Genomic DNA, 57,671 nt, shown 5'->3' on the forward strand with positions numbered 1-57,671 from the left:
TCCTCCTTCAGTGCGGTACCTACATTGTACCATGATTTTTCTTATAAGGAATTCTCATTTTGACTTGTACTATTTATATTCTAACACCAGTATGTCCCTCAAGCGAGATGGAGTGAAACGAAATCGAGTTTGAACAGTATTGCGTAAACGGAATAATCTTCAAAGAAAAGGTATTATTGTTTGTGTCATTTTTGTGGTGAATGGTGTAAATAATTATGAAGTATGATATTATGAGGAAGTAAAGAAAGGTGAATTTGGAGGTAGTTGATATGGAATTGGTATTTAAACCATTAACGCAAATTCATGCACTGGAAATCGCAATGAGTGGAAATATAATGATATTTATTCTTTTTATGATATGACTGCTGATATAGAAGACTACGAAGAATTTATTGATGAAGATTTGAGAAATCAAAATGACTATTATGAAGCATTGGAAAACAATGAATTAGTTGGATTTTTTTGCATTATCCAACAAAACTCATTAATCGAAATTGGTCTTGGGATGAAACCGGATCTTTGTGGTAAAGGTAAGGGAAAACAATTTGTAAAGCAAATTATAAATTTTTTGGAGTATAATTACAAATTTGATAAACTCATTATGAATGTAGCGTTATTTAATCAAAGGGCCATTAAAGTATATCATTCATGCGGATTCAAGGATTTTGAAATTACAAGTCGCAATTCTAATGGTGGAATATATGAATTTTTAACATTGGTTAAAAGGTATAAGTTAGAATTTGAGGAGGAAAATATGAAAGAATATACCTATGTTACTTTAAGACAAAAACCAGAATTAAAAGAAGAAGCTGCCGCATGGTTTCATGACAAATGGGGAGTGCCACAAGAGGCTTATCTAGAATGTATAGAAGCCTACCTTAATAATGAAACAGAATATGGTTGGTATTTTTGCTTAGACAGCGGACGCATTGTAGGCGGTCTTGGAGTAATCGAAAATGATTTTCATGACAGGAAAGACCTTACGCCAAATGTATGTGCGGTATATACTGAAAAGGATTATCGTTGTCAAGGAATTGTGGGAAAATTACTTGATATAGTCGTGAAGGATATGAAGTCCAAGGGAATAACTCCAATCTATTTAATTACAGACCATACAAGTTTTTATGAAAGATATGGTTGGGAATTTTTGTGTATGGTTCAAGGGGACGATGAACTTGATATGACAAGAATGTATATTCATAGATAAATTTAATGTTGTGGAGGTATATTATGTTTGGGTTTAAGAAAAAAGAAAAGAAACCACTTTTGATTAAAGTGAAAGATGTGTTTTCGATCATCAAATCGGATTACGATGAAGGAATTGCTTTTTGTTTAATTGATTTTAATTTGGAAGGAAATCTCTATACAATGGGGGCGGTGCTTATTCCGAACAGCGAAGAAAAAAAGGAAAACATATATTTTGTTTTTGAAGAAAATCGTTATAATACTTATGAAGAGTTTACAGAAAACGTTAAGATTGACGGAAGGAAACTTTTCGATGCAGATACGATTATAGAAGTTGTGTGTGCGGGAATTATTGACGGAGAACCAATGATAAGAAGTCCTTGGGGAGATACCCGACTAGCGAAAATGGCAATTGCAGACTGATTTTAAAATTATAAATGATATGAAGAATTGGAAAATATGATATTCTATTATGTAAGGAAATGAAAAGAGGAGATAGGGTATGAAAAAGGGTACGATTTTTACAATACTTTTCCGATTATTAGGAATAATAGCGTTAATTTCAGGTATCCGCCTGATTGGTGGAGGCATTTATAATTATGTAGATGAACATAACCGGAAAGATTGGGTTCCAACAATAGCATATGTTACGGATGTATCCGGTGAATATTCAAGTTACGGAGGAGTGAAAGGTGCTTGACGAAGCCGTGTTGACTATGAAATTACTTATCAGTATGAGGTTGACGGAAAAGAATATTCCGACAAACTTTATAACAGAAGTGAGATAATGGAAATTGGCGATGAAGTAGAGATAAAGTATGATCCTGATGCACCGCAGGACTCTACCGACATATTAAAGCCTAGCGTTAAAAATTTGATTGTGTTTTTAATAGCCGGAGTAATGTTTACAACAGCAGGATTTTTCCTTTCGGGTGTTTGGGCATTATTGCAAAAAATACGGCATAGAGGAGAACCGGAAGAGGAAGAAATTCTTCCGCCGGAAGAATATGTATCGCCTGAGGAGAGAAAAAATATGGCTTCAAAACCTTCGGCATCTATTGGTAGCAGAATTGTAGTCGGTATGATTGTTTTCGTATGTATATTTTTAGGAATAAAATGCTTTTCGGGAGTTCGCTCTATAGATGCAGAAGAGTTTTCAGAACTTGTTCAGGAGGCAGGGTATATTACTACAGATACAACAGAAACGTTAAGTCAGGAATGGAAAGTCGGTTCGATGCTTAAAGAGGCGGTTTCAATTAATGAAGATAATATACGAATGGATTTTGTTGTTATGGATACGAATGCCAGTGCAGATGCGTTATTTAACGGTATGACGCTTCCGCTGTCAAACGGAGATGTGGAAGAACGTAAAGGAAGAGTTCATGAATTATATTCTATAGAAAATAAAGAATTATATATTGCCAAAATCCGTATTAGTGATACGGTAATATACACTTCCGTTCGTGCAGAATATAAAAATGAAATTGTGAAATTGTTGGACAAACTGGGGGATTGGAAAGAATAAATAAAAATATTTTGGAGGAGATAAAAGATGAATAAAAAGAAAAGAAACGAGATTATTTCAATTATTGTAGTGCTGTTAGTTTGTGTTGTATTATATGTTTTTTTTATGAATAAAAACATCTACACATTAAATATTCCGAAAGTGGACGATTTAAGTAGTATATCATTAAAAAGCGGAAGTGTGACGAAGGAAATTACAGATGCAAAGACTATGAAAGATATGGTTTCGCTACTAAATGGAAATGGAAGAATGACTAAAGAAGAAAGTGTAAATGATGCCCCTGTCGATGTAGAACAACCGATAAAAGTGGAATTAATTTTCAAGGAGAAAGATTCTTCTATTATTTATGTGTATGAAAAGAAAGATTGCTATTATTTGGAGCAGGCATACAATGGTGTTTATGAAATCAGCGAGGACGAGTACAATAGTTTAGAGAAATATCTACAATAAATTGTGACTAAACAAATTAATATTGATTCAGGTGAAAATTCAAAGTTGAAGATGTAGTCAACATGGGGGATAATTAAAAATAAACATCTTGACATTACGTTTTTGTGTGATAGAATAATGAATGGATTTATATAATAAAAAGGTAATGAATGTGTTAGTAGAGAACCGTTTTCTAGCAGAGAGGGGAAATCATTGGCTGAAAGTTTCCTTAAGTTCAGACGGCAATTGAATTTCCCACAGGAACCGCAGTTTTGAAGAAAGCATTTGTGTAGAAACTGACGTATTTGCACGTTACGCAAACCGAGAGCCTGTCTGCGACAGGAATTAGGGTGGTACCGCGATTAACCTCGTCCCTTTTGGGACGGGGATTTTTTTATGATATAGGAAAAATACATTCTATGAAATCAAAGTGTTTTATGAAAGGAGATAAAATAATGAAAGAAAAGTTACAGAGCATTCAGGAAGAAGCCGTTCAGCAGATTCAGGCCTCTGAAGTGCCGGAAAAATTAAATGAGGTAAGGGTAAAATTTTTAGGGAAAAAAGGTGAACTGACAGCCATTTTAAAAGGAATGAAAGATGTTGCACCGGAAGATAGAGCAAAAGTAGGGCAGTTAGTAAATGAAACAAGAGCAACAATCGAATCTCTTTTAGAAGAAAGAAAAACAAAAATGGAAAAAGAGATTTTGGAAAGAAAGTTAAAGGAAGAAGTTATTGATGTTACACTTCCTGCAAAGAAAAATACAGTTGGACACCGTCACCCGAATACGATTGCATTAGAAGAAGTGGAAAGAATTTTCGTTGGTATGGGATACGAAGTTGTGGAAGGACCGGAAGTAGAATATGATGAATATAACTTTGAAAAATTAAACATTCCGGCTGATCATCCTGCAAAAGACGAACAGGATACTTTCTATATTAATAAGGATATTGTACTTCGTACACAGACTTCTCCGGTACAGGCTCGTGTTATGGAACAGGGAAAATTGCCAATCCGTATGATTGCACCGGGAAGAGTTTTCCGTTCAGATGAAGTTGATGCGACACATTCACCTTCATTCCACCAGATTGAAGGACTTGTAATTGACAAAAATATTTCTTTCGCTGACTTAAAAGGAACTTTAGAAGTATTTGCAAAAGAATTATTCGGACCGGAAACAAAAACAAAATTCAGACCTCATCACTTCCCTTTTACAGAGCCAAGTGCGGAAGTAGATGTTACTTGTTTTAAATGTGGCGGAAAAGGCTGCCGTTTCTGTAAAGGTTCAGGCTGGATTGAAATTTTAGGATGTGGTATGGTACATCCGCATGTTTTGGAAATGTGTGGAATTGATCCGGAAGAATACAACGGATTTGCGTTCGGTGTAGGATTAGAGCGTATTGCTTTACTGAAATATGAAATAGATGATATGAGATTATTATATGAAAATGATATTCGCTTTTTGAAACAATTCTAATGGCGAAAGTTGTAATTCTAAAAAAAGTATAAAAAGGGACAGGGCAAAACTCAATTAGGGACGTAGTAAAACTTAAAAAGGGTACGTCCCAAATTAAAGAAAGGAAGAAAAAGAAGATGAATACATCATTATCATGGATTAAAGCATATGTGCCGGAACTTGATGTGACAGCACAGGAATATACAGATGCGATGACACTTTCAGGAACAAAAGTAGAAGGGTATGAAGTGTTAGACGCTGATTTAGAAAAGATTGTAATCGGGCAGATTGAAAAAATTGAAAAACACCCTGACGCAGATAAGTTAGTTGTTTGTCGGGTAAATGTCGGAGAGGAAACAGTTCAGATTGTAACAGGAGCAAAAAATGTCTTTGAGGGAGCAAAAATTCCGGTTGTTTTGGACGGTGGACGCGTTGCCGGCGGACATGATGGAAAGAAAACTCCGGGAGGAATTAAAATTAAGAAAGGGAAACTTCGTGGTGTGGAAAGTTTCGGTATGATGTGTTCTATCGAAGAACTTGGTTCTACAACAGAGATGTATCCGGAAGCGGCAGAGGACGGAATTTACATTTTTGAAGATGACGCTGTTGTAGGAAGCAGCGCAATTGAGGCGCTTGGAAGAAATGACGTTGTATTTGAATACGAAGTGACTTCAAACCGTGTAGACTGTTTCAGCGTAATCGGAATTGCAAGAGAAGTAGCGGCAACATTTAGAAAAGAATTCTGTCCTCCGGTCGTAAAAGAAACAGGGAATGATGAAGACGTAAATGATTATGTGAAAGTGTTAGTGGAAAATACAGACTTATGTCCTCGTTACTGTGCAAGAATGGTGAAAAATGTAAAAATCGAACCGTCACCAAAATGGTTACAGAGAAGACTTGCGTCAGTTGGTATTCGTCCAATCAATAACCTTGTTGATATTACAAACTATGTTATGGAAGAATTTGGACAGCCTATGCACGCATATGATATGTCAACAATCGCTGGAAATGAAATTGTAGTAAAAACAGCGCAGAGCGGAGAAAAATTCGTTACTCTGGATGGGCAGGAAAGAGAAATGGACGAGTCTGTATTAATGATTTGTGACAGAGAGAAGGCAATCGGTATCGCCGGAATTATGGGTGGAGAAAATTCTATGATTACAGAAAATGCAGATACTGTTTTACTTGAAGCAGCTTGCTTTGACGGAACAAATATCCGTAAATCAAGTAAAAAAGTCGGACTTCGTACAGATGCTTCAGGAAAATTTGAAAAAGGACTTGATCCGAATAATGCAAAAGCAGCAATTGATAGAGCGTGTCAGTTGATTGAAGAATTGGGAGCGGGCGAAGTTGTAGGAGGAACGGTTGACGTTTATGGTAAGGTGAAAGAACCTGTTCGTGTACCATTTGATGCCGAGAAGATTAATGTAATGTTGGGAACTGATATTTCAGAAGAAGAAATGCTAGGTTATTTTGAAAAAATCGGCTTGGAATATGATGAGGAAGCAAGAGAGGTGATTGCACCGACATTTAGACACGATTTATTCAGACTTGCAGACCTTGCGGAAGAAGTGGCTAGATTTTACGGATACGATAACATTCCTACAACACTTCCAAGAGGGGAAGCGACAACAGGAAAATTATCATTTAAACTTCGCATTGAAGAAGTGGCAAGAAATATCGCAGAATTTTGTGGTTTCAGTCAGGGAATGACATATTCATTTGAAAGCCCAAAAGTATTTGATAAATTATTAATTCCTGCTGAGTCGAAATTAAGAGAAGCAGTGGAAATTATGAACCCATTGGGAGAAGATTACAGCATTATGCGAACAACTTCTTTAAATGGAATGCTTACATCATTGGCAACGAATTATAATAGAAGAAACAAAGATGTGCGTCTATATGAATTAGGAAATATCTATCTTCCAAAACAACTTCCGGTAACAGAATTGCCTGAAGAACGTATGCAGTTCACACTCGGTATGTACGGAGATGGTGATTTCTTTACAATGAAAGGTGTTGTAGAAGAATTTTTTGACAAAATCGGTTTACATGAGAGAGAAACATATGATCCGAATGCAGAGAAAACATTCTTACATCCGGGACGTCAGGCAAATATTATTTATGGTGGAAAAGTAGTCGGATATCTTGGAGAAGTTCATCCGCAGGTTGCAGATACTTACGGCATCGGAACAAGAGCGTATATTGCAGTGTTAGATATGCCTGAAATTGTGGATTTGGCTACATTTGACAGAAAATATGAAGGCATTGCAAAATATCCGGCTGTAACTCGTGACATTAGCATGGTTGTACCTAAAGAAATTTTGGTAGGACAGATAGAAGAAGTGATTGAAAAGAAAGGCGGAGAATATTTAGAAAGTTATCAACTTTTTGACATCTATGAAGGCTCACAGATTAAGGCGGGATTTAAGTCGGTTGCCTACTCTATTGTATTCCGTGCGAAAGATAAAACATTGGAAGAAACGGACGTTACAACAGCAATGACAAGAATTTTAAAAGCCTTAGAGGAAATGGGAATAGAATTAAGACAGTAGACTTAGAACGCTTGCACAAAAAAAGTGCAAGCGTTTTGTGCATTATATCTAAAGTGTAAAGATGTTATTGAAAGGAAATGGAAAATATAGTATAATTTAAACAAAATCATATGGATTGTAACTATTGAATTAGGCAAGACCAAGAACAGTATATTTGACTCACTTTTTCAGATTGGACAAGATGTTTCAAAATGTTTTTGGTCTTTTTTTTGAAGAAAAGAATTTACCGAAAAGATAGTCGATTCAGGAAAGGAAAATTTATGAAAAAGATTTTAAAACGTATCTTAACAGGCGTGCTTGCTGTTGCTATGGTACTCACTATGATGCCGATTTCAACACCGACAGTACAGGCAGCGGAAGATAAGACAACTTATGAAATTTATCCAAATCCACATGAGATGTCTTATCAGGACGGCGAATTTGTTATTCGTCAAGAGGTAAATGTCGTTTTTGAAGAAACGATTGATTCTGTTACACAGAAAAGAATGAATGAAGTTTTGGCTTCAAAAAACAAGAAAGTAACTACTTCACAGAAAAAAGTGGAGGGAAAAACAAACATTTTAGTAGGTACATATAATTCAAAAGGATATGTAGATACTTATGTAAAAGAGCACTACAATGTTGCTGCAAGTTTGTTTGAAAAATTTGGAGCAAACTTTGTTGCTTCTAACAATGGAGAAATCGTTGTATTAGGACGTGATACAGATGCAGCGTTCTATGGTATCACATCTTTAAAACATATCTTTAATCAGATGAACGGTTCAACAATCCGCAACTTTACGATTAAAGATTATGCAGACACCAATATCCGTGGATTTATCGAAGGATACTACGGAATTCCATGGTCTAATGAAGACAGAATGTCTTTGATGAAATTCGGTGGAGATTTTAAGATGACTTCTTATATCTTTGCTCCAAAGGATGACCCATATCATAAAGAAAAATGGCGTGAAGAATATCCTGCTAAAGAACTTGCAGAAATTACAGAAATGGTAAAAGTGGGAAATGAAGCTAAATGCCGTTTTGTGTGGACAGCACATCCGTTTATGGGTGGATTCAATGCCAATAATGCAGATGCTGAAATTCAGGCATTGTTAAAGAAATTTGAACAGTTATACAAAGCAGGAGTGCGTCAGTTCGGTGTACTTGGCGATGACGTAGGACAGTTAAATAAAGACATTGTTGTTAAAATGATGAAAGAAGTATCTAAATGGGCAAAAGAAAAAGGTGACGTATATGACACTGTATTCTGTCCGGCAGGTTACAACCATTCATGGCAAGGAGATTACTCTGAGTTAAATAAATATGATAAAGAATTTCCTGAGGATATTAAAATCTTCTGGACAGGTGAAGCGGTATGTCAGCCGGTTGAACAGAAAACATTAAACCATTTTAGAACACACAACCTTAACGGACAAGCAAAAAGAAGAAGTCCTTTATTCTGGTTAAACTGGCCGGTAAATGACATTAATGGTCAACGTTTGATGATGGGAAAAGGTAGTCTTTTGCATACAGATATTACACTGGAAGACTTGGCGGGTGTTGTAACAAACCCTATGCAAGAGGCGGAAGCATCTAAAGTTGCTATTTTTGCAGTGGCAGATTATGCTTGGAATGTAAAAGCGTTTGATGATGATAAGAGTTGGGAAGATTCTTTCAAATATGTAGATGCACAGGCTTCAGAAGCATTACATACATTATCAAAACATATGTCTAATCCACAACCGAATGGTCACGGACTTGTATTAGCTGAATCAGAAGAATTACAGCCATTGATTAATAAAATCAATACGCAGTTAACAGCAGGAAAATTAGTTGACGCAGATGCAAAACAGATGATTGCAGAAATGCAGACAATCATCGATGCTTGCAAAGAATTCCATGCGCAGAGTAAAAACGCAAACTTAAAGAAAGAATTGAAACCGTTTACAGGTTCTTTGGCAGATTTGGCAAAAGCTATTCAGGAATATGTCAAAGCAGAGATGGCAGTAGAAGCAAAAGATATGTTCACTGCATTTAACCACTATAATACAGGTTACAGTGCATTATTAAGCAGTAAGAAACATGAGAGAAAAATGCTTAATGGTTCTGCTATGGTTAGCCCTGGATCAACACACTTAATTCCATTGGCTGATAAATTACAGAAAAAATTATCAGGTCCTGTGAATGACTATGCAACAGGTGGAGTAGGTTCACAGCAAGTGGAAATGACAGCTACATCTAATATTAGTGGTTGGCATCAAGGACCAATTGGAAATATTATCGATGGTAATGACAAAACACATGCATGGGCAAATACAGAAGAAAAAGTTGGACAATATTTCCAAGTAGCATTTAACAAACCAGTAACTGTATATGGTATTCATATCATCAATGGTGCAAACCAAGATAATAAGCATCAGGATACATTCGGTACAGCACAGTTGAAATACAAAGTTCAAGGATCTGAAGAATGGAAATTGGTAAGCCAGGATACTTATAGAGATTATGCAGAATTTGTTGATGTAAGCCAGATTGAATTGGAAAATGTTGTTGCAGTTCGCTATGAATGTACAGAAAAAGGCAGTGGAAACAAATGGCCTGCAATGCGTGAATTCAAAGTATCTACAATACCTGAAAATGCAGAAAACTTTACAAAAACAGTTATTCGTACAAGTAATGCAGAAGGCTGGTCAGTTTCTTCAGGAAAAGAAACAAATGTAGTAGACGGCGATTTAAACACAAATGTACACTATAATGTAAGACAGCAAGGAGATCCAGTAAATACAACTATTGTCGGTGATTATGTTGGGGTAGAATTATCTAAACCAATTGTATTAGGAAAAATCAATATTACACAAGGCAGAGATGATAATGATGGAGATTATTTTACAGATGCAGATTTAGAGTATTCAATGGATAAAAATAAATGGACAACAATTAAAAACTTTAAAAATGCAAGAAAGATTTCTGTAGACGTTTCAGATCAGAATATTACTGCAAAATATGTACGTTTAGTGAACAAAAAACAACAACCGACATGGATTGCAATGCGTGAATTTGATGTAGATGCAAAAATCTTCCATAACGGAAAAGTATTTACAAACGTGGATAAATACAAAAAACATACAGCAGATTATCTTGCTGATACAGCAGAGGTAACACCGATTGATAATGTGACATTAGCAAAAAATGAATACATTGGATTGAAATTGGATAGAATTCATGAATTGGCAGAGATTACAAGTAAATTATCAGATGAAAATTTAACTGTTCAACTATCTAAAAACAATGTAGAATGGAAAGATATTAACGTAAAAGAAAGCAAAGCAACAAAAGTGACTGATGATGCACGTTATGTTCGTATTATTAATAAAACAGAAAATGCTATTACATTTAATGTGGAAAAATTCGCTGTAAAAACAGTAGAAATTTATCCGAAATCAGTAAAAGAAACAAACTACAGCGAAATTGAAAATCCATTAAATGTATTTGACGGAGATATTACAACAGCAACACATTATAAGAATAGTCAGACGCAAGGAAAATTCTTTACTTATGATTTAGGACAGGAAATCGACTTAAAAACATTTAAAGTTGTATGTCGTGACAGTGAACATGACTTCCCACGTCATGCAAAATTCTCTGTATCTACAGATGGAAAAACATGGGAAGAAATCATGACTTTAGGAAATCAGGATAAGGACAACGAAGGAGAATCAGCAGGTTCAGACCATATCAATACTGTTTTACCTACACATGAAATTTCTTACAATGTGAAGAAAGAAACAAACATCAATAAAAAAGCAAGATACTTGAAATTTGAAATTACAAGAAATAAATCTGGTAGTGATAAATGGGTGCGTTTCAATGAGCTTGAAATCAATGACGGCGAATTTATGCCATCAGAAAACAACCCAACATACAAATCAGATGCTGAAGAAACAAGAGATGGTTTATTCAGAAATATGTCAGACGGTGACATTGCAACAATGTTCGTGCCAAGCAAAGACAACGGATATGTACAGTACTCACTTTCTGATAACACAGATGTAAATACAATTAAAGTTTTACAGAATGCATCGGCAATTTCTAATGCGACTGTAAAAGCACGTGTATGGGAAAATGGAAAAGACAAATGGGTAACAGTTGGTAAGTTAAGCCAGTCTTATAATGAATTTGTTCTTCCAAATAATACTGTTTTACTTGATGTAAAAGTAGAGTGGAATAAAACAACACCAAACATTACTGAATTATTAACTTATAAGTCAGAATATAAAGCAGCAGATAAGAATGCATTAAAAGTATTAATTGACAGCAAACAGGATACGACAAGATGGACAACATCTACTGCAAAAGTATATGCTGATGCTTATAAAGCGGGACAGGAAGTAATGACTAGCGAAAATGCTTCACAGGATTCTGTAAATAATGCAGTAACAGCAATCAACAAAGCGATTGAAGGAAAACAGTTAAAAGGTGATATTTCTGTACTGGAAACAATCGTTAAAGATGCTTATAAAGATGCCGATACATACACAGCAAAAACATGGGCTGTATATGAAAAAGCAATCAATGCTTGTAAAGTAGCAATCGAAAACAAAGATGATACATCTGAAAAAGATGTAGAAACATTGAAAAAAGCAGTGGAAGATGCAAAAGCAGGATTAGTATACAATCCAACAAATCAAGAAATGGCTTCGATCGCAGTTGAAGAAGCAAATGCCTTTATCGCATCTATCACAAATCCGGAAAAGGTATATACACAGAACTCATGGAAAGCATATGTTGATGCTAAAAAAGAGGTAGAAAGTTTATTAGAAGAAAACAAAACAACACCACAGCATCCGGATAAATTTGAAGCAGCATTAAATAAATTAACTGCAGCAAAAGAAAACTTAGTTGCTTTAGGTGAATTACCTGCATTAATTGCAGAATTTGATGCAATTAAAGATTCGTCTATTTATACAGAAGAATCATTTGGTGCGTATAGAACAGCAGTAGACAATGCACGTCAGTTGCTTCTGAACGGAACAAAAGAAACTATCGCGGAAGCAATCAAAAATATTGAAACTGCGAAAGCAAACTTAAAATTAAATGGAAATGTAAACGCATCAAAAGTGGAGGCGTTATTAAAAGAATTGAAAGATTTAACAGCAGGAGATTACACAGAAAAATCATTTAACGAGTTACAGAAAGTAGTAACTGAAATTGGAAACAAAGATTTATCTGCTTTAAGTCAGGAAGAATTACAGAATTGCTTCAATCAGTTAAACGATGCAAAACAGAACTTAGTATCTGTAAAAGCATTAAAAGAAGCAATCGCTTCAGCAACAACATATCCGGCAGATAAATATACTGCAAATAGTTATAAAGTATTAACAGATGCAGTCGCAAGTGGAAAAGCATTATTTGCAACTGGTACAAAAGAAGAAGTAAGTAAAGCAACAGATGCTATCTACAAAGCAATGAAAGGTTTGGTTGTAAGAGCAAATGCTGATGAAGTGAAAGAGTATGTTGAGTCTATCGTAGAAAAAGACTTAAGCAAATACACAGAAGAAAGTGCCAAAGTATACAAAGACGCTTTAGCAGTATTAAAAGATATGTTAAATGATTTAGACAATGTTTCGGCAAAAGCATTCGCACAGGCGAAAGCAAACTTTGAAAAGGCAGAAGCAGGTCTTGTAGTAAAAACTACAACAAAACCAAACAATAAACCAAGTCAGAACAACAAACCGGTAAAAACAGGTGATACAGCAAACAGCGTATTCCCAATGTTAGTTATGATTGCAAGTTTAGCAGTTGTAGGCGGCGTTCTCGTATTTAGAAGAAAAAGAACTAAATAATACAAAGTAAATGTAGAGAAAAGAGGTTTCTAAATAGAAATCTCTTTTCTTTTGATGAAATTTCTCGGAGAAAATGTTATAATTACACCATATTGTGAAAAGGGAGAGAGTTTCGTTGAGCAGAAATACGATGAGAAAGTTATTGGAGCAGCCGGCAATGTACAAATATATGCCTGATGTGTTTGGAAAACGAATACTTGAGATTGGATGCGGTTACGGAAGAAATTGCAGATATTTTGCTGAAAATGGTGCAGTTAAAGTGCTGGGAACAGATATTTCCGGAAAAATGCTTCAGACTGCGAAAAGAAAATCTTTAGGGCAGCCTATAGAATATCGCTTGTTAGAGCCGGAAAATACAGTAGAAACGGAAGAGAAATTTGATATGATATACAGTTCTTTTGTTTTTCATTCTGTAAAGCATTTTGATAAATTCATTGCAGAATTAAAGGATTTGTTACATAAAGGCGGCATTTTGCTTTTTTCTCAGAAGCACCCGATTACAACGGCAACTATAGACAGAAAGTCCGGCTGGAATTATAATGAATGGGGAAAAGAAATTTCTTATACATTTTCAAATTATCATCAATCGGGAAGACGAGGGTCCGGTTGGTTTATTGATGATGAGATTATTTATCACAGAACAATGGGGGAAATCATAACGACACTTGGACAGAACGGTTTTTGTATAGAAATTGCAGACGAAACAAAGCCAAGTCCTTTTTTATTAAAACAATATCCGAAGTTGGAGAGAGAGATGTTAAAACCGGCCTTTTTGATTATACGGGCGAGAAAGATATAGAGGAAGGATACGAAGAATGAAACGAGAAGATTTTTATTTTGAATTACCGGAAGAACTGATTGCACAGGATCCGCTTGAAGACCGTTCCGGTTCAAGACTTTTAGTTTTGGATAAAGAAACAGGGAAGACAGAACACCATATTTTTAAGGAAATTATCAATTATTTGGAAGAAGGAGATTGTCTTGTTATCAATGACACAAAAGTACTTCCGGCAAGATTAATTGGTTCTAAAGTAGGAACTGATGCGAAAATAGAAGTTCTTTTGTTGAAGAGAAGAGAAAATGATATTTGGGAAACTTTAGTAAAACCGGGGAAGAAAGCAAAAATAGGAACAAAAATTCGTTTTGGAGAAGGGCTATTGGAAGGAGAAGTTGTTGATATTGTTGATGAGGGAAACCGATTAATTCAATTTCGCTATGAAGGAATTTTTGAGGAAGTTTTGGATCAGTTGGGACAGATGCCTCTTCCACCATATATTACACATCAGTTAGAGGATAAGAATCGCTATCAGACTGTGTATGCAAGACATACCGGTTCGGCGGCAGCGCCAACGGCAGGACTTCATTTTACGGAAGAATTATTAGAAGAAATTGCAAAGAAAAATGTAAAAATTGCCAGAGTAACGCTTCATGTAGGACTTGGAACTTTTCGCCCTGTAAAAGTAGATAATATTTTGGAACATCATATGCATTCGGAATTTTATCAGATTGACGAGGAAGCGGCACAGAAAATTAATGAAACAAAGGAGCAGGGTCACCGTGTAATCTGTGTTGGAACGACAAGTTGCAGAACGGTTGAGTCGGCGGCGGATGAAAATGGAAGATTGCAGGCGACAAGCGGTTGGACGGATATTTTTATTTATCCGGGATATAAATTTAAAATTTTAGATTGTCTTATTACGAATTTTCATTTGCCGGAATCTACGTTGATTATGCTTGTGTCGGCTTTGGCAGGAAGAGAAAATGTGTTGGCAGCATATGAAGAGGCTGTAAAAGAGAGATACCGTTTCTTTAGTTTTGGAGATGCAATGTTTATTAAATAGAGTGGTGTGTACCACTCTATTTTTGTATCTGATAAAAAACTTGCTAAAATCTTTTGTTTGTGTAAAAATGAGTTTGTGAAGGAGTTAGTTGTGACAAACATCTGACGGATTTCAGTGAAAGGAAGTAAAATGACAAATCAGTTTGAAGAATATGAAATAGAAAAAAAGAATGATGCGGTGACAATATGCAGATGTTATGTCTGTGGTGGAGTGATTGAAATTCCTGAGAAAATTGACGGTTGTTTTGTGACGGAAATAGGTGATTATGCTTTTTCTGCTCATGGTCCGTCAGGGAAAGGCGATATTTCGGTCTGTGGGGCAAAGTTAAAAGAAATTATTTTGCCAAAAACAATCAGGAGAATTGGTAAATATGCTTTTTACGGCTGCAGTGAATTAGAAAAAATAAGTTTTTACAGCAATATTTCCGATATAGGTGCGGGAGCGTTTACCGGATGTCATCGGGTAAACAGGTTGGATGTTACTCTGGTGAAAGGCGAAAAATCCTGTCTTCGTGAGTTACTTTTGGAACTTAGGGAAAAACAGTCGGTTACGCTTAAAAGTGAACAGGGTAAGGCAAAACTTGTCTTTCCTGAATTTTTCGAGGAGGCGGTGGAAAATACGCCTGCAAGAATTTTGGAAACTCATACGCATGGGAGTGGGATGTGGTATCGGAATTGTTTTATCCAGACAGAAATACAGTTTGACTTATACGACAAACGCTTTCCGTGGGCGAGAGAGGATGAAGAATTAAATGTTGTATTGGAAATGACATTTGGCAGGTTGTTATATCCGATGGAGTTAAGTCGAGAGGCGGAAATAAAATATAAAGCATTTTTGACGGAATATTTTGAGGAAGCGTGCAGGTGGGCATTTTCAAGAGAAGATTTTGGTGAGATGAAATATCTGGTGAAAGAGATTGCTGTTGAAAAAGAAATGTTGCAGCAGATGATTCGTATTGCGGGGGAACAGAAAAAAGAAGAGATTTTCAGTTATTTGATGAATGAAGAACACAAACGGTATCCGAAAAAGAAAGAAAAAGAGGATAAATTTGTATTATAAAGGCAGGTGAGGACAATGGCGAGAGAGTGGAACGTGTTGCAGAAAGAACAACAAAAAGATTTGGAAAAAATAGAAATCTGTATGGAGATATGGGAACAGGCAAAACAGGAACTATATGTTTCCATGCGTTTTTTTCATGTTGCCCTCAGCAGATTGGAGTTTGAACCACAGTATTCTTCGGGCGAGATTGGGACAAACGGTGAAACGGTATATTTTTTGCCGGACACTCTTATCAGTCTGTTTCGGGAAAATCGCATAAAAATAAATCGAATGTATCTGCATATGATCTTGCATTGTTTGTTTTTACACTTCGCATTGCCTGCGACTGTGGATGGGCGTTATTGGAATCTTGCTTGCGATATTGTCGTGGAGAAAATGATAGATTTTCTTGATGCGAGAAGTGTGAAACGCTATGTTTCTCCGTATAGAAAAAATCTTTATCAGACAATCGAGTCAGAAAAAGGAGTTTTGACACCGAAAAATGTATATGAATTTTTGCGAAAGACAAATGTTTCGGAAGAAGATTTAAGGAGAATGGAAAATGAATTTTATATGGATAACCATTCTATGTGGTCTGAACATTTGACACCGAAAAGTACTCAGGAAAGAAACAGACGCTGGAAAGAAGACAGTGAGAAAATGCAGACGGAGATAGAAACTTTTGGGAAAGAGCAGTCAGATGAAATAAAAGAGATACTTGAGCAGATACAGATTGAAAATAGGGAAAAATACGATTATAGAAAGTTTTTAAGAAAGTTTTCGGTTTTGAAAGAAGAAACACAGGTAGACATGGATTCTTTTGATTATGTATTTTATCATTATGGTATGGAATTATATGGAAATATGCCGTTGATTGAACCGCAGGAAACAAAAGAAGTTTATAAAGTAGAAGATTTTGTCATTGCAATAGATACGTCCATGTCATGTAAAGGGGAACTGGTAAAACAATTTTTGCGGGAAACGTACAGTGTTCTTAGCGAATCGGAAAGTTTCTTTCGTAAAGTGCGTATACACATTATTCAATGTGACGATAAAATTCAGTCGGATGTTGTTATTTCAAATGAGGAGGAACTTCGTTCATATATGGACTCCTTTGAAGTAAAAGGACAAGGAGGAACAGATTTCAGACCAGTGTTCGTCTATGTGAATGAATTGATTAAGCGAAAGGCGTTCCACCATTTGAGAGGATTGATTTATTTTACAGACGGTTACGGTACGTTTCCGGTGAAAAGACCTCTTTATGAAACGGCGTTTGTTTTTATGAAAGAAGATTACAGAGATGTGGATGTGCCGATTTGGGCAATGAAATTAATTATAGAACCGGAAGAATTTAGTGGAAAGGTGGAAGCAGAATGGACATAAAGAGAGCAAAACAGGAAATTAAAGATACGATTTCAGCGTATTTGTTGAAAAATGAGTATGGAGAATATGCAATTCCTTCTTTGCGGCAAAGACCAATATTTCTTATTGGGGCTCCGGGGATTGGGAAGACGCAGATTATGGAGCAGATTGCGAAGGAGTGCGGAATAGGAATTGTTTCTTATACGATTACACATCACACAAGACAGAGTGCAATCGGATTACCGTTTATTTCAAAACACATTTACGGTGAAAAGGAATATTCGGTTACAGAATATACAATGAGTGAGATTGTGGCATCAGTGTATGATAAAATAGAAAAAACAGGGTTAAAAGAAGGAATTTTATTTGTAGATGAAATTAACTGTGTTTCAGAAACGTTAGCACCTGCTATGCTACAGTTTTTACAATATAAATGTTTTGGAAATCATAAGATACCGGAAGGTTGGATTATTGTCACGGCAGGAAATCCGCCTGAGTACAATAAATCCGTGCGGGAATTTGATGTGGTTACAATGGATAGAGTAAAGAAAATTGAAGTACAGCCGGAATTTTCCGTTTGGAAAGAATATGCATATAAATCTAATATTCATGGTGCAATTATATCGTATCTGACAGCCAAACCGTCTTATTTCTATCAAATGGAGATGACGGTAGATGGAATGTTCTTTTCCACACCGCGAGGTTGGGAAGACTTATCGAATATGCTTTATGTATATGAAAAGCAGGAAAAAGAAGCGGATTGGGAAGTTGTTGTCCAGTATATTCAGTATCCTAAAATCGCAAAAGATTTTGCAAATTATTTGGAACTATATCATAGATACCGCTCAGATTATCGGATGGATGAAGTGTTAGAAGGAAAAATTAATGAACGGATAAAGAAGAAATTGAACCACGCTTCTTTTGATGAACGTTTAAGTATTGTAAGTATTTTGTTGGCAAAATTAACAGAGCAATTCCGACAGGCTTATCGCAAAGAAAAGGAAACGGAAGTTCTTTTTAAATGTTTGAAGAGATATAAAAACAATCTGGAGTTTGGAAAAGATGCAATTTCTTGTTTAGAGGAAATAAAGGAGCAGGAAATAGAAACGTTGGAATATAAGAAGAAAGCGGAACTTCTAAAAAGAGAAGAAAAATATATATTTTCCCGCACAATTCAGACGTTGGAGTCTTACACTATGGTGCTAAAAAGAGAAAATCTGTATGAAAAGGAAGAGGGATTTGAAAAGATACGTTCGCTTTTCGCAAAAGAGAAAGAAAGTTATACAAATTTGGAAGATGTAACAGAAAAAATATTAGAAAATGCCTTTGATTTTATGGAGATTATGTTTGGGAACAGTCAGGAAATGGTATCCTTTGTGACAGAACTAAATGCAAACTTTTATAGTATGTGGTTTTTACAGGAATATTCTTGTGAGAGGTATTATCAGTATAATAAAAATGTTTTGTTTGAAGAAAGAGAACAGAATTTATTGAAGAGAATTGAGAATTTATAAAAACAGAGAGGAGTTTTCCTCTCTGTAAATGTTTTATTCATCCTTTTTTAAAATTGTTCGAGCAGAAATACCGTTGATTTCTACATGGTCATCTACACCGATAACAAGGCATTGTCTGCCATCGATTATCCTTGTTTCCACAAGGTCGGTGCGTTCAGGATTTACTTTGATAACAATATCGGGAGTTTTAATTTCAAAAGTTCTTGTATTTGTAATGTTTGTGGCGAGAAGTGTGGATTTTTCGCCTGCCACGTTTTCATACTGTGTATCAAAGTTTTCCAGTTTTTCCTGTTCCACACCACTTTTGGCAAACAGATACTTCACCTCTTCTTTGTCTAGTTCAACAGGGACAGGGGAGTCTTTTTGCTCTTCAATGAGTTCGTTAAGATTTTCGTGAATATTTTTTACGACTTCATAAGAGCATTCATCTCCGAGCGTTTCCGTAATCAGCGTATTAAAAGATTCTTTTTGTGTTCCGGCAGTAAGAGGAGGATAACAGCCAAGTAAACTGTCTACAAGTTCCATATGCAATTCTTCGGGTTTTTTAGAATAGTAGAGTGTGCTATGAATATCTGTACTTCTGTCGTTGAAAGCAGGAAATAAAAAAGCGTGATTTGGCATTTCTACAATCCAATCACGAATGCGGTCGTGAAAAGAATTTAACTCTGCGTCATAAGATAAACCCGGCTTTGAAAGTTTGACAGGACATATGCTGCACACAATATAATCATAAACTTCATCGGAAGCGTCAAACATTTCCTCATTGTCGGAAGATTTCCCCGGAATATCATAGGCGCTGTGAATAAGAAGAATAAGATAATGTTCCGCATAATCGTAAGATTCGATGATTTTATCGTAAAAAGTATTCAAGAGAGTGTCGTTAGTCAGACGGCTCTCGCGGAGTTTAAGAAGAAATTCGTGAGTGCCACCGTTTAATTCTGTTTCAAGCGGAAACTCCATATTGATTAGATTTTTTCCAAGAGTTCCTGACAGACCTTTGCGAAAAATATCAAAATATTTGAACATTTCTTCTTCCGGCAGAGAAAGGAAAGCCTGCTTAAATGTAGATTGTTTTTCCTTTTCTCCGTTTACATAGCATCCGCAAATGCGTGTGATTGCACAGTTTGCGGGCGTAAACTGTTTTTTTATTTCCGAAATTTCTTTTTTATTCATATGTATAACTCCTTTGTTTTACTTAAATTTCTTCGACTATTATATCGTAAAATGAAATTAAAGTTAAGATTTTTTTTACAAATAAAAAGAAACAGTGTGCTATAATATATTTCAATCTAAATAAGGAGGAAATACTTATGAAGTGTAAAAGATGTGGAAATGAAATGAAGATAAAACCGGTTGAAGTGGGCAAAGATAGGCAGGGCGACCCGATTTATAATACATATGCGTTTTGTTATGATTGTAAAATAAAAGTAAATTTAGATAAACAGAGAGAGCAAAAAGAAGAACGGAAAGAGTGTAGAACAGGAGGACAGGATAGGGAAAAATCAGTCCGGACAAAGACGAAAAAGAAAAAAGGAGGTTCAATCAGATTACCTTTTAAATCTTCTGGGAAAAAGAAGAAAACGAAAACAAAGGAGAAAAAAGGACACGGATTTTTGAAATTTGTTCTTTTTCTCATTATTTTGGCAGTGCTTGGAACAGCGGCATATTATAATAGGGAAACATTGAAAAAATGGGCGAAAATCGGTATAGAAAAAATAAATGATGAAAAGGAAAAAGATACGGGAAAAAAAGAAACGACAAAAGAGCCTGTAAAAGAACAGACTCAGGATACGGAAAAAGAACCTGAAAAAGAAATTCAGGAAGAAAATCATCAAAGCAGTCAGACGGAAGAAGAGAAGGGAGGAATATCTGAAAATTCCGTACCGGAGGAAAATACGTTAGATAAAGGAGAAGAATAGAAATGAACAAAAAACAGATTATAGGGGCGGTGGTGGCAGCCGTGTTGTTTATTACCACAGGTGTGACAAGTGTACTTACAAATACGATTGCCGATTCCTTTTTAAAAAGAAATTCCAGTGAAATTCTGTCAGGTGGAACAGAATTACAACTTCCGAACAGAGAGTATGTAGGAGTGGTAAGTGTTGTGGGGACAATACAGGAACAGACAGAATCAGGAGGTATTTTTGAAGTAAGTGAGGGGTATCAGCATTCAGATACGCTGGAATATATTGACAGAATGAAAGAAGATCCTGCAAACAGCGGGATTCTTCTTCGGGTAGATTCTCCGGGCGGAACCGTATATGAGTCTGAGGAGTTGTATTTAAAATTGAAAGAGTATCAGCGGAAGACAAAACGTCCGGTATGGACGTATATGGAACATTATGCGGCTTCAGGCGGATATTATATTTCAGCACCGTCAAATAAGATTTATGCTAATCCAAATACGACAACAGGTTCTATCGGAGTCATTATTTCAGGATTTGATATGACGGGATTATACGAAAAACTGGGCATTCGTTCTTTTAGCATAACAAGCGGAAAGAATAAAGATATGAGCAAAATGAATGAAGAACAGGTTGCAATTTATCAGAGTATAGTGGATGAATCCTATGAGCGTTTTGTTGAAATTGTGGCAGACGGAAGAAAGATGAACGAAGAAGATGTGAAGAAACTTGCAGACGGAAGAATTTACTCAGCAAAACAGGCGAAAGAAAAAGGTTTAATTGATGAAATAGGTTTGTATGAAGATATACGGGAAGATATGCGAACAGAAGTCGGAGAGAACATTATTTTCTATGAGCCAAGTACAGAACCATCTATGCTTGCATCACTTTTTGGTAAATTGGAAAGTCTGAAGACAAAGTCAGAAGCGGAAGTATTGAAGGAAACTGAAGCGGAATTGGGAAGCGGGGTGCCGATGTATTATGCAGAACAATTACGATAATCCGACAGTGTTTGGAGGGTTCTTTGCAAGACTTGCAGCGTATATAATTGACAGTATTATTGTATGGGCGGCGTTGTTCTTTATTCAAATTCCGTTACATTTAGTTTTTTCACAGATAGACGGGCATATATTGTTTCATTATACGTTAAAGGATATTGTGCTATATGTATGTGGAGTTTCTTATTTCATTTTGTGTACATACTGTACAGGTGCAACACTTGGAAAACGTGCCATGAATTTAGAGGTAGTCAGTGTAAACGGTGAAAAACTATCCCTATTTAATGTTATTTACAGGGAAACTATTGGAAGATTTTTAAGTGGATTTTGCATGGGAATAGGTTATCTTTTAGTCGGAATTGACAAAGAAAAAAGAGGAATACAGGATATACTTGGGGATACAAGGGTGATTTATCGCAGGAGATTAGAAGAACTTTCTTATCATCATACAAAGAACCCGATACAGTAATGTATCGGGCTTTCTAATCTCATTTCCAGTGATGCTTTTAAATATGAAATCAAATATATTAAATCTTATAAATAAAAGGCACATTTCAAATGTTGATTAAAGTTTTACTACGTTGACAGCCTGAGGACCTTTAGCACCCTCTGTAATTTCAAATTCAACTGCCTGACCTTCTTCTAAGGATTTGAATCCTTCCATGTTTAAACCAGTGTAATGTACAAATACATCATTTCCGGCTTCGTCAGAGATGAATCCATACCCTTTTTGGTTGTTGAACCATTTTACTGTACCTTTGTTCATAATGTTACCTCCATAAAAATAAAAAAATAATAAATGCCGTATCGGAAACGATACTTCGTTAGATTAGCATAAATATATATAAAAGTCAATAAAAAACGAGTTTGTTTCATAAAAAATATACAAAATAATTAGCGCTTATTCGATATGTTTCGTTTATTCGGCTGACAAAAAAGAGAGGAGATAGAAGAAAAATGGCAAAAATTTATAAAAACGTAATGGAATTAGTCGGAAATACACCTTTGTTGGAGATTTCTGCAATAGAAAAATCGGAAAATTTAAAGGCAAAAGTGTATGTGAAGTTGGAATTATTTAATCCGGCAGGAAGTGTGAAAGACCGCGTGGCGAAAAAGATGATAGAAGATGCTGAACGGCAGGGGAAATTGAAAAAAGGCGCTACGATTATCGAATCCACAAGCGGAAATACAGGAATCGGATTGGCAATGGCGGCGGCATCGAAAGGGTATAAGGCAATTTTCACTATGCCGGAAACAATGAGTGAGGAGAGAAGAAAATTATTGCAAGGATACGGGGCAAAAATTGTTCTCACAGACGGAAAACTGGGAATGAAAGGCGCAATTCAAAAAGCGGAAGAACTAGAAAAAGAAATTGACGGGGCAATTATATTGGGGCAGTTTACAAATCCTTCTAATACAAAGGCACATTATGAAACAACAGGACAGGAAATCTGGGAAGATACAGAAGGAAATGTGGATATATTTGTTGCGGGAGTAGGTACGGGAGGAACGATTACCGGAACGGGACGGTATTTAAAAGAAAAAAATAAAACTGTAGAAGTGATAGCGGTTGAACCAGCAAAATCACCTGTATTGTCGGGAGGGAATGCGGGTTCTCATGGCATACAGGGAATTGGAGCCGGATTTGTTCCTGACATTTTGGACACAGAAATATATGACAGAATTTATAGAATAGAAAATGAACAGGCGTATGAAGGGGCTAGAATGCTTGCATACAGAGAAGGTGTTTTAGTGGGAATTTCTTCAGGGGCGGCAGTGTATACAGCAATTGAAGAGGCAAAAAAAGAGGAAAATGCAGGAAAGGTAATCGTTGCATTGCTTGCAGATACAGGAGAAAGATATTTGTCTACAGAATTATTTGAAGGTGATACTTATAAATAGTTATAAGTATATATCATATATAAAAGATTTACATTGTATACACTCTCTGATAAACTAGACGAGTATTACTTAAGGAGGAACGAGAGGGTATGTTAGAAAAACTATTTAAACTGAAAGAAAACAATACAACTGTGAAAACAGAGATACTTGCCGGTATTACAACCTTTATGACAATGGCATATATTTTGGCGGTAAACCCAAGTATTCTTTCGGCAGCAAAAATGGATCAGGGAGCTGTATTTACGGCAACTGCTTTGGCAGGATGTTTAGGTACATTGCTAATGGCACTTTTTGCAAATTATCCATTTGCCTTAGCGCCGGGGATGGGATTGAATGCTTACTTTGCATATACGGTAGTTATTGGTATGGGCTATACATGGCAGGTTGCTTTGGCAGCGGTATTCGTAGAAGGTCTTGTTTTTATTCTTTTATCTGTAACAAATGTGCGTGAAGCGATTTTCAATGCGATTCCAATGAATTTGAAATCAGCGGTAAGTGTTGGAATAGGATTATTCATTGCATTTATTGGTTTACAAAATGCAAAAATTGTTATTGGAGGTTCAACTCTAGTACAGTTATTCTCTGTTGATAAATATAATGAGATAAATCAGGTATCGGCATCTATGAATGATGTAGGAATTACTGTTCTTTTAGCGATTGCTGGTGTAATTATTACTGCAATTCTTGTTGTAAAAAATGTAAAAGGAAATATCCTTTGGGGAATTTTGATTACATGGATTTTAGGAATTATCTGTCAGATGACAGGACTTTATGTTCCGAATGCAGAATTAGGTATGTATAGTTTATTGCCTGATTTCAGCAATGGAATCAGCGTGCCAAGTTTATCACCTATTTTTGCAAAATTAAGTTTTTCGGGAGTTAAAATAGGGGAGTTTATCGTAGTAGTTTTTGCATTCTTATTTGTAGATATTTTTGATACACTTGGAACATTAATAGGTGTTTCTACAAAGGCAAATATGCTTGACAAAGACGGAAAACTTCCTAGAATTAAGGGAGCGTTAATGGCAGATGCTGTTGCTACAACAGCCGGAGCAGTACTTGGTACATCAACAGTAACTACTTTCGTAGAAAGTGCATCGGGTGTTTCAGAAGGGGGACGAACAGGTCTTACAGCAGTGACAACAGCAGTATTATTTGGTGTTTCTCTTTTATTATCACCTATTTTTCTTGCTATTCCGTCATTTGCAACAGCACCTGCGCTTATCGTAGTAGGATTTTATATGTTGACAAATGTGGCAGGGATTGATTTCTCAGACTTTACAGAAGGGCTTCCATGCTTTATCTGTATCGCAGCAATGCCATTCTTCTACAGTATTTCCGAAGGTATTGCAATGGGAGTTATCTCATATGTAATTTTGAACATTGTTTCGGGAAAAGCAAAAGAAAAGAAGATGAGTGCGTTAATGATTGTACTTGCAATCTTGTTTGTAGGAAAATATTTCTTGTTATAAAATGAAAAAAATGAGGCATTACAGTTGAACTGTGATGCCTTTTTGTATATGATAAAGAAAATAATTTGGGAGTAAAAAAATGAAAAGAGCAGTGAGAAAAGTGATGCGAAAACTTTCGCAAGGGAGAATTGAAGTAAAGTCAGCCAGACATATGGCGGATTTAAAACGGATTGATTTACTTAAAGTTTTTCATCAGACAGTTGACTATTATGTTGAAAATAACGGATATAAAATACCGATACGCCTGTATCTTCCGAGAGAAAAGGAAAAGAATCAAGGCGTATTACTCTTTTTTCACGGTGGCGGTTGGGTTACGGAGAGTGTAGATAGTTATGAAAGAATATGTGCTAAATTGACAGAGGCTACAAAACAGATTGTCGTTTCCGTAGATTATCGTCTTGCACCGGAAAATCCTTTTCCTGCCGGATTTGACGATTGTTATAGAGTGGCAAAAGCAGTATTTACGGAAAATCTCATTACAGATATACCCTTGGAAAAGATAACTCTTATCGGAGATAGTGCAGGAGGAAATCTTGTTGCGGGGGTATGTCAGAAAGCGAGAGATATGGGAGAGTTTTTTCCACAAAGGCAGATTTTAATTTATCCCGCAGTCAATAGCGATTATTCAGAAAAATCACCATATTTGTCAGTGAAAGAAAATGGGACAGACTTTTTTCTAACTGCTCAGAAAATGCAGGACTATATCGAGTTGTACAAGAACGAGGAAAAAGACAAGGGAAATCCATATTTTGCACCAATTAAAGCGAAAGATTTTTCGAATTTACCGAAAGCGCTTATACTTACCGCAGAATTTGATCCGCTCAGGGATGAGGGAGAAGATTATGGAAGACGGATGCAAAATGCAAATGTGGATGTTAAAATGTATCGTATACAAAATGCAGTTCACGGTTTTTTTGCATTAGGGTTAAAACACTATCATGTACAGGAAAGTTTGGAATATATTTGTAGATTTTTAGAGGAGTGTTAGCATGGGGGAAGCAAAAAGGGCAGCATGGAGAAAATTAGATAATGCGGCAAAGATATTTCCTGCGACAAGCGGCAGGGCAGATACGAGAGTTTTTCGCTTTTATTGTGAATTAAAGGAAGAAATAAAAAAAGAAATTTTGCAGCAGGCGTTGGATAAAACGGTTCAAAAGTATCCGATATTTCTTTCGGTTATGCGAAAAGGTCTATTTTGGCATTATTTGGAAAAAAGCCATTTAAAACCTATTGCCGAAGAAGAATGGAAAGAACCGTGCAGTGATATTTATATCAGGGATAAAAAAAGTCTGCTTTTTGAAGTGACTTATTATAAAAATCGAATTAATTTTGAAGTATACCATGCCCTGACGGACGGAACGGGAGCAACATTATTTTTGCGTGAGTTAGTGAAAAATTATTTGTTGATTGCTCATGAAGATGAGGGAATAGAAGATATTCCTCTCGGAAATGAATCGGTTACCGTGGCGGATCAGGAAGTGGACGGATTTGAAAAATATTATTCTCCTAAAATAAAAAAACAAAAAGAAAAGAAACAAAAGGCTTTCCAACTAAAAAAACAGAAACAAAATCGTTTCCAAATGCAGATAACGGAGGCAACGGTATCTGTCGCGGAAGTATTGAAAAAATCAAGAGAATACGGTGTGACGATGACTGTTTTCCTCACTGCCGTACTTCTCTGTGCAATACATAAGGAAATGTCAAAAACAGAGGAAAAATATCCTGTAAAATTAATGATTCCCGTTAATCTCAGAAAATTATTTCCTTCGGAGTCTATGTTAAATTTCTTTGGCTGGATTGAACCATGCTACCAATTTGGACGGGAAAAAGACAGTTTTGAAGATGTGCTTATGTATGTGAAACAGTTTTTTCAGGACGAATTAAATACGCAAAGAATGGCAGAGCATATGAATGAGTGGATTGCATTAGAAAAAAATCCGTTTCTCAGAGTTACACCGTTGGAGTTGAAAAATGTCTGTATGCAGGCAGGGGCGAAATTGGCAGAAAAAGAATTGACTGCTGTATTCTCTAATATGAGCATAGTTTCCATGCCGAAAGAATATGAAAAATATATTTATCGGTTTGGTGTATATACAAGTACGGGAAAATTGGAATTGTGTGCCTGCTCATTCGGAGATAAACTGTCGCTCGGATTTACAGCAAGAAGTGATGCGGATAATGTCATTAGAAACTTTTTTGATATTTTGTCAAAATTGGGCATTCATATTAAAATTGAAAATCCTGCGTATCCGGACAAGCAGGAGCAGTCGGAATTGTCGAAAAAACTTTTCCGGTGGTTTTCATTTTTATGTATATCAGGTATTACGCTGACATTTGGAATTAATAATATAATAACTTCGGGAATTTATTGGGCAGTGTTTGTAACGGGACTTATTTGCAGTACATGGATTGTATTTGTGACGGGATTTAAGAAACGTCATAATCTTTTGAAAAACGGAGTGTGGGAAATGATGTTGATTACAGTAGGTTGTGTTTTGTGGGATATAGCAACAAACTGGCGGGGATGGTCCGTAGGATATGTGTTTCCGATTGCCGTGATTTGTATTATCGTATTTATGCTGGCAGCGATAAGAGTACAGAAATTAAATGCGAAAGACTATATCATTTATCTTTTGATGGCGGGAAGTTACGGTGTAATTGTTCCGCTTATATTTCTTATAACAAATGTGGTTACAAATACAATTCCTTCACTGTTCTGTGTAATGTTTAGTTTTCTTTTACTGGCAGCACTAGTGATTTTCAAAAAGGAAGAAGTATTGCAGGAAATCCATAAAAAGTTTCATATTTAGAAGGTGGGCATATATTAAAAATAAAGAAATAAAAAGGAAAGAATTATGGAAAATCTAGTTGCAATTACCGGAAGAATACAACGCATTCAACCGATGGGAGAAGATTGTTGCCGACAAATGATTACCATACAAAATACGGAGGGAGTGCATAACTTTATTATCTCTTCTGAAACGTATGTGATTGATATGGTGCGTTTCCGTCCAGGAATGCAGGTGACTGCTTTTTATGATGCAAATCTTCCTGTTCCTCTTATTTATCCGCCACAGTATCAGGCTGTTATCATCGGAAGAAATATGCCAAATGAGAGAATATATGTGGGATATTTTAATGAAAATCTGACGGCGGCAGATGACCGATTAAAATTAAATATTTCCAGAGGAACGGAAGTGATTACTTCAAACGGTCAGCAATATTTATGTCCGGTGGGCCAAAATACGTTGATTGTATATTATACAATTACGACAAGAAGTGTTCCGCCTCAGACAACTCCGAGAAAAATTATTGTAATGTGTTAAAAACACCTATTTTCTGATCTGACATATATTGATAGAGTAAAGAAATAAAGTGGGGGAAATAAAATGAAAAAGAGAGTTATTTCACTGGTGATGGCGGTTGCGGTAACTTTGACCGCAGTTTCTATGACAGCCTGTAAAAAGGAAGAAGAGCAGAAAAATAGGTTACAGAAGGTACGATTAAATGAGGTGGCACATTCCATTTTCTATGCACCGATGTATGTAGCGATTGAAGAGGGATATTTTGAGGAAGAGGGAATTGACCTTGTGTTGAAGACTGGATTTGGGGCAGATAAGACAATGACGGCTGTTTTGTCAGGTGATGCGGAAATAGGATTCATGGGTTCTGAATCGTCTATCTACACTTACAATGAAGGGGCAAAAGATTATGTCGTAAACTTTGCGCAGTTAACCCAGAGAGCAGGAAATTTTCTTGTAGCAAGAGAAAAAATGCCGAATTTTAAGTGGCAAGACTTAAAAGGGAAAGAAGTTATTGGCGGAAGAAAAGGTGGTATGCCGGAAATGGTATTTGAATATATTTTGAAGAAAAATGGAATGACGCCGCAAAAAGATGTGAAAATAAATCAGAGTATTGATTTTGGTTCTACAGCACCAGCGTTTGCAGAAGGAAAAGGAGATTTCACTGTTGAATTTGAACCGAGTGCAACTCTCCTTGAATCTGAACAAAAAGGATATGTCGTGGCATCTCTCGGAAAAGACAGTGGTTATGTTCCATACACAGCCTTTTGTGCGAAAAAAAGTTATATAAAAGAAAACAAAAAAGTTTTACAGGGATTTACGAATGCTTTACAAAAAGGAATGGATTATGTACAATCACATACACCTGAAGAAATTGCGGAGATAATAAAACCGCAATTTAAAGATGCGGATATGGAAACAATTACAACAATCGTAAAAAGATATGCTGAGCAGGAAACATGGAAAGAAAACTTAATTTTTGAGAAAGAAAGTTTTGAATTATTACAGGATATATTGGAAAGTGCCGATGAGTTAGAAAAAAGAGTTCCGTATAAAGAACTTGTAACGACAGAATATGCAAAAAAGGCACAGAAATAATTATATCCATTTTATAGAAAAGAAGAAAAAGCAAAGAGTAAGACATATCAGAGAGATTATCCAAGGTGCTTGTTTCTTCAATTTGCAGGAAATAGTAAAAAAATATGCCGTAAGGAAAGTGATAATCACGCTGAGCAGAAACGTTATAATATCGAGAAGCAGAGTATGAAACCCTAAAATTCCGGTGTAAGTATAAAAAATAACCGGTATGGAAAATGTACCTATAAGGATACCGGCGGAGAGTGAAGAAACAATATAAGGATATAAAGAATGTAATTTATAAACCATAAATGATGCATAAATGATACACGGGAAGAAAACGAGTTTCATATGTTCCCATGTGGTTTCATTTACAGGAAAGAAAAGGGCTAAAAACGGGTTTTTGCCGGACCACTCATATATGAAATGAGATAATGTTCCTGTTATAGTGACGAATATAATTCCGATGAGTATATAACGTTTTAAATGGTTTTTCATTTTGTACGCTCCTTTCGGTTATAGTATACGCACAAAATAAAAAAATATAAGAAAGTCAAAAGTCTTTTTAGACCAATGCTTTCTTATATTTTTTAATTACTTATGCAATCTTTCAAATACCATATCGTATCCGTCATTTCCGTAATTAAGAGAACGGTTTACACGGCTGATAGTTGCAGTAGACGCTCCTGTTTTTTCTGCGATTTCTAAATATGTTCTTTGCTCTCTAAGCATCTTTGCTACTTCAAGGCGTTGGGACAGTGAAAGTAGTTCATTAATTGTGCAAACATCTTCGAAAAATGTATAGCATTCTTCTCTATCTTTTAGACTTAGAATAGCATCGAACAGATAATCAACAGACTCTGTTCTGATTTTCTTACTCATATTTCTAATTCTCCTATAACTCTGTATTTCTAAACTACTTTTCTATTTTAGCACAGTAAACTTTTGAAGTCTACATTTTTTTGTTACGTTTCATAAATTTTCTTAATTTATCCCAATTTGTTGTTACAACAAGTTCTTCAGGGAAAGCACAACTTTCTAATATTTGTTTGGTATAAGTGAAGTTGCCTGTATCAATATCTACATGAGCATCACTTCCTGTAGTGATTGACACATGATACTTTTTGCAGAGAGATAGCATTGTTTTTATATTTTCTACTGCACCTTCCCGAAAACTATTAGGGGAAAGGGAGGTATTGTTTACTTCTAAAAGAGTTCCTGTTTCTTTTGCTGCGTATACAAGTCGTTCATAATCGATGGGAAAACGGGAATCATCAGGATGCCCGATGATGTCTATATATGGGTTTTTCATGGCACAAATATAGGCGTTTGTGTTTTCTTCAATACCGCGTTTTTCTTGAAAACACGGGGTGTGAATGCTTGCAATGGCAATATCTACACTTTTTAATAAGGAAAGAGGCAAATCAATATTTCCCTCTTCATCTAATATATTTAATTCAACTCCTAGGAGCAAATTAACGCCGTACATCCTTCGAGGAACAACTTTTAAGTTGGAAAAGTAAAAGTTTCCACAACTTTCAGGCATAGTTGAAGCGTGCTCTGTAATTGCGAGAGCGATCAGCCCTTTTTCCGATGCGGCTTTAGCCATTTCTCTTATGGTACTGTAAGCGTGACCGCTTGCAAGCGTATGGGAATGTGTGTCAATACATAAGTTCATTGTAGCCTCCTCCAATGGTATAATTTTTTGAACTCCATTCTACTAAAGTATAAAAGTTAATATTATTTCTTCTTTTTGTCGGGTTCGGGAAGCAGGTCAATCAGTTTTTCGATTAATTGTTTTTTTACATACACGTCAAAACTGAGTGTACAGATAAAGGAAAATAGTTGAAGAAATTCTTTATTTTCGGTATCAGATTCTTCAAAAGTTTCCGTGGAAGTTGTATAAATGTTTTTAATATCTTCCTGTAGAAAATCAATTCGTTCTTTCTCTAATTTACATACCTTTTCATAAATGGTAGTCAGGTTAAAATCAGAGTCGGAGTGAAAATAATTATCTGTAATTGGTTTTAACAGTGTTTCAATATCCTTAATAGAAAGGATATTTTTAAAGTAGTAAATCAAAATAAGCACTAACATATGCTCTTTTGAATACTTTTTCTTTTCAGGCGGCGGAAGAAGATTATTTTTTGCATAATTATTAATCATTGTTTTTGTAAGAATTTTATCTTCTTCGTAACGTTTAGATGAGGAAAGTTGAGTTTCCATAAACGTCGTTACCTGATCCATATAAAGTTGAATATTTGGAATATCTTCCAATTTTACATAATCAATTCGAGAAATACTCGAAAGAATACTGTTTAAAAAGTCATTTTTGTCAATTGTCATTTCATCACCTCGATACACTTATTATATAGTAATCAAAACTAGATGACAAGGGCAAAAAATAACTATTGCAAAAGGTTTGGATAGTAGTATAATGAGGGCAAATCAATTAAAGGGGGAATGGCTATGAAGGAAAATAAGGTATTGAAAATGTGTAAGATTGTACGTAAAATCACGTTATTTATAGGAGCGGCAGTTACTGCTTTACCGGTACTTTTTTGGAGTCATATTCCCGACAAAATTCCGGCACATTACGGAATGTCCGGACAGGTAGATAGGATAGGAAATAAAGAAGAATTGATTTTATTGTTTTTTATTCTTTGGCTATTGATTGGGCTTTTTTCAATTGTTTCATATTATCTGAAAGCAAGTGGAATATCCAAATATGCGAGTGAACAGGATAAGGAGAATTTACATACGGCATATCCGATGATGACGTGGACGGCTTTTGTTTTAGTTTGTATATTTGCCTATATGATTATAACTTCGATTTTAGAAAGAAATTTAGGTGTTTTATTTCTGCCAATAACATTAATTTCAGTATTTCTGCCTATCGGATTTTATATAGTAAAGGAAAAGAAAATTGCTAAAAGTAATCCGAGAGAAAAAGCAAAATTTCTTCAGGTGGAAAGTCAGGAGAAAGGAGTTGCCTATCGTACGGCAGTTGACTGGTGGCTGGCTCTCATCATTATTTCAGTTATCGGAATGGAACTGTGGATTTTGGTTCATAGCCTGATTGAAAAAGGAAAGATAGAGTGGGTCACGTTGGGAAGTATTGCATTTATTTTGCTTCTTATTATACCTCTTGTAAGAATTAAGTATATTTTTTATTCAGATCATCTTTTGATTAAGGCGGGATGGCTTGGAAAAGAGAGAATTTTGTATTCTTCCATAACAAATATAAAAAAAACACATAATCCTCTCTCAGCACCGGCGTGTTCTTTGGATAGAATAGAAATAGATTATATTGTAGGCGGAAGAAGTAAATTCACGTTGATTTCTCCTGTACATTTAAAAATATTTCAAAAAGAGTTGGAAGGCAGGTGTGAAAAATGAAAATAGCATTTGTGATTTGGGCGATTATCGGTTTTGTATTTATGGTAATGGGAATTTACGATTATTTTTCAGAAAAACCGGCAGGATTTTGGGCAAATGCTAAAACCGTGACGATAAGTGATGTAAAAATGTACAATAGGGCAGTAGGAAAATTATTTTTCTATTTTGGAATGATTTTTATTCTGCTTGGAGTACCATTATTATTTTCAAAACAAAATTCACCTGTTATTTTGTTTAGTGTAATAGGACTTATGTTTGCGGTGATAGGAATGATGATTGTCTACATGAAAATTGAGGCAAAATATAGAAGAAAGTGAGAAGAAAAATGAATATATTAGTTGTAGTAGATATGCAAAATGATTTTATTGACGGAGCATTAGGAACAAATGAAGCGGTGGCGATTGTGCCGAATGTAATAAAAAGAATCAAAACCTTTCATGGAAAAGTGTTGGCAACAAGAGATACCCATGGAGAAAATTATTTGGAAACGCAGGAGGGAGGAAAACTTCCGATAAAACATTGTATACGAAATACTGTCGGCTGGGAAATTAACGAAAAGATTCAAAGTTTGCTTTCTGAAACGCCGATTGACAAGGAAACGTTTGGCAGTAGGAAATTACCGATTGTTTTACAAAAATATAACGAAGAAGAGAAAATTGAGAGCATAACATTGATTGGTCTTTGTACGGATATTTGTGTTATTTCAAATGCAATGGTATTGAAAACGTATTTTCCTGCAATTCCGATTATTGTAGATGCTTCTTGCTGCGCAGGAGTGACACCGCAAAGTCATAGACAGGCTTTAGAAACTATGAAAGTCTGTCAGATAGAAATCGTGGGTGAATAGCGTTGAAATGGAGGGGGTAAAATGCTATACTAAACAGGCTACTATATGGAAATAAATTAATAGAGGGAAGTTACAGATGAGTATTTATGATACATTAAATGCAGAACAAAAAGAGGCGGTACTTCATACGGAGGGACCGCTTTTAATACTTGCGGGGGCAGGATCGGGAAAGACGAGAGTATTGACTCACCGAATCGCATATTTAATAGAAGAAAAAGGTGTAAATCCTTGGAATATCCTTGCGATTACATTTACGAATAAAGCAGCAGGGGAAATGCGTGAGCGTGTGGATAAAATTGTGGGATTTGGGTCAGAAAGTATTTGGGTCAGTACATTTCATTCTATGTGTGTCCGTATTTTAAGACGTTATATTGACAGGTTAGGGTATGATACGAACTTTACTATTTATGATACAGATGACCAGAAAACACTGATGAAAGACGTCTGTAAAATGCTTCAGATTGATACGAAAGTATATAAAGAAAGAATGTTTTTAGGTGAGATTTCCTCCGCTAAAGATGAGTTGATTACACCGGAAGAATATGAATTGAATGCAGCGGGGGATTATGTAAAAGGTAAAATTGCACAGGTATATAAAGAATATGAAAAACAACTGCGGGCGAATAATGCACTGGATTTTGATGGTTTACTTTTAAAAACCGTACAACTTTTTCAGACGCAGGCGGATGTTTTGGATTACTATCAGGAAAGATTTCGCTATATTATGGTTGATGAATATCAGGACACAAACACGGTGCAGTTTCAATTGATTCGTATCCTGGCAGAAAAATATAAAAATCTGTGTGTTGTCGGAGATGATGACCAGTCCATTTATAAATTTAGAGGGGCAAATATTCATAACATTTTAAATTTTGAAAAGGTATTTGATAATTGTAAAGTTATTAAATTGGAACAGAATTATCGTTCTACTTCCAACATTTTAAATGCTGCAAATGCGGTTATCCGACATAATACGGGAAGAAAAGAGAAGACTCTTTGGACAGACAATGAAGAAGGAGAAAAAATCGGATTCAGGCAGTTTGATACGGCGTTTGATGAAGCGGAATATATTGTGGACGATATACGAAAAGGATGCGCTAATAAAGGGTTTACATATAGTGATAATGCGGTTTTGTATCGTACAAATGCCCAGTCACGAATGTTTGAAGAGAAATTTGTTACAGCAAATATTCCGTATAAAATTATTGGTGGCGTAAACTTTTATGCCAGACGAGAAATCAAAGATTTACTTTCTTATTTGAAAACGATTGACAATGGGAAAGATGATTTGGCAGTCAGAAGGATTATCAATGTTCCCAAAAGAAGTATCGGTCTTACTACAGTGAACAGAGTGCAGGAAAATGCACTTGAAAGAGGCATCAGTTTTTATGATGCACTTTGTTCGGCAGATTTAATTGATAATATAGGAAGAAGTCTTTCGAAGATTGATTCTTTTGTGGCGTTAATTGAGCATTTTAAGGAGCGGTCAGAAAAAATTTCTCTGTCACAATTAATGGAAGAAATTATTGAAATGACAGGATATATTGACGCTTTAGAGGCTGAAAATGAAATTGAGGCACAGACAAGAATAGAGAATATAGAAGAGTTAAAAAATAAAATTGTTGCATATGAAGAATCATGCGAAGATGAGAAGCCGACTTTAAGTGGATTTTTGGAAGAAGTGGCATTGGTGGCGGATGTAGACACTTTAGATGAAAATAGTGATTATGTAGTTTTGATGACATTGCACAGTGCAAAAGGTCTAGAGTTTCCAAATGTATATTTGGCAGGAATGGAAGACGGATTGTTTCCGAGTTATATGACAATCACAGCGGATGATCCAATGGAAATAGAAGAAGAAAGACGCCTTTGTTATGTGGGAATTACAAGAGCGAAAAAACATTTGACAATGACCAGTGCAAGAAGGCGTATGGTACATGGGGAAACGCAATATAATAAACTGTCCAGATTTTTAAAAGAAATTCCGTTAGATTTACTGGATACCGGAAGTATTGTAGAAAAAAATACAGTGGAAATGCCAAAACAGACAGCATATGCTCAGGCTAAACAGACCTTTAGAACGAAAGCATTTACAACGGCGAAACCGATAAAACAGTTCGGAACGGTGTCAGGTGAAGGACCGGGATACGATGTGGGTGACAGAGTGAAACATATGAAGTTCGGAGAAGGAAGTGTGACAGCCATGACGGCAGGTGGAAGAGATTACGAAGTGACGGTTCAGTTTGACGAGGTTGGCGTGAAAAAAATGTTTGCGACATTTGCAAAACTGCAAAAAATTTAGAGGATAAAATAACAGTATTTTCATATAATATATAGTCAGAGCGAGAGGGTTAAAAATCCTATTTTGTTTTACAAAAGAATGCCAATTTAGTGGTAGAAATCTATAGATACAAGTGGTATAATGGTGGAAATGATACTTGTATGTGAAAAAACAATATAGAAAGGACGTGCGGATATGAGTAAATTTGAAGACATTATTGCAGCATCAAAAGTAAGTGAATTGTTACACAAAAAAGATGAGGATAAGACAAAAAATACAGTACTTTGGGTACTTGCAATTGTTGGTGTGATTGCGGCTGTTGCAGGAATTGCATATGCAGTATATCGTTTCTTTACACCGGATTATTTAGAAGACTTTGAGGAAGATTTTGAAGATGATTTCGATGATGAGTTTTTCGGAGATGAAGATGAAATTTAGTTAGCAACAATTAGGCAGGACGAAGTCCTGCCTAATCTATTTGGAGGAAGAAGTTATGGTTTTAGGAGATGTACCTTTAAAGAAACAGATTTTTTCAATTCCTAATTTAATGGGATACTTTAGAATTATATTAATTCCTGTTATTTTATGGAGATATTTAACGGCAGAATCAATTGCAGATTATAGAATGGCGGCGGTAATTATCGGAATTTCAGGTATTACAGATTTCTTAGATGGATTTGTAGCGAGAAAATTCAATATGGTTACCCAACTTGGCAAAGCAATAGATCCGATTGCAGATAAATTGACACAGATAGCAATTGTATGTGCATTATCCGTTCGGTTTGAATGGTTTGGAGTAGTTGCGTGTCTTCTTATTGTAAAAGAAGGTTTTATGGGAATAATGGGATATATTTTAATTAGAAAAGGGAAGATGTTAAACGGTGCAAAATGGTTTGGGAAAGAATCTACAGCAGTATTATATGTTATTATGTTTGCACTCATATTAATACCGGATATCAATATGAATATTGCTAACGGAATGATTTTAGTAAGCGGTGTTTTATTAACGGTATCGTTAGTTCTTTATATTCCGGAATATAAAAAATTATTAAAAGAATAGAAGCGGAGAGGTTTGACTAAATGAAAAAAGGACAGATTTATGAAGGGATTATCGAAAAGGTAGAATTTTTAAATAAAGGAATTGTACCGGTGGAATCCGAAGAAAGAAAGGTGATTGTAAAAAACGGTATTCCGGGGCAGAAAGTAAAATTCTGTATCAATAAAATGCGAAAAGGAAAAGCGGAAGGAAGACTTTTGGAAGTTTTAGAAAAGTCACCATATGAAACAATTGAACCTGTATGTAGCATTTTTCCACAATGTGGGGGATGTATGTATCAGACGATGTCATATGATGAACAGATAAAAATGAAAAGTACACAGGTAAAAGAAATTTTAGATTCCGTAATAAAAGAAGACTATATATTTGAAGGAGTAAAGAAAAGTCCGAAACAGTTTGCTTACCGAAATAAAATGGAGTTTTCTTTTGGCGATGAGTATAAAGATGGTCCGCTTTCTCTTGGATTGCATAAAAAAGGCAGTACATATGATGTTTTGACGGCGTCGGATTGTAAATTGGTTCATGAAGATATGACGAAAATTTTAAATTGTGTTTTAACATATTTTCAGGAAAAAAATGTCGGCTATTACAAAAAAATGCAACATATTGGATATCTTCGCCATCTATTGTTAAGACGTGGCGATAAAACAGGAGAAATTCTAATTAATCTTGTTACGACGACACAGGAAGAACATGATATGCAGCCGTTAGTTGACAGATTACTTTCTCTTCAACTAGAAGGCAAGATTGTAGGCATTTTGCATATTTTAAATGATTCTTTGTCAGACGTAGTGCAGAGTGATAAAACGATTTTGTTATATGGACAAGATTATTTTTATGAAGAACTTTTAGGTATGGAGTTTAAGATTACACCATTTTCATTTTTTCAGCCGAATTCTGTAGGGGCGGAGGTTTTGTATGACACGGTAAGAGAATATATCGGTGATATTGATGATATGACAGTTTATGATTTGTTCAGTGGAACAGGGACGATCGGTCAGATACTTGCACCAGTGGCAAGGGAAGTAATCGGTGTGGAGATTATCGAGGAGGCTGTTGAGGCAGCGAAGGAAAATGCAAAACATAACGGACTTTCTAACTGTAAATTTATAGCAGGAGATGTATTTAAAGTTCTTGATGAGATTGAAGAGAGGCCGGATGTGATTGTACTAGATCCGCCAAGAGATGGAATTCACCCGAAAGCCCTGCCTAAGATATTGGATTATCAGGTAGATAAAATCGTGTATATTTCTTGTAAAGTGACAAGTCTTGCGAGGGACTTAGAGATGATACAGGAGAGAGGATATAGAGTGGAAAAATGTGTGGCGGTGGATCAGTTTGCGAATACGGTGCATGTGGAGACGGTATGTCTGCTTTCAAGGAAAGAAAAATAAGCACTAAAAGCTTGCGTGTTTTCGGATTTTTTGTGAGGTTTGCGTCACGAGAGCCTTGCGGAAAGTCCGGTTTTGTTGTAGGGAATTTATTTACCGGGCAGTCTGCATGAACGGAAATAGAAACAGTAAAAAATGTGGCAGCGTTTAGGCTGTGGATTGGATGGTGTTGAAAGCGGTGAAGTAAATTTGCTTGTTGATACAAGAACAAAAGAGAGTATGATTGATTCGCTAGCATTATACTTAGACATTACGCATCTGTATCTGCAAGTAAAATTATTAACTTAGAGGAAAGCACATTAGATATGATTAGATAGAATGATACATTAGCAATTTTTATCTAGACTGTTGTGAGAAAGAATAAAGTTAAGATATTCAGTAAGTTTGAGTTTTACCTATACAGAGAAGAATTGAGAATTTTATCTTTGGAGAATAGTTAAGGAGAAATATAATATGACAAATGTATTACCGCAACAATTTAAAATATTCAATGATGAATTGATAGTAGAATATTCACCGGATACAAAAAAGACACGAGATGAGATGGAAATAATACTTAAAAATTCCTTGGGAAATTCTTTTAAAGTAATTCAATTTTTTAAGGGGCAAAGGATTGTTACAGGAGTCATCGAAGGTGAAGAAGGAAGAAAAACTTATATTATGGCAGCAAATCTGACATTTATGGGTGGAAAAGAGGGTCAGCATCCGAAAGATTTAAAGCGAATTCAATACAATAGTAATTGGAAGACATTTTATGATAAATATTCAGGTGATGGTGATGTGATGTGGCTTGGTCTGTACTCTTATAATGATATTAATATTTGGGCATACTTTAAACCGGAATCCTACTTGAAAAAACATATAGGTAAAGAAATGGTTTCCGCTGGAGGACATAAAGCTCAGTATTCTTGTCATATTTTCTTAAATGACTTGTATCAGGGCTATATGAACGGATATTTTGAGAAGGTTGATAAAAATAATAATATTGTTGGTGCAATAAAAAGTGAGTCTTTAAAAGAATTCTTTTCTTCAACAGAAAAAGAAGAAAAAAATCCGATCATTGCAGCAATTCAAAAATTAAATAAGGAAAAAATCCGTTGGAACGAATGGATTACGGCTAAAGAAGCCATTACATACATGAAAGATCTTAAGGACAAAACAGGATTTAGTATGTGGAAACAAAATCTTTGGAATGGATGGCTTATAGAGGCATACTATAGTGAATTTTTTCATGATAATTTATCAGATTATATAGATTATATTGCAACAAGTGAAGATTTATCAGTTATTTCAGAATATGGGAAAATGGGATTGGATTTAGCTTTTCCTCATTGCAAATATCATTTTATTGGTGATTTGAAAGCGGTTTGTGAAGGCGGCGGAAATACATTGTTAAATGATGAAACTAAAGTAATAGATGCCTTAAATAAATATCATCGAATTTGGTTTGTTATGTATATACACGATAAAAAGCAAGGAAAAACGAATGATTATGAAATGGTAAAATGGCGCAATCATTTTATTAAGGATATGGGGGAATGGGATTCTAAAAAGCCATTTAATGAGTTATCTGCACGAAATACCCCTCATTCAATAGCATATTCCGAAATGGTAATAATTGAATTAAATGAAATAACAAAAGAAAAGTATTTTTCAATTAACAAACAATTTGGTTTAAATAGTGACGGAAAGCCAAGAAATCTAAAATTTACGGTCAATAAAAAATTGTTAGATACATCGGATGATAGTTTTGTGATTTATAGATACAGACCGCAAATTTAAATAAAAAATAATTACTGGAAGCAATCCAGTATATCGGAATTGGAGAAGGAGAATGACTATGGGATTGCTTAGTAAGTTTAAGAAGAATAAAGAAAAAATTTAGTGACGGATATTCAGAAGGCGCTTGAATTTAATTAGAAATATATTTCTAATATGGAAGTAAAGGCTGATGATATAAAAAACAATTTGTAAAAACCAATACTAGATTTTATTTAATAATAGGGAAGATAAGCTGTCCAACGGGTAAGATTATAGTTGCCGATCCCCTTGCCCATTTACCATAAAATCAATTTTCTCCGATTTTAGATACGCAAATACCTATCGGTGAATATCCTATAGAAATTTCTATTTGCAGGAGTGCTGAAATTGGAATTCGTATGTGTACTGCTAGAATGAAAATAAAAGAAACAGATGCCATAGTATATAAATTAACCACTCCAACTGAAGATAGTGCAGTATTTGTAGGAACAGATGGTGTGTTAAGCGGATTTTCTGTTGATGCAGGTATGCTTTCCATTTGCGACGAACAAGTTGCAAAAGAATATAGATAATTTATAGATAACTGGTAAAGAGATAATCCGAATTGAAATCATGATGATTATTTTTCTGATTTTTTCAAGAATAGTGTAGAAAAGTATCCGCAGTTCCAATCTGAAGAGGGAGATTTTATTGAATGGATAAACCCCAATACGAACAATAAGTTAGTTGTGGTAGCAAGTGGTTTTGGAGATGGATTTTATCAAAGTTATTGAGGAGATGATTTGAATAACGAAATATGTGAGTTAATAATACCTTTAGTAAATCTGGATTTATTTGGATTGTAAAGTTAACAAGTAAAAGTAAAGGGATATATTTTTCTGTTTTTGAAGAATGATTTTATTTATAAAAAATCTTAGTTAGGAGTGAAATTGTGGCATCGAACAAAAGATATTTGCAATTTATTTTAGAACAGTTATCTGAACTGGAAGAAATTACATATCGAGAAATGATGGGAGAGTATATTATATACTATAGGGGGAAAATTGTTGGTGGGATATATGATGATAGATTACTTGTAAAGCCGGTGAAATCAGCGATTTCCTATATGCCTTCCGTTTTTTATGAAGCACCTTATCAGGGGGCGAAAGAAATGTTGCTGGTAAAAGAAGTTGATAATAAAGAGTTTTTGATCGGTTTGTTTAATGTTATGTATGAGGAATTGCCCACACCAAAACCTAAAAAGAAGAAATAGTTAAGATTTCTTTATAATAGATTTCAAACGGTTAATAAACAATGCTTATAAAAAAGATGCACTTATAAATCGAGTGCATCTTTTTGTGTTTCTTCCAATTCGTCTTTTTGCTTAAATAGTTGCTCTGCCATATATTGAATAACCTGTACATTAACGGCATTTCCAAACTGTTTATAAGCTTGACGGTCATTTGGATTACAAATGAAATTATCAGGAAAACTCTGTAATCTTGCAGCTTCTCTTGGTGTGAGCCGTCTTTTGACAGAGCCGATAATTGGAATTTGTACCATTGCCACCAATGCCGGAAAGACGCTAGGTCTTTTTACTCGTACACCGGAAGGTCTGAATTGAATGAGTGCTTCCCAGACAGAGGAGCAGTCTTTTCCACATTGCCATTCAAATTTTTTTTCAGTCATTGTAAAATCTTCCAAATTATTCCATTTTCTTAACCATGAGTCGATAAATTCTTTATTATTTTCATATAGTTGACGATTTTTTTGGATAAACTTCACTTTCCAGTCAGCATAACCTAAATCGCGATAATTATAAGTTTGCCCAAATTCATCTGACCAGATTGGAAATCCAATCACTTTCTCCTGAATACCTTTAATAAATTCGTTCCAACAGGTAAGGACTTTTTCTTCATGTGAAGAAATATAGTATTTTTTATTTACTTCTGTTTTTTCAAGAATTCCGGAAGTTAAAAAGTTTATATCATCTTTACTTTTATCCGGTAATTTGATGTTTAGATTTTTGATTCCAAGTGACTTGTGTACGCCTAAAATAACGACACGTTCTCTAAGTTGAGGAACACCTAATTGATGAGGGCTGATAATAATCGGTTCTTCTGTAATAATATATCCCAATTCATGAAGAGCGGATTTGATAACTCTCCATGTATTTCCGTGGTCATGGGAAGTTAAATTTCTGACATTTTCCAAAATGATATATGGAGTACGATGATACTTCAATATTCGTACAATTTCAAAAAATAAAGTTCCTCTTGTTTCATCCTCAAATCCTTTTTGGTAACCTGCTTTTGAAAATGCCTGGCATGGAAATCCGGCACAAAGAACCTCGTGTTCAGGGATATCTTCTTCATGGACATCTCGAATATTAATTCCGGCATCTATACCATAATTGGCTTTATATGTTTCGATGGCATACTTATCTATCTCCGATGCAAATACACATTCCCCGCCGAGATTATGCATTGCCTGATGGAAACCTCCTATTCCTGCAAACAGGTCGATAAATCGGAAGTGTTGAGGGAATGATTTTTCTCCTGTTTGAAAATCATATCTAAAAACAATCAAATCTTTATTTTTTTTGAGTTTAAGTAGTACTTTAGGATTTCTGGCAGAGCCATTTGAATTGCGAAAATCCTCTTGAAATTTTCCGCAGGAGTTGATATTTTTTTTATTTAAGAAAACAAAAATGAGTTCCTGGGGGGTAAAAGAAATTTTTCGTCTCCGTGACTGTGCGGAACGTTTTACCCTTTTCATTTCATAATTACTTATACCTCCTTTATATTCATCGTGCCATCTTTTGAAAGATTGAGAGGCATCATCATATTGAGTTAAGCCTGTAATAATAATAAAACCAATGTTGCCATATTTTTCAATTGCCATTATTGTTTCATCATAACCGTTTGTAGGTATTTTTTCATTATCAGTCTTATTCGGGTCGATGCTGTGTGCTTTAAAATCCCAAGGAATATTGCTAAATCCGTCAAATTCAACATTATTGAATTTAGGACCGGGAATACTCATAAGTTGATTTTGGGATAATAGAGTTTCACACTTGAATTGAAAATAAAATCCCGGCCATTCCATTTGTTTCCAATGTTTATATTTATTTTCTCGCATTTCTTTAATACATTCTTTACCGTCCCATGTATTGTTTGGTAGGTTATTCTTTAGAATGTGAAAAATAGTATCTATCTTTTGCTGGAACATTTCCTCTTCTCCTAATAATCAAAGTTTATAAAGTATAGCAGAAAAAGAAGAAAAAATCTATATCTTAAGCAAGAAGAATTTCATTCTCCCTCAATCCGCCCGTTGTACAAACTCCAAACCTATAGTATAATTCAACATAGTTGTTACTATAACATAAATTCAAATAATATGGGATAAGGAAGTGAAATCATGATAGATTTAAAAGGCATGATTAGTATACAACTGCTAAAAAAAGAAGCGTTTTGCGGAAGCGATGAAAAGATGCGTTACCGATTATATAAAGAAGAAACGGACGGGGAAACAAAACTGGCAGCAGCATATTGGTTTACGCCATATTGTTGGCAGGTAACTCCGAAAGAAGAAAAAACAGTACAATATTTTGCATTTAATACAGATGGAATTTGGCAGGCAGTAGATTGGCTGAATGCTATTTCTGAGGAAAGGAAACGAGATGAGCAGGAAGAAGATTCGGATAATTAAGAAAAATGATGAGTTTTCCATGGAATATCAGGTTGGGGATATTTTTGAGGTGGACAGTACATGGTATGGCGGAGTGAATGTAAGAAGTGCGTCAGGTGTGCCGTTATCTCTTGATAAAGAGGAGTATGAAGAAGTAAAAGATAGAGAAAACAGACCTGTTGACGCATATTCATATAGACTGGGGGCATTGGATTGTCTTTGTGAAATGGTTGCAGAAGGCGTTAGGATGCAGGCAGTCAGCCGCAAATTTGATACGGAAGAAGAACGTGACTCCTACGAGGAGGAAGTAAAGAAAATCTGTGAAAAGTACGGAATTTCATATGAAAAAAAAGAGAAAAAATTCTATGTATTTTTTACGAGTAAGGAAAGAATAGAGAAAGATAAGGGCTAAAGAATGGAAAATCAAGAAAAACAACATAAAAGACGCGTAAGATATAAAGGGACACATCCGAGAAATTATAAAGAGAGATATAAAGAATTGCAGCCAGAGAAATATCCGGAAACGATAGAGAAAGTTATTCGCAAAGGAAGCACTCCGGTAGGGATGCATATTTCTATTTGTGTGAAAGAAATTTTGGACTTTTTACAAATTCAGCCGGGACAGAGAGGATTGGACGCAACGCTCGGTTACGGAGGGCATACATTGGAAATGCTGAAATGTCTAAAAGGAGAGGGGCATTTGTATGCATTGGATGTAGATACGGTAGAGTCGGAGAAAACGAAAGAACGTTTACAGAAACTAGGATACGGCGAAGATATTTTGACTATTAAAAATATTAATTTTAGAGATATTGATAAAGTATGCGAGGAGGCAGGTAAGTTCGACTTTGTTTTGGCGGATTTGGGAGTTTCATCCATGCAGATTGATAATCCGGAACGAGGGTTTACCTATAAAAAAGAAGGTCCTTTGGATTTGCGATTAGATCAGAAAAAGGGAGTATCGGCAGCAGAGAGATTAAAAGAAGTTACTATGGAAGAATTAGAAGGCATGCTCGTGGAGAATGCGGACGAGCCTTATGCTCATGAGATTGCAGAGAAAGTTTTTGAAAAACTGCGAAGGGGAGAAACGATTGATACGACAACAAAACTACAGCAGATTATTGAAGAAGCGTTGGAATTTATACCAACAAAAGAGCGAAAAGAAGCGGTGAAGAAATCGTGTCAGCGAACATTTCAGGCATTGCGTATTGATGTGAACAGTGAGTTTGAAGTGTTATATGAGTTTATGGAAAAACTTCCGAATGTATTGAATGAGGGAGGAAGAGTGGCTATTTTAACTTTCCATTCGGGAGAGGACAGAATTGTAAAACGTGCTTTTAAGGAATTAAAAAGAGCAGGTGTTTACAGTGATATTGCAAATGATGTGATTCGTCCTTCAGCAGAGGAATGTAATTATAACAGCCGTGCAAAGTCAACAAAAATGAGATGGGCGATTAAAGCCTAAGAAGTGTATATGAAGAGGTTTATATGGAGTTTGAAGAGTTAAGAAAAGAACATAAAATATTTGCTTACCACATAAGTCCAAGTTATGGAGTAGAAGGAGATGAAGGTGGATTTTCCATCGAGATATATGGAAATGGAAACTTAAGATACTGTACATATAAATTATTTGAGGAAATTAATACACTGGAGATGTTTAAACTTACAAAAGAGCAGGTATATCAGGTGTTTAAGATTATTCAAGAGAATGAAAAGAAACTGGAAAATATACCGACGTACATTGAAGATGGGAAAGAGCATAAAAATTGCAGTGAATTTGAATTTTTAGGATGCGGAAAAATTTATACGGGAGATGTTTTTAAAACATTTTTACCGCTAGAGAGATTGAAAAACAAGGAGTACTACAAAACTTATAAAGAGGCTATGAAGTGGAATAATCTGTTGTACGATATTTTTGAGAAAGTATCAGCCTGTCTGAAAAAAGCAGGGATTTTCCTGTCATTTGACAATTGTGAGTTGAGTGAGGATTGTAAAATAAGGGTGACGTGGAAATGATTTAGGAGGAACATATGAAATTTATTCATTTGTCAGATTTACATATTGGTAAAAGAGTTAATGAGTTTTCAATGATAGAAGATCAAAAATATATTTTACGGCAGGTCATCGAGTTGGTTCAAAAAGAGAAACCGGACAGCGTTTTTATTGCAGGTGATATTTATGATAAGCCGATTCCGTCTGCGGAGGCGGTACAGGTATTTGATGCTTTTTTAAGCGGGCTTGCAAGGGAAAATGTTTCTGTGTTTATGATAAGTGGAAATCATGACTCGCCGGAAAGACTTGCTTTTGGAGGAAAGTTATTGAAAAATGCAGGAATATATGTTTCACCCGTTTTTCAAGAGATTCCAAAGGCGGTTACTTTGCATGATGCATATGGAGAAGTGAATGTTTATTTGCTTCCATTTATTAAGCCGGCATATGTAAGGCAGGTTATTTCAGACATAGATGTGGATACTTATCAGGAAGCAGTTCAAGCGGTTGTTGAGCGGATGGAAATTGATGAAAAGAAAAGAAATGTAATTTTGGCTCATCAGTTTGTGACAGGAGCATTCCGATCTGATTCAGAAGAAATATCCGTAGGGGGCGTAGACAATGTTGACGCCTCTGTTTTTGCGCCGTTTGATTATGTGGCATTGGGACATATTCATGGCAGACAGAGTATTGGAAGAGAAGAAGTGCGTTATTGCGGAACTTTGTTGAAATATTCTTTCTCTGAGAGTAAACAGGAAAAATCAGTTACCGTTGTGGAGATAAAGGAAAAAGGTAATGTGGATATTCGGGAAATTTCTTTATTTCCTAAACATGATATGAGGAAAATTAAAGGAACTTATGAGGAAGTTACCGCACTAAAATTTTATCAGGGAAGTGCGACGGATGACTACCTGCACATTACTCTTACAGACGAGGAAGATATTTTAGATGCGATAAACAGGCTTCGGGTGATTTATCCCAATATTATGAAAATGGATTATGACAATACACGGACGAAAAATAGGCGGTGCGTGGGGGAAACCGAACATGTGGAGAAAAAAACACCGGTGGAACTGTTTGGAGAATTGTATTTGTTGCAAAATAATCAGGAAATGTCTGAAGAGCAGAATATTTTTTTACAACATCTGATTGAAAAGATTTGGGAGGAATAGCATATGAAACCGTTACAATTGAAAATGTCTGCATTTGGACCATATGCTGATGAAGTCATTATTGATTTCACCCGTTTGGGAGAAAAGGGATTATATTTGATTACGGGTGATACAGGAGCGGGAAAAACAACGATTTTCGATGCCATAACATTTGCACTGTACGGGGAAGCAAGCGGAAATAATAGAGATACGGATATGCTGAGAAGTCAGTACGCTAAGGAGGGAACTCCGACTTTTGTTGAAATGCGTTTTTTATATCGGAAGAAAGAGTATGTAATCAGACGAAATCCCGAATATATAAGACCTGCGAAAAAAGGTGGAGGTGTGACGACAGAGAAAGCAGACGCTTTGCTTTCTTTTCCGGACGGAAGAATGGTGACAAAAACAAAAGAGGTGACAAGGGCGATCGCGGAGTTGATAGGACTTGACCGAAATCAGTTTACCCAGATTGCCATGATTGCTCAGGGAGATTTTTTAAAACTGCTTTTTGCAAAGACAGAAGAGAGAAGTAAAATTTTTCGGGAAATTTTTGATACAAAAAAATATCAGATTTTACAGGACAGACTTAAACTGGAAAAAAATGGATTGGATAAAGAATATCAAGACATTTCCAAGAGTATATGGCAATATATGGACGGAATTCAGGGGGAGGAAGATAAACAGGGAACGGTTGAAGTTCGTTTAGCGAAGTTATCTCATCTTTTAGAGGAAGAAAAAGAGAGAATAATGTTTTTGACGAAAGAGATAACCGCTATTGAAAACCGGTTGGAAAACTTAAACCGCTATATCGGAAAGGCTGAAACAGAGGAGAAAAATAGAAGAGAGTTGCAGAAACTGGAGGAAACTCTCAGTTTGCACAAAGAAAAATTAGAGTGGACAAAAGAAAAACTTTCCGAGGAGGAAAAGAAAGAGGCGGAGAGAGAACAACTGCGGACGGAGATTGTTTTAAGTGAAGAAAAATTACCGTTATATGATGAGGTGGAAAAAGCAAAAAAAGATTTTATTACCTTAAAGGCACGTTTACAGTCAATCGAGGAGGAATTGCTACAGTCGAGAGAAAGAGAGAAAAAATATAATAGAAATGTTGTTCTGATGAAAGAAAGAATAGAACAACTTGTATCAGTGGATGCTCAGAAAGTGAAATTAGATAATGAAAAGTCAGCATTGGAGGAGAAGAAAAATCAGGCACGCTTATTGAAAAAAATGCTTGTAGAATATAAAGGAATTGTAAATAGGTTTACGGAATTGCAGAAACAGTATCAGTCTGCCATATTGAAAGGACAGAAAAAACAGCAGGAATATGAGCGAATGGAAAGGAATTTTTTGGACTCTCAGGCAGGACTTCTTGCACAAAAGTTAAAAGATGGAGAACCGTGTCTTGTATGTGGAGCGATTCATCATTTAAATCCGGCAAAACTTACAGAGAAAGTCTGTTCAGAAGAAGAATTAAGAGAAGCAAAACAGCAGAGTGCAATTCTTATGGAAAAAGCGACAGCACTTAGTGTAGAGGCGGGAAAAACAAAAGGTGAAATGGAAACTGCCAGAAGAAATATTGAGGATAGAGCAGAGCAGATTTTCGGAAAACAGGTAGAGTCTGTCTATGCCAAATTAGAAGAATGGATAACCGAACTTGCGAAAGCCGATGAAAAAATGCAGAGTGACTATGCTGTTTTAGAAAAACAGTTGGCAGAAAAAAATCGTTTTGAACAACAACTGCCTCAAGTAGAAAAAATGCAAAAAGAAGAAGAAATGAAAGGAAAAGAGTGGGAAAGGCTTCAAGTACAATATTATACAGAATGTGGAAATGCAGAGAAACAATTGGCAAAATTAAAAGAAAGCCTTTTATTCTCTTCTAAAACTGAAATTGAGGCAGACATTGAGGCAAAAAAGAAGATGCGAAAAATGATGGAAGAGTCATATGAGAGAGCAAGACGGGAAGTTGAAGAAATTACAGGGAAAATAAAAGAAGAGAATGCGAAAATAGATATGCTGAGAAGTCAGTTGGAAAAGCAGACGGATTGTTCTCTGCCAAAATTATTGGAAGAGCAGAGAGAATTACAGAAAAAGAAAGAACAACTGCTTGCAGAAAGAGAAAGTATGGTTTCTGTATGTAATTCTAACAGACAGATAAAACTGTCGGTGGAGAAACAGAATACTGTACTGAAAGATATAGAAAAAAGACAATTTCTTGTAAAAGCACTGTCTGATACGGCAAATGGAAGTGTGGCAGGGAAAGATAAGATCATGCTGGAAACCTATATTCAGATTTCTTATTTTAACCGAATTATTGCTCGAGCAAACACACGTTTTATGATTATGTCGGGAGGACAGTATGAATTAAAGAGGAGAGAGGAAACGAAAGACCAGAGAAGTCAGACCGGATTAGAATTGGATGTAATCGATCACTATAACGGTTCGATAAGAAATGTCAAAACACTTTCAGGTGGCGAGGCATTTCAGGCATCACTGTCATTGGCATTAGGGCTTTCAGATGAAATACAGTCTTTGGCGGGCGGAATCCAACTGGATACAATGTTTATTGATGAAGGCTTCGGTTCACTTGATGAGGAGGCTTTGGAGCAGGCGATGAAAGCCCTGTATCGTCTGGCAGACGGAAATAGATTAGTAGGGATTATTTCCCATGTTTCCGAGTTGAAAGAAAGAATAGAAAAACAGATTGTTGTGAAAAAGGAAAAAGCACAGGGGAGCAGTGTGCGTGTGATTGGATAGTGAGGAAAAATGAGATATACAGTACCACATTATTATTGTAAGTTTAAATGTACGGCAGCGGATTGTCCGGATACCTGTTGTGCAGGTTGGAAAATTGTGATTGATAAAAAAACATTGAAGAAATATAAAAATATGGAAGGACCTTTTGGAAATCGTATTCGCAATTCAATAGATTGGGAAGAAGGAACTTTTTTACAGTATGATATGAGATGTGCTTTTTTAAATGAAGAAAATTTATGTGATATTTATACGGAGGCAGGGGAAAAAATGTTTTGTAAAACCTGTCGTCTGTATCCAAGACATATAGAAGAATTTCAAGGGGAAAGAGAGATTTCTTTATCTTTGTCCTGTATAGAAGCAGGCAAACTGATTTTGGGATGTAAAGAACCTGTGAAGTTTGTTTCATTGGAAAAAGATGTGTTGGAAAGAGAAGATGAAACATTTGATTTTTTATTGTATGGAAAATTATCGGATACAAGGGAGGCTGTTTTCCGGATTTTGCAGAATAGAGAGATGTCGATAAATCTTCGAGTATCTATGGTGCTGGCGCTGGTGCATGATATGGAAATTAAAGTAGGAAAACAGCAGCTTTTTCAAGTTGATGATGTACTAGAGCGATATATGGATATGTCAGCACCAGAGAAATTTGGAAAGAAATTGGAGCAATATATTTCCTGTGGTCAGGAAAGAAAGTTTCTGATACAGGAAATGTGTGGTGTATTTGAACAGTTTGAAGTTTTAAACCGATCGTGGCCGTTATATGTAAAAGGACTACAAAAGACACTTTTTGAACAGAGTGCAGAGGAATATGAGAAAAATAGAAAACGTTTCTTAAAAGAAATCTTGGGAAAACAGGTGTGGACGGAACAACTTATGATATATTTTGTTTTTACATATTTTTGTGGTGCAGTTTATGACGGCGAGATTTATACAAAAATGCAGTTGGCGGTTGTCAGCACACTTTTGATTGAAGAATTGGCTATGGCAGTGTGGAAGCAAAACGGGTTTCAACTTTCTTTTATGGAATTTGTGGACATTGCTCATAAATATTCAAGAGAACTGGAACATTCAGATATAAATCTGAACTGTTTGGAGGAAATTGTAAAGGAATGGGATTGTTTTAAATTGGAGAAACTGCTGAGAACGATAAATGAAATGGAATAGGAATCTTTTTAGGAATATGCTATAATATTTTATCATGTGAACGAGATAAGATGGAGAGGAGATAAGTTACAAAATGGAAAAAGCAGATAAAAAGTACGGAGTGTATGTTCAAATATTAAAAGAAGAATTAGTTCCGGCTATGGGATGTACAGAGCCGATTGCGCTTGCTTACGGTGCTGCGAAAGCAAGAGAAGTGTTGGGGGCTTTTCCGGATAAAGTAAAAATTCAGGCGAGCGGAAGTATTATTAAAAATGTAAAAAGCGTAATTGTACCGAACACAGATCATTTAAAAGGGATTCCGGCGGCAGCAACTGCAGGAATTGTTGCAGGAAATTCAGAGAAGAAATTAGAAGTTATTGCGGATGTTACAAAAGAACAGATTCAGCAGATGCGTGAATTTATGAAAGATACAGAAATTACTGTGGAGCATATCAATTCAGGAATTACATTTGATATTGTCATTACCGTATATAAAGATGAGGCTTATGCAAAAGTGCGTATTGCAAATTATCATACAAATATTGTACTTGTGGAAAAGGACGGGGAAGTACTAGAGAGCAAGGTTGTGGAAGGTGAAAAAGAAGAGGGACTGACGGATCGCTCCCTGCTAAATGTGGAAGATATAGTTGATTTTGTCGATAGTGTGGATGTGGAAGATATTAAAGAGGTCCTTGACAGGCAGATTAAGTATAATACGGCTATTTCAGAAGAAGGTCTTAGAGGAGATTATGGGGCGAATATTGGAAGCGTTCTTTTGAAAACGTATGGAAATGATATTCGTACGAGAGCAAAAGCGGCAGCGGCAGCAGGTTCGGATGCGAGAATGAACGGATGTGAACTTCCTGTAGTGATTAATTCAGGTAGCGGAAATCAGGGTATGACAGCGTCCCTTCCGGTTATTGAGTATGCAAAAGAACTGAAAGTATCAGAGGAGAAACTATATCGTGCACTGGCGCTATCTAATCTTGTTACCATTCATCAGAAAACGGGAATAGGACGTTTATCTGCGTACTGCGGAGCAATCAGTGCAGGAGCAGGAGCGGGAGCAGGTATTGCATATCTTCTTGGCGGAACTTACGAAGAGATTATTCATACGGTTGTAAATGCATTGGCAATTGTTTCGGGAATTGTTTGTGACGGAGCAAAGGCATCTTGTGCGGCAAAAATTGCGTCTGCCGTAGACGCAGGAATTTTAGGTTACAATATGTATAAATGCGGTCAGCAATTCTATGAAGGTGACGGAATTGTGACAAAAGGCGTGGAAGCAACAATTAAAAATGTAGGGCGTCTAGGTAAAGAAGGTATGAAAGAAACAAACGAAGAGATTATTCGCATTATGGTAGGTGAGTAAAGATGACAGAAGAAATTATATATCAAGATAGAAGAAATACAAACTGTGAGAAATGGGACGGGCTTTTAGAAAAATTTGGCGGAGAAGGAATGCTGTCGCTTTGGGTTGCAGATATGGATTTTAAAGTTCCAAGATGTGTTAGACAAGCCTTAGAAGAATATGTCGAAAAAGGGACGTTCGGATATTACAAAGTTCCGGAAAGTTTTTATGCATCATTTATCAGTTGGGAAAAAACAAGACATAATTACTGTGTCGAAAAGGAATGGATTCGTTTTGCACCGGGAGTAGTACCGGCGCTCTTTTGGCTTGTACAGTGTTTTACGGAAAAAGAAGATGGAATAATGATTTCCACTCCGGCATATCCTCCATTTTTCCATTGTATTGAAGACAATGGAAGAAAAGTAGTGGATATTCCATTGAAATGTACAGATGGCGGATATGAGATGGATTATGATATGATTGAGAAATGTATGCAGGAAGAGAAAGTGAAAATGTACATTTTATGTTCTCCGCACAATCCGGTAGGGCGTGTATGGAGAGAGGAGGAATTAAGAAGATTAATTTCTCTTTGTAAAAAGTATAATGTACTTCTTATTGCAGATGAAATTCATCAGGATATTATCATCGGTGACAACAGACAAATTCCGGCGGGGAGCCTTGGAGAGTATACGGATAAAATCATTGCTCTGACTGCTGCAAGTAAAACATTTAATCTGGCGGATTGCCAAAATGCGTTTATTCTTATTGCAGATGAAAAACTGCGTGAGAAATTTGATGATTTTGCCAGTAAAATTCATGTGACACAGGGAAGCGGTTTCGGTTATATTGCAGTGCAGAACGCTTATGAGAACGGTTTGGAATGGCTTAATGGAGTGCTTAAAATTATTGAAGAAAATTATGCATATGCAAAGAACTTTATTGAACAGGAACTCCCTAAGGCGACAGTTTTTGAATTGCAGGGAACATATTTGATGTGGATAGATTTAAAACCATATTTACAAAATAGTGATATTATACAGGTTTTACAGGAAAAATGTCATCTTGCCATTGATTATGGAGATTGGTTTGGCGGTGAAGACTGGAAATATTATATTCGGTTGAATTTGGCAACAAAACAGGAAAATATTGTGCAGGCAATGGAAAACTTGAAACGGGGATTGAAATAATGGGTTTAATAGAACTGATTTGTATTGCTGTTGGATTATCCATGGACGCCTTTGCGGTAGCAATCTGTAAAGGATTGTCCCTAAGAAAGTGTACATGGCAAAAACAGGGTATAGTAGGTCTGTATTTTGGCGTGTTTCAGGCGGGAATGCCACTTTTAGGATACTTGCTTGGCATACAATTTAAAGAGATGATTACGTCGATTGACCACTGGATTGCTTTTATATTGCTTGGCATTATCGGTTTGAATATGATAAAAGAAGGACTTTGCAAAGAAGAAATCAGCAATGAAAAAACAGACAGATTGGCAGTAAAAGAGATGTTAGGGCTTGCAGTTGCCACGAGCATTGATGCACTTGCGGTAGGTGTGACTTTTGCATTTTTGCAAGTGAATATTATTCCGGCAGTGTGTATTATCGGAGTTACTACATTTATTCTCTCGGCGGCAGGAGTAAAAATCGGAAATATTTTTGGGGTGCGCTATAAGTCGAAGGCGGAAATTGCAGGTGGTGTCATTTTAGTTTGTATGGGAGTAAAAATTTTAGTTGAGCATTTAATGTAAAAGAGGAAAAGCAAGGGGAAGATTATGTCAAGGCAAAAGAAGAGTGCATATTCAAAAAAGCGAGTGATTTTCAAATCATTTCTATCGAATGTAAAAAGTTATAGTATGCTCTTTTCCTGTTTTGTATTATGTGTTTCGGTTATTTTTACATTCATATCTACTTATGTTTTATCCCAAGATTTTGGGAAAAATGGAAATATTATAAGAGGTGAAGAACAATGAAATGGAATAAATTTAGATTAAAAACAACAACAGAAGCAGAAGATATTGTAAGCAGTATGCTTATGGATTTAGGAATTGAAGGTGTGGAAATTGAAGATAAAGTGCCACTTACGCAGGCAGATAAGGAGCAGATGTTTGTGGATATTCTTCCTGAAATTGAGGCGGATGACGGAGTTGCTTATTTGAGTTTTTATCTTGATGATGGCGAAGACGTAGATGCTATTTTAAAAAATGTAAAAAATGAATTAGAAGAAATGAAATCTTTCTTAAACATTGGAGAGTGTACGATAGAAGAATCGGAAACGGAAGATGTGGACTGGGTAAATAACTGGAAAAAATATTTCCACCAATTTTATGTAGATGATGTTCTTATTATTCCGTCATGGGAGGAAGTAAAACCGGAAGATGAAGATAAAATGATTATTCATATAGACCCAGGAACTGCTTTTGGAACGGGAATGCACGAAACAACACAACTTTGTATCAGACAGATTAGAAAGTATGTGACACCACAGACAAGAATTCTGGACGTAGGATGTGGAAGCGGAATTTTAGGAATGCTCGCATTGAAGTTTGGTGCTGAATATTCCGTAGGTACAGATTTAGATCCATGTGCGATTGATGCGACTTATGAAAATATGGAAGTAAACGGCATTGAAAAATCGCAATATGAAGTGATGATTGGAAACATTATTGATGACAAAGAGGTACAAGATAAAGTCGGATACGAAAAATATGATATTGTTGTGGCAAATATTTTAGCGGATGTACTCGTTCCTTTAACACCGGTTATTGTGAATCAGTTGAAAAAAGGCGGAATTTATATCACAAGCGGAATCATCGATATGAAGGAAGAAACGGTAGTAAATGCCGTAAAAGAAGCGGGACTTGAGGTGCTTGAAGTAACATATCAGGGAGAATGGGTGTCCGTTACAGCGAGAAAGAATTAGGAGAAATAATATGCACCATTTTTTTGTAACACCGGCTCAGGTGAGCGGGGAAAAAGTTTATATAGAAGGTTCAGACGTAAATCACATTTGTAATGTATTACGCATGAAAAAGGGAGAAAAACTTCAAATTAGTGATGGGAATAATAAAAAATATGTTTGTCAGATTGATGAAATAACGAATGAAAAAGTTTTTCTGCATATCATAGAGGAAAAAATAGGGAATACGGAACTTCCTTCTAAAATTTACTTGTTTCAGGGCCTTCCGAAAAGTGATAAAATGGAATTGATTGTACAGAAAGCAGTTGAATTAGGCGTATATGAGATTATTCCGGTTTCTACAAAGAGAGCGGTAGTGAAATTAGATGCGAAAAAAGCGGGGAAAAAAGTGGAACGGTGGAACAGTATCGCAGAAGGGGGTGCGAAACAGTCGGGACGCACCGTGATACCTAAAGTACGGGAAGTAATGACTTATAAGGAGGCACTTACCTATGCAAAAACACTGGATATTGTACTTGTTCCATATGAACTGGCGGATGGAATGAATAAGACAAAAGAAATTATAGGTCGGATTGAAAAAGGGCAGTCAATTGGTATTTTTATCGGTCCGGAAGGTGGATTTGAGAAAGAGGAAGTGGAACAGGCAATGGAAACGGGAGCAGAACCTATTACATTGGGAAAACGTATCTTAAGAACAGAAACCGCAGGACTTACTATTTTGTCGATTTTAATGTATCATCTGGAAAGTTAAATACATAATTTAATAGTAATAGAAGGAAAATAGGAGAAGAAACATGGAAGTATATTTGGACAATTCTGCCACAACTAAATGCTATGACAGTGTAAAAGACATTGTACAGAAAGTGATGTGTGAAGATTATGGAAATCCATCATCTATGCACAAAAAAGGTGTGGATGCAGAAAGGTATATAAAAGAATCAAAAGAAATTTTGGCAAAATTGCTAAAAGTACAGGAAAAGGAAATCTATTTTACTTCCGGCGGTACAGAGAGTGACAATCTGGCGTTGATTGGTACGGCGAGAGCAAATCACCGTGCAGGGAAGCATTTAATTACGTCATCTATTGAACATCCGGCAATTTTAAATACAATGCAGTATTTAGAGCAGGAAGAAGGATTTAGAGTGACTTATCTTCCCGTAGACAGTGAAGGTAAAATTCGTTTGGATGCGTTAAAAGAGGCGTTATCCGAAGAAACAATTCTTGTATCCATTATGTATGTCAATAATGAGGTTGGCTCAGTGCAGCCGATTGAAGAGGCGGTAAAACTTGTAAAAGATTATAATAAAAATATTTTGTTCCATGTAGATGCAGTACAGGGCTTTGGCAAATATAAAATATATCCAAAAAAGTTAGGTGTAGATTTACTTTCACTGAGTGGACACAAAATTCACGGACCAAAAGGAATCGGTGCGATTTATATCAATGAAAAGGCGAAAATCAAACCAATTATTTTTGGTGGGGAACAGCAGAAGAATATTCGTTCAGGCACGGAAAATGTTCCGGGAATTGCAGGACTTGGAATGGCGGCAAAAGAGGTTTATACAGATTTAGATAAAAAAGTTGCACATATGCGTGAACTAAAACAGCGTTTTATTGACGGAATTATGCAGATTGAAGATACAACTATTCACGGAAGATATGATGATACAAGTGCTCCTCATATTATCAGTGCAGGGATTGCAGGTATCCGAAGTGAAGTGGTTTTACACACTTTAGAAGAAAAAGGAATCTATGTTTCATCAGGTTCAGCCTGTGCGTCAAATCATCCGGCAATCAGCGGTGTACTAAAAGGAATTGGAGCAAAAAATGAGTTTTTGGATGCAACAATACGTTTTAGTCTTTCTGAGTTTACAACTGAAGAAGAAATTGACTATACTTTGGAAACATTATATAATTGTATACCAATGCTTAGAAGATATACAAGACACTAGAAAGTTTGCAAAATAGAGAAAGGTAAGAAGATACATGAAGTTTCAATCATTTTTAATAAAATACGGTGAAATAGGTATTAAAGGAAAGAACAGATACATTTTTGAGGATGCTCTGATGCGTCAGATACGTTTTGCGTTGAAAGATGTAGAGGGAACATTCAATGTACACAAAGCACAGGGCAGAGTGTACGTTGACTGTGAAGGAGATTTTGATTATGACGAAACAGTTGCCGGCTTAAAAAGAGTTTTTGGTATTGTTGGAATCTGCCCTGTTATTCATGTGGAAGACAGAGGATTTGAGGAACTTAAAAAAGTAGTTGTAAATTATATGGATGAAATGTATCCTGATAAAAATACAACATTTAAGGTGGAAGCAAGACGCGGAAAGAAAAGTTATCCGAAAAATTCTATGGAAATCAACTGCGAAATAGGAGAGGCTATTTTAGATGCGTTCCCTGAAATTAAAGTAGATGTGCATAAACCTGCCATTAAATTAAATATTGAAGTCAGAGATGAAATTTATATTTACTCTGAAATTATTGCGGGACCGGGAGGAATGCCGGTTGGAACAAATGGAAAGGCAATGCTTTTACTTTCAGGCGGAATTGACAGTCCGGTTGCCGGATATAT

The 57,671-nt window shown here is 35.8% G+C and carries 52 protein-coding genes, 3 pseudogenes and 1 other annotated feature (1 of these 56 running past the window's edge); of the genes and pseudogenes, 48 read left to right on the forward strand and 7 right to left on the reverse strand.

Translation table 11 applies throughout. The features are described 5' to 3' along the window. Nucleotides 1–358: 358 nt before the first annotated feature. From ACYPXO_RS04535 to ACYPXO_RS04600, 14 genes and pseudogenes are all read left to right on the forward strand, one after another. A pseudogene (locus ACYPXO_RS04535) lies at nucleotides 359–616 on the forward strand (GNAT family N-acetyltransferase); the annotation flags it as partial. 138 nt (nucleotides 617–754) lie between these two features. Further along, on the forward strand, nucleotides 755–1,207 hold the full coding sequence (locus ACYPXO_RS04540; RefSeq protein ID WP_459639640.1) for a GNAT family N-acetyltransferase: 453 nt from the start codon (nucleotides 755–757) through the stop codon (nucleotides 1,205–1,207). A gap of 23 nt (nucleotides 1,208–1,230) precedes the next feature. Beyond that, a complete protein-coding gene (locus ACYPXO_RS04545) occupies nucleotides 1,231–1,608 on the forward strand; it encodes a hypothetical protein (protein ID WP_459639466.1) in 378 nt (125 codons plus the stop codon). Between the two features lie 79 nt (nucleotides 1,609–1,687). Further along, entirely contained in the window at nucleotides 1,688–1,885 is a 198-nt protein-coding gene (locus tag ACYPXO_RS04550; RefSeq protein WP_459639467.1) for a hypothetical protein, read from the forward strand. 18 nt (nucleotides 1,886–1,903) lie between these two features. Continuing rightward, a pseudogene (locus ACYPXO_RS04555) lies at nucleotides 1,904–2,710 on the forward strand (DUF3592 domain-containing protein); the annotation flags it as partial. Nucleotides 2,711–2,737: 27 nt separating this feature from the next. Next, nucleotides 2,738–3,160, forward strand: a complete 423-nt coding sequence (locus tag ACYPXO_RS04560) for a DUF5301 domain-containing protein (RefSeq protein ID WP_459639468.1) — start codon at nucleotides 2,738–2,740, stop codon at nucleotides 3,158–3,160. 136 nt (nucleotides 3,161–3,296) lie between these two features. Continuing rightward, nucleotides 3,297–3,518 (forward strand) — a binding site (T-box leader). Between the two features lie 76 nt (nucleotides 3,519–3,594). After that, nucleotides 3,595–4,614: a phenylalanine--tRNA ligase subunit alpha gene (gene pheS, locus ACYPXO_RS04565; protein ID WP_459639469.1), complete on the forward strand. Its 1,020-nt coding sequence runs from the start codon at nucleotides 3,595–3,597 to the stop codon at nucleotides 4,612–4,614. Between the two features lie 116 nt (nucleotides 4,615–4,730). Beyond that, nucleotides 4,731–7,148 (forward strand): phenylalanine--tRNA ligase subunit beta, encoded by a 2,418-nt coding sequence (gene pheT, locus ACYPXO_RS04570; RefSeq protein ID WP_459639470.1) that lies wholly within the window; start codon nucleotides 4,731–4,733, stop codon nucleotides 7,146–7,148. Between the two features lie 260 nt (nucleotides 7,149–7,408). Further along, the gene (locus ACYPXO_RS04575) at nucleotides 7,409–12,973 is read left to right on the forward strand and encodes a beta-N-acetylglucosaminidase domain-containing protein (RefSeq protein ID WP_459639471.1); all 5,565 of its coding nucleotides are present in this window, start codon (nucleotides 7,409–7,411) and stop codon (nucleotides 12,971–12,973) included. A 115-nt stretch (nucleotides 12,974–13,088) separates the two neighbouring features. Beyond that, nucleotides 13,089–13,772: a class I SAM-dependent methyltransferase gene (locus tag ACYPXO_RS04580; protein ID WP_459639472.1), complete on the forward strand. Its 684-nt coding sequence runs from the start codon at nucleotides 13,089–13,091 to the stop codon at nucleotides 13,770–13,772. A gap of 16 nt (nucleotides 13,773–13,788) precedes the next feature. Next, a complete protein-coding gene (gene queA / locus ACYPXO_RS04585; RefSeq protein WP_459639473.1) occupies nucleotides 13,789–14,814 on the forward strand; it encodes a tRNA preQ1(34) S-adenosylmethionine ribosyltransferase-isomerase QueA in 1,026 nt (341 codons plus the stop codon). A 129-nt stretch (nucleotides 14,815–14,943) separates the two neighbouring features. Then, nucleotides 14,944–15,873: a leucine-rich repeat domain-containing protein gene (locus ACYPXO_RS04590; RefSeq protein WP_459639474.1), complete on the forward strand. Its 930-nt coding sequence runs from the start codon at nucleotides 14,944–14,946 to the stop codon at nucleotides 15,871–15,873. A gap of 15 nt (nucleotides 15,874–15,888) precedes the next feature. After that, nucleotides 15,889–17,235, forward strand: coding sequence for a vWA domain-containing protein (locus ACYPXO_RS04595; RefSeq protein WP_459639475.1), 1,347 nt, complete (start codon nucleotides 15,889–15,891; stop codon nucleotides 17,233–17,235). After that, nucleotides 17,226–18,728 (forward strand): ATP-binding protein, encoded by a 1,503-nt coding sequence (locus ACYPXO_RS04600; RefSeq protein WP_459639476.1) that lies wholly within the window; start codon nucleotides 17,226–17,228, stop codon nucleotides 18,726–18,728. The genes ACYPXO_RS04595 and ACYPXO_RS04600 overlap by 10 nt, the downstream gene beginning before the upstream one ends. A gap of 33 nt (nucleotides 18,729–18,761) precedes the next feature. On the opposite strand, the gene ACYPXO_RS04605 is transcribed toward ACYPXO_RS04600, so the two are convergent. Beyond that, entirely contained in the window at nucleotides 18,762–19,901 is a 1,140-nt protein-coding gene (locus tag ACYPXO_RS04605) for a DUF4317 domain-containing protein (protein ID WP_459639477.1), read from the reverse strand. Between the two features lie 137 nt (nucleotides 19,902–20,038). Between ACYPXO_RS04605 and ACYPXO_RS04610 the strand changes: the two genes are divergently transcribed. Genes ACYPXO_RS04610 through ACYPXO_RS04620 form a run of 3 tightly spaced genes read left to right on the forward strand, consistent with a single transcriptional unit; the run spans nucleotide 20,039 to nucleotide 22,099 of the window. Then, nucleotides 20,039–20,647: a hypothetical protein gene (locus ACYPXO_RS04610; protein ID WP_459639478.1), complete on the forward strand. Its 609-nt coding sequence runs from the start codon at nucleotides 20,039–20,041 to the stop codon at nucleotides 20,645–20,647. A gap of 2 nt (nucleotides 20,648–20,649) precedes the next feature. Next, a complete protein-coding gene (gene sppA / locus ACYPXO_RS04615; protein WP_459639479.1) occupies nucleotides 20,650–21,633 on the forward strand; it encodes a signal peptide peptidase SppA in 984 nt (327 codons plus the stop codon). After that, a complete protein-coding gene (locus ACYPXO_RS04620) occupies nucleotides 21,614–22,099 on the forward strand; it encodes an RDD family protein (protein ID WP_459639480.1) in 486 nt (161 codons plus the stop codon). Before sppA ends, ACYPXO_RS04620 begins: the two co-directional genes overlap by 20 nt. 96 nt (nucleotides 22,100–22,195) lie before the next feature. Here the strand turns inward: ACYPXO_RS04620 and ACYPXO_RS04625 are convergent, their stop codons facing one another. Then, entirely contained in the window at nucleotides 22,196–22,396 is a 201-nt protein-coding gene (locus tag ACYPXO_RS04625) for a cold-shock protein (protein ID WP_009757358.1), read from the reverse strand. A 191-nt stretch (nucleotides 22,397–22,587) separates the two neighbouring features. On the opposite strand from ACYPXO_RS04625, the gene cysK reads away from it, so the two are divergent. The 6 genes from cysK to ACYPXO_RS04655 all read left to right on the forward strand — a co-directional run bounded on the left by cysK (nucleotide 22,588) and on the right by ACYPXO_RS04655 (nucleotide 29,404). Further along, nucleotides 22,588–23,532 (forward strand): cysteine synthase A, encoded by a 945-nt coding sequence (gene cysK, locus ACYPXO_RS04630; RefSeq protein ID WP_459639481.1) that lies wholly within the window; start codon nucleotides 22,588–22,590, stop codon nucleotides 23,530–23,532. 89 nt (nucleotides 23,533–23,621) lie between these two features. Next, nucleotides 23,622–25,004: an NCS2 family permease gene (locus tag ACYPXO_RS04635; protein ID WP_459639482.1), complete on the forward strand. Its 1,383-nt coding sequence runs from the start codon at nucleotides 23,622–23,624 to the stop codon at nucleotides 25,002–25,004. A gap of 79 nt (nucleotides 25,005–25,083) precedes the next feature. Beyond that, on the forward strand, nucleotides 25,084–25,992 hold the full coding sequence (locus tag ACYPXO_RS04640; protein ID WP_459639483.1) for an alpha/beta hydrolase: 909 nt from the start codon (nucleotides 25,084–25,086) through the stop codon (nucleotides 25,990–25,992). Nucleotide 25,993: 1 nt separating this feature from the next. Then, on the forward strand, nucleotides 25,994–27,814 hold the full coding sequence (locus ACYPXO_RS04645; protein WP_459639484.1) for a DUF6320 domain-containing protein: 1,821 nt from the start codon (nucleotides 25,994–25,996) through the stop codon (nucleotides 27,812–27,814). A 45-nt stretch (nucleotides 27,815–27,859) separates the two neighbouring features. Then, nucleotides 27,860–28,330, forward strand: coding sequence for a hypothetical protein (locus ACYPXO_RS04650; protein ID WP_459639485.1), 471 nt, complete (start codon nucleotides 27,860–27,862; stop codon nucleotides 28,328–28,330). Nucleotides 28,331–28,393: 63 nt separating this feature from the next. Continuing rightward, complete coding sequence (locus ACYPXO_RS04655; RefSeq protein ID WP_459639486.1) at nucleotides 28,394–29,404, forward strand: ABC transporter substrate-binding protein; 1,011 nt, start codon at nucleotides 28,394–28,396, stop codon at nucleotides 29,402–29,404. Here ACYPXO_RS04655 and ACYPXO_RS04660 read toward each other — a convergent pair whose 3' ends face one another. The 4 genes from ACYPXO_RS04660 to ACYPXO_RS04675 all read right to left on the reverse strand — a co-directional run bounded on the left by ACYPXO_RS04660 (nucleotide 29,405) and on the right by ACYPXO_RS04675 (nucleotide 31,729). Then, nucleotides 29,405–29,881 carry a DUF6512 family protein gene (locus ACYPXO_RS04660; RefSeq protein ID WP_459639487.1) on the reverse strand — a complete coding sequence of 159 codons (477 nt, stop codon included), beginning with the start codon at nucleotides 29,879–29,881 and terminating at the stop codon, nucleotides 29,405–29,407. Between the two features lie 96 nt (nucleotides 29,882–29,977). Continuing rightward, on the reverse strand, nucleotides 29,978–30,265 hold the full coding sequence (locus ACYPXO_RS04665; protein ID WP_459639488.1) for a YerC/YecD family TrpR-related protein: 288 nt from the start codon (nucleotides 30,263–30,265) through the stop codon (nucleotides 29,978–29,980). A gap of 70 nt (nucleotides 30,266–30,335) precedes the next feature. After that, complete coding sequence (locus ACYPXO_RS04670; RefSeq protein WP_459639489.1) at nucleotides 30,336–31,061, reverse strand: phosphatase; 726 nt, start codon at nucleotides 31,059–31,061, stop codon at nucleotides 30,336–30,338. A 62-nt stretch (nucleotides 31,062–31,123) separates the two neighbouring features. After that, on the reverse strand, nucleotides 31,124–31,729 hold the full coding sequence (locus ACYPXO_RS04675; RefSeq protein WP_459639490.1) for a DUF1836 domain-containing protein: 606 nt from the start codon (nucleotides 31,727–31,729) through the stop codon (nucleotides 31,124–31,126). A gap of 123 nt (nucleotides 31,730–31,852) precedes the next feature. On the opposite strand from ACYPXO_RS04675, the gene ACYPXO_RS04680 reads away from it, so the two are divergent. The 11 genes and pseudogenes from ACYPXO_RS04680 (at nucleotide 31,853) to ACYPXO_RS04730 (ending at nucleotide 41,371) form a co-directional block, all read left to right on the forward strand. Then, a complete protein-coding gene (locus ACYPXO_RS04680) occupies nucleotides 31,853–32,782 on the forward strand; it encodes a PH domain-containing protein (protein WP_459639491.1) in 930 nt (309 codons plus the stop codon). Continuing rightward, nucleotides 32,779–33,099 (forward strand): hypothetical protein, encoded by a 321-nt coding sequence (locus ACYPXO_RS04685; protein WP_459639492.1) that lies wholly within the window; start codon nucleotides 32,779–32,781, stop codon nucleotides 33,097–33,099. Before ACYPXO_RS04680 ends, ACYPXO_RS04685 begins: the two co-directional genes overlap by 4 nt. A gap of 8 nt (nucleotides 33,100–33,107) precedes the next feature. Then, nucleotides 33,108–33,629, forward strand: coding sequence for a cysteine hydrolase family protein (locus tag ACYPXO_RS04690; RefSeq protein ID WP_459639493.1), 522 nt, complete (start codon nucleotides 33,108–33,110; stop codon nucleotides 33,627–33,629). A 76-nt stretch (nucleotides 33,630–33,705) separates the two neighbouring features. Continuing rightward, entirely contained in the window at nucleotides 33,706–35,931 is a 2,226-nt protein-coding gene (gene pcrA / locus ACYPXO_RS04695) for a DNA helicase PcrA (RefSeq protein WP_459639494.1), read from the forward strand. 174 nt (nucleotides 35,932–36,105) lie between these two features. Continuing rightward, complete coding sequence (locus ACYPXO_RS04700; RefSeq protein ID WP_459639495.1) at nucleotides 36,106–36,348, forward strand: DUF4366 domain-containing protein; 243 nt, start codon at nucleotides 36,106–36,108, stop codon at nucleotides 36,346–36,348. Nucleotides 36,349–36,403: 55 nt separating this feature from the next. Further along, the gene (locus tag ACYPXO_RS04705) at nucleotides 36,404–36,970 is read left to right on the forward strand and encodes a CDP-alcohol phosphatidyltransferase family protein (RefSeq protein ID WP_459639496.1); all 567 of its coding nucleotides are present in this window, start codon (nucleotides 36,404–36,406) and stop codon (nucleotides 36,968–36,970) included. Between the two features lie 20 nt (nucleotides 36,971–36,990). Next, the gene (gene rlmD / locus ACYPXO_RS04710; protein WP_459639497.1) at nucleotides 36,991–38,361 is read left to right on the forward strand and encodes a 23S rRNA (uracil(1939)-C(5))-methyltransferase RlmD; all 1,371 of its coding nucleotides are present in this window, start codon (nucleotides 36,991–36,993) and stop codon (nucleotides 38,359–38,361) included. Nucleotides 38,362–38,493: 132 nt separating this feature from the next. Then, the gene (locus ACYPXO_RS04715) at nucleotides 38,494–38,646 is read left to right on the forward strand and encodes a hypothetical protein (RefSeq protein WP_459639498.1); all 153 of its coding nucleotides are present in this window, start codon (nucleotides 38,494–38,496) and stop codon (nucleotides 38,644–38,646) included. 165 nt (nucleotides 38,647–38,811) lie between these two features. Beyond that, on the forward strand, nucleotides 38,812–40,140 hold the full coding sequence (locus tag ACYPXO_RS04720) for a hypothetical protein (RefSeq protein WP_459639499.1): 1,329 nt from the start codon (nucleotides 38,812–38,814) through the stop codon (nucleotides 40,138–40,140). Nucleotides 40,141–40,439: 299 nt separating this feature from the next. Further along, a pseudogene (locus ACYPXO_RS04725) lies at nucleotides 40,440–40,892 on the forward strand (DUF4241 domain-containing protein). A gap of 158 nt (nucleotides 40,893–41,050) precedes the next feature. Further along, entirely contained in the window at nucleotides 41,051–41,371 is a 321-nt protein-coding gene (locus ACYPXO_RS04730; RefSeq protein ID WP_459639500.1) for a TfoX/Sxy family protein, read from the forward strand. 62 nt (nucleotides 41,372–41,433) lie between these two features. Here ACYPXO_RS04730 and ACYPXO_RS04735 read toward each other — a convergent pair whose 3' ends face one another. Then, entirely contained in the window at nucleotides 41,434–43,329 is a 1,896-nt protein-coding gene (locus tag ACYPXO_RS04735) for a DNA cytosine methyltransferase (RefSeq protein ID WP_459639501.1), read from the reverse strand. Nucleotides 43,330–43,518: 189 nt separating this feature from the next. Here ACYPXO_RS04735 and ACYPXO_RS04740 point away from each other — a divergent pair, with 189 nt between their 5' ends. The 14 genes from ACYPXO_RS04740 to thiI form a co-directional block, all read left to right on the forward strand. Then, nucleotides 43,519–43,809 carry a hypothetical protein gene (locus ACYPXO_RS04740; RefSeq protein ID WP_459639502.1) on the forward strand — a complete coding sequence of 97 codons (291 nt, stop codon included), beginning with the start codon at nucleotides 43,519–43,521 and terminating at the stop codon, nucleotides 43,807–43,809. Further along, nucleotides 43,781–44,200 carry a hypothetical protein gene (locus ACYPXO_RS04745; RefSeq protein WP_459639503.1) on the forward strand — a complete coding sequence of 140 codons (420 nt, stop codon included), beginning with the start codon at nucleotides 43,781–43,783 and terminating at the stop codon, nucleotides 44,198–44,200. The genes ACYPXO_RS04740 and ACYPXO_RS04745 overlap by 29 nt, the downstream gene beginning before the upstream one ends. A gap of 3 nt (nucleotides 44,201–44,203) precedes the next feature. After that, on the forward strand, nucleotides 44,204–45,253 hold the full coding sequence (rsmH, locus tag ACYPXO_RS04750; protein WP_459639504.1) for a 16S rRNA (cytosine(1402)-N(4))-methyltransferase RsmH: 1,050 nt from the start codon (nucleotides 44,204–44,206) through the stop codon (nucleotides 45,251–45,253). 23 nt (nucleotides 45,254–45,276) lie between these two features. After that, a complete protein-coding gene (locus ACYPXO_RS04755; protein ID WP_459639505.1) occupies nucleotides 45,277–45,804 on the forward strand; it encodes a hypothetical protein in 528 nt (175 codons plus the stop codon). A gap of 14 nt (nucleotides 45,805–45,818) precedes the next feature. Continuing rightward, nucleotides 45,819–46,949 carry an exonuclease SbcCD subunit D gene (locus ACYPXO_RS04760; protein ID WP_459639506.1) on the forward strand — a complete coding sequence of 377 codons (1,131 nt, stop codon included), beginning with the start codon at nucleotides 45,819–45,821 and terminating at the stop codon, nucleotides 46,947–46,949. Nucleotides 46,950–46,952: 3 nt separating this feature from the next. Next, nucleotides 46,953–49,679, forward strand: coding sequence for an AAA family ATPase (locus ACYPXO_RS04765; RefSeq protein ID WP_459639507.1), 2,727 nt, complete (start codon nucleotides 46,953–46,955; stop codon nucleotides 49,677–49,679). Nucleotides 49,680–49,688: 9 nt separating this feature from the next. Beyond that, a complete protein-coding gene (gene fliB / locus ACYPXO_RS04770) occupies nucleotides 49,689–50,843 on the forward strand; it encodes a flagellin lysine-N-methylase (protein WP_459639508.1) in 1,155 nt (384 codons plus the stop codon). A 73-nt stretch (nucleotides 50,844–50,916) separates the two neighbouring features. Continuing rightward, the gene (locus ACYPXO_RS04775; protein ID WP_459639509.1) at nucleotides 50,917–52,194 is read left to right on the forward strand and encodes an L-cysteine desulfidase family protein; all 1,278 of its coding nucleotides are present in this window, start codon (nucleotides 50,917–50,919) and stop codon (nucleotides 52,192–52,194) included. 2 nt (nucleotides 52,195–52,196) lie between these two features. Continuing rightward, the gene (locus ACYPXO_RS04780) at nucleotides 52,197–53,360 is read left to right on the forward strand and encodes a MalY/PatB family protein (protein WP_459639510.1); all 1,164 of its coding nucleotides are present in this window, start codon (nucleotides 52,197–52,199) and stop codon (nucleotides 53,358–53,360) included. After that, nucleotides 53,360–53,920 carry a manganese efflux pump MntP gene (locus ACYPXO_RS04785; RefSeq protein WP_459639511.1) on the forward strand — a complete coding sequence of 187 codons (561 nt, stop codon included), beginning with the start codon at nucleotides 53,360–53,362 and terminating at the stop codon, nucleotides 53,918–53,920. The genes ACYPXO_RS04780 and ACYPXO_RS04785 overlap by 1 nt, the downstream gene beginning before the upstream one ends. A gap of 218 nt (nucleotides 53,921–54,138) precedes the next feature. Continuing rightward, a complete protein-coding gene (prmA, locus tag ACYPXO_RS04790; RefSeq protein ID WP_459639512.1) occupies nucleotides 54,139–55,092 on the forward strand; it encodes a 50S ribosomal protein L11 methyltransferase in 954 nt (317 codons plus the stop codon). Nucleotides 55,093–55,102: 10 nt separating this feature from the next. Continuing rightward, the gene (locus ACYPXO_RS04795; RefSeq protein WP_459639513.1) at nucleotides 55,103–55,840 is read left to right on the forward strand and encodes a 16S rRNA (uracil(1498)-N(3))-methyltransferase; all 738 of its coding nucleotides are present in this window, start codon (nucleotides 55,103–55,105) and stop codon (nucleotides 55,838–55,840) included. Nucleotides 55,841–55,883: 43 nt separating this feature from the next. Beyond that, complete coding sequence (locus ACYPXO_RS04800) at nucleotides 55,884–57,041, forward strand: cysteine desulfurase family protein (RefSeq protein WP_459639514.1); 1,158 nt, start codon at nucleotides 55,884–55,886, stop codon at nucleotides 57,039–57,041. Nucleotides 57,042–57,075: 34 nt separating this feature from the next. Next, on the forward strand, nucleotides 57,076–57,671 hold the 5' portion of the coding sequence (gene thiI, locus ACYPXO_RS04805) for a tRNA uracil 4-sulfurtransferase ThiI (protein ID WP_459639515.1). The gene runs 589 nt beyond the window's last position; 596 of the gene's 1,185 nt are visible here — the first part of the coding sequence; it begins with the start codon at nucleotides 57,076–57,078; the stop codon falls past the right edge of the window.

This window comes from Faecalimonas canis (assembly GCF_054601575.1).

Bases quoted from the DNA above. Each gene is read 5' to 3' on its own strand.
- pcrA (WP_459639494.1), top strand. From the start codon at position 33,706: ATGAGTATTTATGATACATTAAATGCAGAACAAAAAGAGGCGGTACTT.
- ACYPXO_RS04545 (WP_459639466.1), top strand. From the start codon at position 1,231: ATGTTTGGGTTTAAGAAAAAAGAAAAGAAACCACTTTTGATTAAAGTG.
- ACYPXO_RS04775 (WP_459639509.1), top strand. From the start codon at position 50,917: ATGGAAAAAGCAGATAAAAAGTACGGAGTGTATGTTCAAATATTAAAA.
- ACYPXO_RS04745 (WP_459639503.1), top strand. From the start codon at position 43,781: ATGAGCAGGAAGAAGATTCGGATAATTAAGAAAAATGATGAGTTTTCC.
- ACYPXO_RS04800 (WP_459639514.1), top strand. From the start codon at position 55,884: ATGGAAGTATATTTGGACAATTCTGCCACAACTAAATGCTATGACAGT.
- fliB (WP_459639508.1), top strand. From the start codon at position 49,689: ATGAGATATACAGTACCACATTATTATTGTAAGTTTAAATGTACGGCA.
- ACYPXO_RS04740 (WP_459639502.1), top strand. From the start codon at position 43,519: ATGATAGATTTAAAAGGCATGATTAGTATACAACTGCTAAAAAAAGAA.
- rsmH (WP_459639504.1), top strand. From the start codon at position 44,204: ATGGAAAATCAAGAAAAACAACATAAAAGACGCGTAAGATATAAAGGG.
- ACYPXO_RS04605 (WP_459639477.1), bottom strand. From the start codon at position 19,901: ATGAATAAAAAAGAAATTTCGGAAATAAAAAAACAGTTTACGCCCGCA.
- ACYPXO_RS04765 (WP_459639507.1), top strand. From the start codon at position 46,953: ATGAAACCGTTACAATTGAAAATGTCTGCATTTGGACCATATGCTGAT.
- ACYPXO_RS04540 (WP_459639640.1), top strand. From the start codon at position 755: ATGAAAGAATATACCTATGTTACTTTAAGACAAAAACCAGAATTAAAA.
- ACYPXO_RS04575 (WP_459639471.1), top strand. From the start codon at position 7,409: ATGAAAAAGATTTTAAAACGTATCTTAACAGGCGTGCTTGCTGTTGCT.
- ACYPXO_RS04785 (WP_459639511.1), top strand. From the start codon at position 53,360: ATGGGTTTAATAGAACTGATTTGTATTGCTGTTGGATTATCCATGGAC.
- ACYPXO_RS04705 (WP_459639496.1), top strand. From the start codon at position 36,404: ATGGTTTTAGGAGATGTACCTTTAAAGAAACAGATTTTTTCAATTCCT.
- ACYPXO_RS04625 (WP_009757358.1), bottom strand. From the start codon at position 22,396: ATGAACAAAGGTACAGTAAAATGGTTCAACAACCAAAAAGGGTATGGA.
- ACYPXO_RS04680 (WP_459639491.1), top strand. From the start codon at position 31,853: ATGAAGGAAAATAAGGTATTGAAAATGTGTAAGATTGTACGTAAAATC.
- ACYPXO_RS04590 (WP_459639474.1), top strand. From the start codon at position 14,944: ATGACAAATCAGTTTGAAGAATATGAAATAGAAAAAAAGAATGATGCG.
- ACYPXO_RS04670 (WP_459639489.1), bottom strand. From the start codon at position 31,061: ATGAACTTATGTATTGACACACATTCCCATACGCTTGCAAGCGGTCAC.
- ACYPXO_RS04560 (WP_459639468.1), top strand. From the start codon at position 2,738: ATGAATAAAAAGAAAAGAAACGAGATTATTTCAATTATTGTAGTGCTG.
- ACYPXO_RS04720 (WP_459639499.1), top strand. From the start codon at position 38,812: ATGACAAATGTATTACCGCAACAATTTAAAATATTCAATGATGAATTG.
- sppA (WP_459639479.1), top strand. From the start codon at position 20,650: ATGAACAAAAAACAGATTATAGGGGCGGTGGTGGCAGCCGTGTTGTTT.
- ACYPXO_RS04550 (WP_459639467.1), top strand. From the start codon at position 1,688: ATGAAAAAGGGTACGATTTTTACAATACTTTTCCGATTATTAGGAATA.
- ACYPXO_RS04780 (WP_459639510.1), top strand. From the start codon at position 52,197: ATGACAGAAGAAATTATATATCAAGATAGAAGAAATACAAACTGTGAG.
- ACYPXO_RS04675 (WP_459639490.1), bottom strand. From the start codon at position 31,729: ATGACAATTGACAAAAATGACTTTTTAAACAGTATTCTTTCGAGTATT.
- ACYPXO_RS04640 (WP_459639483.1), top strand. From the start codon at position 25,084: ATGAAAAGAGCAGTGAGAAAAGTGATGCGAAAACTTTCGCAAGGGAGA.
- ACYPXO_RS04690 (WP_459639493.1), top strand. From the start codon at position 33,108: ATGAATATATTAGTTGTAGTAGATATGCAAAATGATTTTATTGACGGA.
- queA (WP_459639473.1), top strand. From the start codon at position 13,789: ATGAAACGAGAAGATTTTTATTTTGAATTACCGGAAGAACTGATTGCA.
- ACYPXO_RS04660 (WP_459639487.1), bottom strand. From the start codon at position 29,881: ATGAAAAACCATTTAAAACGTTATATACTCATCGGAATTATATTCGTC.
- pheT (WP_459639470.1), top strand. From the start codon at position 4,731: ATGAATACATCATTATCATGGATTAAAGCATATGTGCCGGAACTTGAT.
- prmA (WP_459639512.1), top strand. From the start codon at position 54,139: ATGAAATGGAATAAATTTAGATTAAAAACAACAACAGAAGCAGAAGAT.
- ACYPXO_RS04655 (WP_459639486.1), top strand. From the start codon at position 28,394: ATGAAAAAGAGAGTTATTTCACTGGTGATGGCGGTTGCGGTAACTTTG.
- ACYPXO_RS04700 (WP_459639495.1), top strand. From the start codon at position 36,106: ATGAGTAAATTTGAAGACATTATTGCAGCATCAAAAGTAAGTGAATTG.
- ACYPXO_RS04650 (WP_459639485.1), top strand. From the start codon at position 27,860: ATGGAAAATCTAGTTGCAATTACCGGAAGAATACAACGCATTCAACCG.
- ACYPXO_RS04635 (WP_459639482.1), top strand. From the start codon at position 23,622: ATGTTAGAAAAACTATTTAAACTGAAAGAAAACAATACAACTGTGAAA.
- ACYPXO_RS04665 (WP_459639488.1), bottom strand. From the start codon at position 30,265: ATGAGTAAGAAAATCAGAACAGAGTCTGTTGATTATCTGTTCGATGCT.
- ACYPXO_RS04620 (WP_459639480.1), top strand. From the start codon at position 21,614: ATGCAGAACAATTACGATAATCCGACAGTGTTTGGAGGGTTCTTTGCA.
- pheS (WP_459639469.1), top strand. From the start codon at position 3,595: ATGAAAGAAAAGTTACAGAGCATTCAGGAAGAAGCCGTTCAGCAGATT.
- ACYPXO_RS04595 (WP_459639475.1), top strand. From the start codon at position 15,889: ATGGCGAGAGAGTGGAACGTGTTGCAGAAAGAACAACAAAAAGATTTG.
- cysK (WP_459639481.1), top strand. From the start codon at position 22,588: ATGGCAAAAATTTATAAAAACGTAATGGAATTAGTCGGAAATACACCT.
- ACYPXO_RS04645 (WP_459639484.1), top strand. From the start codon at position 25,994: ATGGGGGAAGCAAAAAGGGCAGCATGGAGAAAATTAGATAATGCGGCA.
- ACYPXO_RS04735 (WP_459639501.1), bottom strand. From the start codon at position 43,329: ATGTTCCAGCAAAAGATAGATACTATTTTTCACATTCTAAAGAATAAC.
- ACYPXO_RS04760 (WP_459639506.1), top strand. From the start codon at position 45,819: ATGAAATTTATTCATTTGTCAGATTTACATATTGGTAAAAGAGTTAAT.
- ACYPXO_RS04600 (WP_459639476.1), top strand. From the start codon at position 17,226: ATGGACATAAAGAGAGCAAAACAGGAAATTAAAGATACGATTTCAGCG.
- ACYPXO_RS04685 (WP_459639492.1), top strand. From the start codon at position 32,779: ATGAAAATAGCATTTGTGATTTGGGCGATTATCGGTTTTGTATTTATG.
- rlmD (WP_459639497.1), top strand. From the start codon at position 36,991: ATGAAAAAAGGACAGATTTATGAAGGGATTATCGAAAAGGTAGAATTT.
- ACYPXO_RS04755 (WP_459639505.1), top strand. From the start codon at position 45,277: ATGGAGTTTGAAGAGTTAAGAAAAGAACATAAAATATTTGCTTACCAC.
- ACYPXO_RS04610 (WP_459639478.1), top strand. From the start codon at position 20,039: ATGAAGTGTAAAAGATGTGGAAATGAAATGAAGATAAAACCGGTTGAA.
- ACYPXO_RS04715 (WP_459639498.1), top strand. From the start codon at position 38,494: ATGTGGCAGCGTTTAGGCTGTGGATTGGATGGTGTTGAAAGCGGTGAA.
- ACYPXO_RS04795 (WP_459639513.1), top strand. From the start codon at position 55,103: ATGCACCATTTTTTTGTAACACCGGCTCAGGTGAGCGGGGAAAAAGTT.